This window comes from bacterium (assembly GCA_035295165.1).
In the GTDB taxonomy this organism is placed as follows: Bacteria; Sysuimicrobiota; Sysuimicrobiia; order Sysuimicrobiales; family Segetimicrobiaceae; genus JAJPIA01.
The window spans coordinates 1-57,369 of the sequence record DATGJN010000091.1 but is presented as its reverse complement, the minus strand read 5'-3'; the positions used below and the strand labels follow the sequence as shown (position 1 = coordinate 57,369).

The following is a 57,369-nucleotide window of genomic DNA, read 5'->3' as shown; positions in this document are numbered from 1 at the left end:
TCCGACCGGTACGTCGCAGAGGCGATCTCGACGTCCATGCCGCAGATCGGGTCCCGGGCCACGGTCTCGGCGGCCGCGACCACCCCCTCAACGCCCGGGGCATCCGCGCGCGCCTCGCTCCTGGATACCTGGACGATCTCTGCTAAGATGCTCGCGGCAATTTCGTTCGGGTGCACCGCGCCGATGTCGAGTCCGGCCGGGGCCTTGAGCCGGCCAAGCTGCTCGGCCGGCACGCCTCGGTCGCGCAGGACCCCCAGGACCGCCTGCGCGCGCTTCCGGCTGGCCACGAGGCTCACGTATCGCGCGTTGGTCCGAAGCGCGCGCTCGACCGCGTCTTCGTCGAAGGTGCCGTGGGTGACGACGACGATGAACGTTTGACGCGTCACGTGCACCTGCGACACCCGCTCCACGGAGGCCTCGGACGCGACGCGCTCGACGGCGAAGTCCATCGCCCCGCCGAGTTTCGCCAGCGTCTCGACCACGGGCCCTTTCCCGACCAGCACCACGTGCAACCTCGGCAGCATCGGCTCAACGAAGATCTCGAGGGTCCCGCCGCTGTGGCATGTCATGGGATACTCCAGCACGCCTTCCCGCTCTCCGGGCCCTGTGCCGCCCTCACCCACGAGGGCGATGAGCCGCGGATGACCGTCCGCGAGGGCCCGCAGCGCCTCTTTCACGACCACCGGCTCGGCGCAGCTCCCTCCGACCCATCCCGAGATCGTCCCGTCTTTGCGCACGACCGCCTTGGCCCCCGGCTTCGCTGAGGTCGGGCGGTCGCAGCGCACCACCGTGGCCAGCGCAAACGGCTCGCCGGAAGCGGCCAGCTCGTGCGTCAGGGCGAGGAGATCAAGCGCCATGCGTGCGCCGCTCCAGCGTCACGCACCCGCCGCCGGGGCCGGCCGTTCCCTCCCCGGCGGCAGGCAGAACCTCCGCGGTCGCGCGAGCGGCGACGGCCACCGAGCCGCCTCTCTACTCCGTAACCTTCGCGTCGCGCAGCGCCTTCCACACCTTCGCGGGCGTGATCGGGATGTCGATGTTCCGCACCCCGAGGTGCCACAGGGCGTCCACGACCGCGTTCGCGATCGCCGCCGGGGCGCCCACGGTGGCCGACTCGCCGACGCCCTTCGCGCCGAGCGGATGGTGCGGAGACGGCGTCGTGGTCTTGTCCGTCTCCCAACTCGGCGTTTCCATCGCCGTGGGCAGCAGGTAGTCCATGAAGCTGCCCCCGCGGATGTTGCCGTTCTCATCGTAGGAGATCTCCTCGAACAGCGCCGGCGCGAGCCCCATGGTGAGGCCGCCGTGGATCTGCCCGTCGACGATCATCGGGTTGATGATGTTGCCGCAGTCATCGATCGCGACGAACCGGCGGATCTTCACCTCGCCGGTCCCTTTGTCGATGTCGACGACGCAGATGTAGCTCCCGAAGGGGTAGGTCAGGTTGGGCGGGTCGTAGTACGAGACCGCCTCGAGCCCCGCCTCCATGCCCTGCGGGTGGTTCGTGTACGCGGCGAACGCGATGTCCTGGATCGTCTTCGAACGCTGCGGCGCGCCCTTCACCGAAAACTTGCCGGGCTCCCACACCAGGTCCTCTTCGGCCGCCTCGAGCAGGTAGGCGGCGATCTTGCGGGCCTTCGTCAAGATCTTGCGGGACGCCATCGCCGTGGCCGCGCCGGCGACCGGGGTGGACCGGCTCGCGTACGTACCGAGGCCGTAGGGGGCGGTGTCGGTGTCCCCTTCCTCCACCTGGATGTCGGCGGCCGGGATCCCGAGTTCCTCCGCGATGATCTGGGCGTAGGTGGTCTCGTGCCCCTGGCCCTGCGACTTCGTGCCGAACCGCGCGATCGCTTTCCCGGTCGGGTGGATGCGGATCTCCGCGCTGTCGAACATCTTGAGCCCAAGGATGTCGAAGTCCTTCGACGGGCCGGCACCGACGATCTCGGTGAAGCTGCTGATGCCGATCCCCATCAGTTCGCCCCGCTTGCGCTTCTCCGTCTGCTCGCGGCGCAGGTCCGCGTAGCCGATCTTTTCCATCGCCTTCAGAAGCGCGCCGGCGTAGTTGCCGCTGTCGTACTCCCACCCCAACGCCGACTTGTACGGGAACTGGTCCGGCCGGATGAAGTTCTTCATGCGGAATTCCGCCGGATCGATCCCGAGCTGGTGCGCCATGTTGTCCGCCATCCGCTCGATCGTCATCACGGCCTCGGTGACGCGGAACGAGCAGCGGTAGGCGATCCCCCCGGGTGGCTTGTTGGTATACACACCGTCCACTTCCACGTGGGCCGCCTTGAAGTCGTACGAACCGGTGCAGATGTGGAACAGCCCGGCGGGAAACTTGGACGGGTTGGCCGCGGCGTCGGTGTAGCCGTGGTCGGCGATCGTCTTGATCCGGAGCGCCGTCAGCCGACCGTCCTTCTTCGCCGCGAGCTCGGCGGTGATGTGGTAGTCGCGGGCGAAGGAGTCGGCCTGGAGGTTCTCCATCCGGTCTTCCATCCACTTGACCGGCTTCCCGGTCAGCACGGAGGCCGCGACCGCGATGACATACCCCGGATAGACCGGGACCTTGCCGCCGAACCCGCCGCCGATGTCCGGGGAGATGATCCGGATCTTGTGCTCGGCCAGGCCGACGTGCCCCGCGACCAGCGCGAACACGGTGCGGATCGCGTGCGGTGCCTGCGTGGTCATCCAGACGGTGAGCTTCCCCTGCACCCGGTCGAAATCGGCGACGCAACCGCACGTTTCGATCGACGCGACGTGGATGCGTGGAATGTAGATGTCTTCCTTGACCGTCACGTCGGCGTCCTGGAACGCGCGGTCGGTGGCGGCCCCGTCGCCCCACTCCCAGTGCCAGATGTGATTGTCTTTCTTGTCCTTCTTGTCGGTCCGGAGCACCGGCGCGCCCGGTTCGAGCGCCTTCTTCGGGTCGACGACGACGGGCAGCGGCTCGTAGTCGACCTCCACCGCTGCGGCGCCGTCGGCCGCGATGTAGCGCTCGGTCGCGAGGACCGCGGCCACCTCCTGCGCCTGGTACATCACCTTGTCGACGGGGAGCACCATCTGCGTGTCCGACATCAGCGTCGGCATCCAGTGGAGATTGTACTTCTCGAGGTCCTTCCCGGTGATCACCGCGAGCACGCCCGGGATCGCGAGCGCCTTGGAGATATCGATCTTCTTGATCTTGGCGTGCGCGTACGGGCTCCGCACGATGTCCAGGTAGAGCATCCCGGGCAACTGCACGTCGTCGACGTAGGTCCCCTTGCCGCGGATGAAGCGCGGGTCTTCCTTGCGCTTGATCGAATGGCCCATCCCTCCGACTTCGGGCGACGTCCTGGGCACCATCACGCGCCTCCCTGCCGCAGTTTCGCGGCGGCGTACTGGATGGACTTCACGATATTGACGTACCCGGTACACCGGCAGAGGTTGCCGGAGATCGCCCAGCGGATGTCGCCCTCAGTGGGGTTCGGGGTCTCCTTCAGGAACGCGTAGCTGGTCATCAACATGCCGGGGGTGCAGTAGCCGCACTGGAGGCCGTGCTCCTGCATGAACCCCTCCTGGAGCGGGTGCAGCTGCCCGTTCTGCTCCAGGCCTTCGACCGTCATCAGCTCCCGGCCGTCGGCCTGGACGGCGAACACTGTACACGACTTGACCGGCCGCCCATCCAGCAGCACGGTGCAGGCGCCGCAGTGGGTGGTGTCGCACCCGATGTGGGTGCCGGTCAGCCGGAGGACATCGCGGAGCATGTGCACCAGGAGGAGGCGCGGTTCGACGTCCACCTCGCGTTTCTCGCCGTTGATGGTGGTCTGGACGCGCATCGCGCTCACCCGCCCTTCCCGGCTCGCTCGAGCGCCTTCCGCAGCGCTCGGGCGGTGAAGACCCGCACCAGATCCCGCTTGTACGCCTCGGAACCCCGCAGGTCCTCGGCGGGCTCGGACTCCTCGGCGGCCAGTTGAGCCGCCCGCGCGATCGTCGCCTCGTCCGGCCGCTTGCCCTCGAGGGCCGCCTCGGCGCGCACGGCTTTGATCGGTGTCAACCCCACGTTGGTCAGGCCGATGCCGACCCGCTGGCAGGTGCCGTCCGGCGCCAGGGTCAGTTGGACCGCGACCGCCGCCGTGGCGAAGTCCCCAACCTTGCGCTCCAGTTTCAAGTACGCTCCACCGCTTCGGGCCGGCGGCGCCGGTACCCGGATCTCGGTCAAGATCTCGCCGGGCGCCAGCGCGGTCGTGAAGGGCCCGGTAAAGAACCCGGAGGCGGGAATCGTCCGCTCGCCGCGGGGTCCCGTAGCCACGATCTCGGCCCCGAGCGCCAGAATCGTCGCGGGATGATCGTTCGCGGGATCGGCGTGGGCGAGGTTGCCGCAGACCGTCGCGAGATTGCGCACGATGGGGTCGGCGATCATCCTGCTCGTGTCGTGGAGAATCGGATAACGGGTCCGGACGAGCTCCGATTTCTCGAGATCGGACTCGCGTACGAGCGCGCCGATGCGCAGCACGCCGTTGCGCTCCTCAAGGTACGTCAATCCCGGGATCCGGTTGATGTCGACGATGTGCGGCGGCGAGGCAAGCCTCAATTTCATCAGCGGGATGAGACTCTGTCCCCCGGAGAGGATCTTGGCGTCGTCGCCGTACTTGGCAAGCAGGGTCGAGGCTTCTGAGATCGAGGCGGGACGGTGGTACGAAAAACTCGCGGGGATCATCGTCGCCCCCCTTCGTGGATCTTCGCGGATCCTAGCGAGACCGGCCTTCGGAACGGTGGTGCCGTTACCGCACCTGGCCTACGGAGCGCTTCGACTTGCCACGATCATAACACCATCTTGCGGGGTGATCCAGAGTACCGTCACGCGAACAGGTGTGTGCCGCTCGTCGGACGCCTTGCGGCGCTGGACGCGTGGCGCGGAGCGCACACCGCGCGGCGCGCGCCGCCGCTCCGTGTCTCACGAGAACGCGGCATCCGTGGCGAGGACGGCGATATCTGCAGCCGGAGGTACGAGGAGCCACCATGCACGCCCAGAATTTATAAAATCGAGATGGGACATTGGCGAGAACAGCTTGCGACCTGGCGGCTACCGGTACCGGACTTTCCTCTCGTCCCCGAGGAAAGCGCGTTGGTCGTCGTCGATATGCAGTACATGGACGCGCATCCGGACTATGGACTCGGAAAGGTCTTTGCGACGGTTGATCCCAGTCGCGCGCAGTACTACTTCAGCCGCCTGCGAGACACCGTCATCCCGAACCTCCAACGTCTGCTCGAGGTGTTTCGTGCGGCGGGGCTGCGGGTCATCTACTTGACCCTGGGCCCGGTGCTCGCGGACGGCAGCGACCTGTCGCCAAACTTCCGACGCCGGTATCGGCTCGAAGAACGCTCCCTCGGCTTCCAGGTCACCCACCCGGTGGGCACCCCGGAGCACCGCGTCCTCGATGAGATCGCGCCTCGACCGGGTGAACTCGTGATCAACAAAACCGCGAACAGCGCGTTCAACGCGTCCAACATCGACAGAGTCCTCCGCAACTTGGAGGTGCGCACGCTCGTCATCGCAGGCGTGGGGACCGAGGTGTGCGTCGAGACCACGGCCCGAGACGCCGTGGACCGCGGATTCAACGGCGTCATCGTCGAGGACGCCTGCGCCACGCTTGACGACGCGTCCCACAACAGCGCGCTCCTCACGTTCGCACGGTGGTTTGGCAAGGTCGCCTCGACCGACGACGTCATTGCCGAACTTCGGCGGGGCCGCCCGGCTGGTCCCGACCGCGTCGGGCGGACACATCCATCCGAGCGTGAACCCTAGTTCCACTTCAACCCAATGAGCTGCTCGAGGTTCAGGTTGCCCCCGCTCAACACGCACACCACGTTCGAACCCGCCGGCATGTTGATCAGTCCGCGGAGTAGCGCCGCCACCGTGGCGGCCGCGGCTCCCTCCGCCACAAGCTTCTGATAGTTCATCAGCCACAGGACCCCGGCGAAAATCTGCTCGTCGGGCAGCGTCACGATCTCATCGACAAACCGGCTCACGACCGACCGGGTCACCTCGCCGACCCGCTTCACTCGCAGGCCATCGATGATGCAGTCGACATGGTCGAGCGTCACCACGCGCCCGGCCTCGACACTCCGCTTCATGCCGGGCGCGCCCGAGGACTCCACGCCGAAGATGCGCACGGACGGCTTCAGCGCCTTGAGCGCCATCGACACGCCGGAGATCAACCCGCCGCCGCCGATCGGCACCACCGCCGCGTCAATCGAGGGGAGATCGTCGAAGATCTCCAGCCCCAGCGTCCCCTGCCCGGTGATGAGATCCAGATCGTCGAATGGGTGAATATAGGTCATGCCTCTGGCGCGCACCAGCTCAAGGGCTTTCTCGTTCGCTTCATCCCAGATTGTCCCGTGCAACACGACCTCGGCCCCATACGCACGCGTTGCGGCGACTTTGGAGGGTGTGGCGTTCTCCGCCATGACGACGACCGCCGGCATCCCTTCGATGCGTGCGGCCAGGGCAACGCCCTGTGCGTGGTTCCCCGCCGACGAACAGATAACGCCACGCGCCTTTTGCTCCGCGGTCAGCGTACTGAACTTGTTGAGCGGTCCGCGAATCTTGTACGACCCGGTCCGCTGAAACATCTCGGCCTTGAGGTAGACGCGATAACCGGTCGCGTCATTGAGCAGCCGCGACGTCAGCAACGGTGTGTGATGCACGTGCGGAGCCACCTTCGCACGGGCTCGCTCGAAAGCGTCCCGCGTGACGCCCGCCGCAATCGCTTTGTCGATCATCTGGACGCCCTCCGGTCGCGTTCAAATGGGTATGTCGAACGGACGCATCTCCACGGCAACACGGCGAGTCGCGGCGATCAATTCGCACAAGTTGTTCACCTGGGCTTCAAAGATCAGCCGACCCTTTTCCGGGCTCGCCAGCGTCGGGTCCCCGCTCACTCCGGTTGGCCCGGAGCGTGCGAGAAACTCCTTGGGGGTCGACGGCGCCCACACGAAGTTCACGCCGGCCACCGCCGGATCTACGGTCGCGAACCCCGCGAAGCAGAAACGCCCGCTTGGCGGGTGGACCGCGCGACGCGCCTCGCTCATCTTTACGAGGTGCCCATAGCTGTGGAGCATCTGCGACGTCTCATCCTCGCACGCGTGCCCCACCGCGCCAGGCTGCCCCGACGTAATCGCACCGATCTCCACGCGCGCGCTCAACGAGAGGTCGAAGAGCAGAACGTAGCCCCCCGTGCGGTTTCGTACCTTCACCGCGGCGATCTCGATCGGCGGAAGGTTGGCCAACCGGTGCCCGTTGATGATGATGATGCGCTTGAATCCGTGATAGAAGAGACTCTGGCACACATCCTCGACCACAGCCGTCAGCGTTTCGGCCCGAAGCGTGATCGTTCCCGGGTAGGCCATATGATGAGGCGTCCATCCGTACCATACCGGTGGGGCCACCAGCACGCCTGCCCTGGCGCCCGCCCCCTGCGCGACAGCGATCGCCTCCGCCGCATCCGTCATCACCGGGAGGTGTCGCGCGTGCTGCTCAGTCGAGCCCACGGGAAGCAGCACCACGTCGTCCCGCTCCAGGTACGCCTTGATCTCGGGCCACGTGCGCTCGTGCAGCCAGGACGTCTGATCGGACATCGATTGCCCTCCTTGCGTGGTCTGCGCACGCACATACGCGCAACAGAAGGGAGCAGTGCCGTAGCGGTGTGAGCGTCGTCATCTGGTGACCAAGGGACGCCGGATCCGAGACAGGTGCTGGTCGCACCACTGTTCGCGGCGGGGCTGTCCGCCACCTCGTGACGCGAGAGGACTCAGATGAAGCATGACAGAACACCAGTGTCCGGCGTTCCTTGCGAGAGACCAAGCCCCTCGCTCCACGACAGCGTTCCCTGGGTGATGACGATGCGTATGGGTGTGGACATCGGGGGGACGTTTACGGACCTCCTCCTTGTGGACGACCGCTCCGGGCGGATCACCATCGAAAAGGTGCTTACGACATATCCCGATCCGTCCGACGGCGTCATGGCCGCGGTCGGACAGGCCGTCGCGCACGCGGGGGCGTCGCTGAAAGACGTCGAGGTGCTGGTACACGGCACCACGTTGGCGATCAACACCTTGATCGAGCGCACTGGGTCGCCCACGGCGTTGTTCGCGACGCAGGGACACCGGGATGCGATCGAGATCCGGCGGGAGCAGCGCTACGACATGTACGATGTACTGCTGGAGGCCCCCGAGCCGCTTGCGCCCCGGCATCTTCGCTTCGACATCGAGGAGCGGGTGTCCGCAGATGGCGAGATCATCCACCCGTTGAACCGCGACCAGGTCGCACAGCTGCTTCGGCGACTCGAACAGCGCGGCATCGAAGCCCTCGCGATCTGTCTCCTGCACAGTTACCGCAACCCCACACACGAGCGCGCCGTCGCGGAGATCGCGAACGCTGCCGCCCCGCGTCTCCGGATCTCGCTGTCGTCGCGCGTGGCGCCCGAGATCAAGGAGTATGAGCGCGCCTCCACAACGCTGTGCAACGCGTACGTGCAGGCGCGCGTGGACAGTTACCTCGCGCGGCTCGAGCGCGAGCTGGACACCGCCGGATTTCGCGGGGCCTTCTTCCTCATGCAATCCAGCGGCGGGCTGATCAAGACCGCGACGGCGCGCGAGCTTCCCGTTCGGATTCTCGAGTCGGGGCCGGCGGGCGGAGCGCTGGCCGCCGGCAACGTCGGCCGCCTCGCGAGCACGCCCCGGTTGCTGTCCTTCGACATGGGCGGCACCACAGCGAAGCTCGCGGTCATCGACGACGGCGAGCCGCTCGTCGCTCCGGGGTTCGAGGTGGCGCGCGTATACCGGTTCGCCCGCGGGAGCGGGCTCCCCGTGCGGATTCCCGTGATCGAGATGATCGAGATCGGTGCCGGCGGCGGCAGCATCGCCCGCGTCGACCAACTCGGCCTCATCCGCGTCGGACCGGAGAGCGCGGGCGCGAAGCCCGGCCCCGCATGTTACGGGGGCGGCGGCACGCTCCCCACCGTCACGGACGCGGATCTGCTCCTCGGGTACCTGGACCCCGACTACTTCCTCGGGGGGCGGATGCCGTTGGATCTCGAGCGGGCCAGCCGCGCGGTCATGGAGCACGTCGGCGGCCCCCTGGGGCTCGACCCAATTCACGCTGCTTGGGGGATTCATCGCATCGTGAACGAGAACATGGCGAACGCTGCCCATGTCCACCTGATCGAGCGGGGGAAGGATCCGCGCGCGTACTCGATCTTTGCGTTCGGCGGCGCCGGTCCGGTGCACGCGCACGGGGTCGGGGCCCTTCTGGGATCCCCGTCGATCATTGTGCCGCCCGGCGCGGGCGTCGCCTCCGCCGTGGGCTTCCTCACGGCCCCGCTGTCCTTCGAGTTCGTCCAGGGATGGTACGCGCGCCTGTCGGAGCTCGACTGGACGCGGGTCAACGTGTTCCTCGACGACATGGAGCGCCAGGGCCGCGCGCTGCTCTCGGCGGCCGGACTCGCAGACGCCGAGATCGGCGTGCGGCGTTCGTGCGACCTACGGTACGAAGGGCAGGGGTCCGACGTCAACGTCCCCGCGCCCGCCGGCAGGCTGGACGCCTCGCGGGTCAACGACATTCGACGCACATTCGAGCAACAGTACCGCGACCTGTACGGCCGCACGGTGCCCGGGTCGGGCCTCGAGGTTGTGAACTGGCGCGTGACCGTCCGGGGGCCCCGGCCCGGCCTCCAGCTGGCCGCCGGCGAGCCTGACGCCGGCGCCGCGCCGGACGCGCGCAAGGGCTCGCGCCGCGCGTACTTCGGGGACACCGGAGCGTTCGTCGAGACGCCGGTGTACGATCGATACCGGCTCGGGCCGGGGACGACCGTCGAGGGCCCGGCGATCATCGAGGAACGTGAGTCTACGGTTGTCGTCGGCCCCGGGGCCCGCGCCCGTGTGGACGCGTTCCTGAGCGTCGTGGTGGAGCTCGCGGGCTCGCGCGGGGAAGGCACGGCGACGTCCGGAGAGAGGCGCGTGCACCGATGACGGACTTGGGCGATCCGATCGTCCTGCAGGTGCTCTGGCAGCGTCTCATTTCGGTGGCGAATGAGCAGGCCGCCGCGCTGATTCGCACCGCGTTCACACCGATCGTCCGAGACGCGGAGGACCTGTCGGCCGCCGTGTTCGATCGGCGGGGCCACATGATCGCGCAGTCGGTCACGGGCACGCCGGGCCACATCAACTCCATGGCGACTGGGATGAAGCATTTTCTCGCGGCGTACCCGGCGGAGACGCTCAGCCCGGGCGACGTCCTCATCACGAACGACCCGTGGCAGACGTCGGGGCACCTCCACGATTTGACCGTGGCGACACCGGTCTTCCTGCACCAGACGCTCGTGGGGCTCTTCGCCAACACGTGCCACGCGCTGGACATCGGGGGGCGTCCGTTCTCCGCGGACGCGGACGATGTGTATGAGGAAGGCCTATACATCCCCATCATGAAACTGTACGAGCGCGGCGAGCCCAACGAATCGTTGTTCCGTATCCTGCGCGCGAACGTCCGCGCCCCCGTGCCCGTGCTCGGGGACGTCCACGCCCAGGTCGCGTGCAACGACGTCGGCGCCCGGAGCCTGCTGGCGCTGATGGAGGAGTTCCGGCTCGACACGCTCGACGCGGTGTCGGAGACGATCATTCGTCGCTCCGAGGAGGCGATGCGGCGCGCGATCGCGACGCTGCCCGACGGCGAATATTCGAGCGAGACGGCCGCGGACGGGTTCGACCGCCCCATTCGCATCAAGACCCGAGTAGTCGTCGCCGGCGACACCGTGACCGTGGACTACACAGGGACCTCCCCGCGGAACCGGCGCGGGATCAACGTCCCGCTGAACTACACGGAGGCCTACACCACCTTCGCGATCAAGGCAGCGATCAGCCCGGAGGTCCCCAACAACGACGGAAGCTTCCGGCCGATCCGCGTGATCGCGCCCCCCGACTGCATCTTGAACGCGCAGCCACCTGCGCCCGTCGGAGCCCGCGCAATCGTCGGACACTTTCTCCCGGGCACGATCTTCCGCGCGCTGGGCTCCGCGGCGCGCGACCGCGCGATGGCCGCGGGAGCCGACTCGGTGTGCCTGATCACCGTCCACGGGGAGACGTCCAACGACCCCTTCACGTACACGTTCTTTTGCCTCGGCGGCATGGGGGCGCGGGCCGGGAAGGACGGCCTCTCCGCCACCGGGTTTCCGAGCGGGGTCGCAGGCACTGCCGCAGAAGTCACCGAAACCCTCGCACCGGTGCTCATCCACCGACGCGAACTGCGGGACGGCTCCGGCGGCGCCGGCCGCTACCGAGGAGGGCTCGGGCAGACGATCGAGCTCGCGATCCGAACGGGCCGGACCTACGGAGTGGCCGCGACCGCGGATCGCACACGATTCCCGGCGGAAGGGGTCGAAGGCGGCCACGCGGGCGCGCCGGCGCGTACGGTCCTCGACACGGGCGAGGGGCTCGACTTCAAGAGCACGCACCAACTCGCGCCCGAGCGGCGCACCGTGCTCGAACTCGCCGGGGGCGGCGGGTTCGGCGAGCCGTTCGCGCGCGATCCGCGCGCCGTGCTGCGGGACGTGCTCAACGGGTACGTGCGCCTCGACGAAGCGCGTGATCACTACGGCGTCGCGATTCGCCAGCTGGCGTCGGAGAATGAGACGGTGTTGCTGCCCGAGGACTTCGAGTTGGACGAACCGGCAACCTCGAGGCTGCGGGCAGCGGCGCGGGGCCACGGTCCCGCGCCGTCCACACTGTCAGATGGGGCCTGACGCTCCGCGCCGTATCGCCGCGGAATCGGATCGCGCGCCGAGCCATTTCCGAACGCGCTCCACATAGGCTCGGTCGAGTTCGACGAGCCGATCGTGGAGGAACGAGAGCACGAGTCGTTCGAGGATCGCATCGGCGTCGTGACGCATCGGCCAGATCGTGCGGGCCCGATACACGTTCACGGCTTCTTCCAAGCGCGCGCTGCTGAGCGCGTGCTGGCTGCCGAAGTTCAGCGCGACGCCCTGCTTCGTCGAGCGCAGCTTCCAGAAGACGGCGCGATCGAAGAGCCAGCCGTCGGTCTGCCAGATCGCGTATCGTTGACGGCGGTCGCGCGGACGTTCGTACATCCGGACCACAAACTCTTGACGGAGAACCCCCCAGAACGGAAAGTCGAGCTGCTGGGTCACGGCGAAGGCGTCGCGGACCGTCCGCACTTCTTCGACACCCGGCCAGAGCCGGAGTAGCTCAACCGGCGCCTCGAAGATCCGCCGCGCGGCGGCGAGGCCGCAACCGACGGGCGACTCAATCGCGATGAGCGGCAGCTCGTGCACGTCACGAACGCGACGAGAGGGCCGGCCCGCGGCCTCCGGCGCGCGGACCGGCCCCGCCATCTTCTCGCTTCTTAGCCAGCGACCCACGGAGTGGACAGCTGGAACCACTCCTCGGGCGGATTGACAAACCCGCGCACCTTCTTGTTCAGCACGACGATGTTGAGGTCGTTGCAGATCGGCCAGAACGCGACGTCTTGTCCCATCGCGATCCGATCCGCCTTCCTGTACAACGCGGCCCGCGCGGTATCGTTGAACTCGGAACGCGCCTGATCGAGCAGCTTGTCGACCTGAGGGTTCCCGTAGAAGCCGTAGTTGACACCGTTGGGAGGTTGTCGCGTGGAACGGAAGACGATGTCGTTCCAGTAGTTCGAGGTCATCCCCCACGAAAGCTGAGAGGCCCCGGTGCCGGCGGGCCGGCCCTTGAACAGCATACCGATGTAGGTCACCCACTCGTAGGTTTTGATGTGTGCGGTGACCCCGATCTTCTTGAGATCGCGCTGGATCCACTCGATCATCGACACCGGGATCATCTGTCCGGAGCCGGCCGTGGAGGTTTCTAGCGTCGTCTCGAATCCGTTGGGATACCCGGCCTCGGCTAGCAGCTTCTTGGCGGCCGCGGGGTTGTACGGGTACGGCTTGTAACTCGGATCGTAGGCCAGCGTCGCCGGCGACAGCATCGAATACGCGGCGGTCGCGGTGTTCTTGAGCAGGTCGCTGCACATCCTCTCGCGATCGACACCCATGATAATGGCCTCGCGGATACGCTTGTCCTTGCCGACGATGGGGTCCTTGAGGTTGAACGCGAAATACCAGATGTGCGGGGCGTGGCTGGCCAGGACCACGTACCCCTCGTTCCGCAGCGCGGCAACGGAATCGGGGGGCGGCGCAAGTATGAAATCGACTTCGCCCTTGCGCAGCGTCGCGACGCGCGTGCTCGGATCGTCGAGTTGGCGAAACACGAGCCGGTCGGCGTTCGGCTTGGGTCCCCAGTACCCATCGAATCGCTCGAGCGTGATGTGATCGTTGGGGACGTTCTCGGCCACCTTGTAGGGGCCGGTCCCAGCCGGGTGCGCGGCAAAGTTTTGGTTGCCGAGTTTCTGCGCCTGCGCCGGACTGATCATCAGCGGCTCGCCGAAACTCTGCACCGTCATGCGCTCCCACTCGGCGAACGGCGTCGCGAACGTCATCTTCAACGTATAGTCGTCGACAACCGAAACGTCCTTGATCGCGTCGACCACGTACGAACAATAGCTGTTCGCGCGACCGTAGTACTGGGAAGCCTTCTTATCCCACATCCGCTGCCAATTCCAAAGTGCCGCCTTCGCATCGAAGTCCGTGCCGTCGGAGAACTTCACGCCCTTCCGAAGCTTGAACGTGCGGGTCAGCTTGTCGTCGCTCAACTGCCAGCTCTCGGCCAGCCGTCCGACAAGCGGCGGGGCGACGCGATCGATCGTCGTCAGGTCTTCGGTAATCAACCCCTCAAACATCTGGTACGTCACGCGATAGGTCAGCCAGCACCCGGTGGCCTGCGGGTCGAGGATGTCCGACGGTCCCTCCATGCCGTAGATGAGCGTGCCGCCCTTTTTGGGCGTGCCCCCGGAGGTTTCCGACCCGTAGCGGCCCGACGGCAGGAGCGACGACGGGCTCAGCGCCGCGGGTGCCGCCGACTGAGCCTGCGCGGTTGGCGCGCGGGATGCGATCGCCGCGCCGGCCGCGGTCGTCGCCGCCGCCTTGAGAAACGCACGCCTGCTGACCTGAACCGCCTTCAGCTTCGCGAGCAGATCACGATCAGAATCGCTCATCAGACACCCCCTCGCCGAGGATGGCACATCGGTTCTCTCCTCCAGATCAAAACTCCCGCCGCGGTCGCCGATACCCCGCCGTGGTGCCGGCTTCGCGCGCCGTCATGCGGGACGGGCGTTCACTCGATCGACTCCCGCCGCGCTCCGTCGCCCGTCGATGTCCCTCGACCGCGAACCCTTCAGCCGGCGTCTCTGTGGATCGAGCGCATCGGCCAGTCCGTCTCCCAGGTAGTTGAACGCGAGGGCCGTGAGCAGGATCATCAGCCCCGGAAGCGTCGAGAGCCACGGGGCGACGCTCAGCACGTCCTTGGCGTCTCGCACCATCGCCCCCCAGTCAGCGGTCGGCGGTTGCACACCCAGACCGAGAAAACTCAGGCCCGACGACAGCACCATCATCATCCCGACCAGGGTCGTGCTGTAGGCCATGACCGGGGGAAACGCGTTGGGCACGATGTGTCGCGCGAGGATGGTCCGCGTTGAGGCTCCGAGCGACTGGCTGGCCTCGATATACGGCAGCACCTTGATACCGCGCACGGAGTCATGCACCACACGCGTGATGTACGGGATCAGCACGATCCCGATCGCCAGCATCTGGTTCCGCTCGTTCGGTCCAAGGGCTCCCGCGATGGCGATCGCCAGCAGCGCGCTTGGGAACGCGAACAGGACATCCATGCTGCGCATGATCACCGTTTCCGCGAACCCGCCGACGTACGCCGCCGTCGAGCCCATCGCGAGACTGACCAATGTGGCGGCGGCGGTCGGCAGGACGCCAGAGAGCAATGAGATGCGCCCCCCCCACAGCAGCCGTACCAGCACGTCCCGCTGCTGGCTGTCGATGCCGAGGAGATGGCCGGGAGTCAGCGGCGGTGCCAGCCGAGGACCGTCCACCGGAGCCGTCGGATCGTACGGGGAGAAAAGTGGGATCGCCGCACTCACGAACACGACCGCCGCGATGAAACACAGGCCGGCGAGCGCCGGTCGGTCGGCGACGATGGCTCGGCGGATGAGGTTCCACTGGGACGGATGTCTCGGTCCCTTGTGCATGATCGCCCACCTCACGTGGGTGTGCGGTTCGCGGCCGTGCGTCCTCCGCTGCGGGCCGCCGTGCCGCTGCGGCCGCTAGCGTGAGAGGTGAACGGTGTACGCTCCGGTCTGCTCAAACGCATGGCCCGCTCGAAGCAGCGTAGACTCGGCCCACGCGGGCCCCACCAGCGTCATCCCGATAGGCAGGCCGGCGGACTTGGCGCACGGGATCGTGAGTGCCGGGTGCCCGGTCACGTTGAACGGGCACGTGTTGTGGTTGATCCCGAGCCCGCTCGTCAGGAACTCCTCTGGCGTAAGATCCGGCTCGACCGGCAGGGGAATCGCCTTCATTGGCAACGTCGGGAGAAGCAGGAGGTCGACGTCCCGGAACGCGTCCTCGTATGCGCGCGCCAACACGCGCCCCAAGTTCTGCGCCTTCGCGTAGTAGCGCCCGTGATACTGTTGCCGCATGTGCCGCGCCATCAGCATCACGAACTTCACGGTCTCCGGCAGGCTATCGGCCTCGCACAGGCGACCTCGAGCAAACGCCTCGAGCAGCGACACGCTGTACTGGCCTTTCCAGTTCGTGCCCATCGCGTTGCCGTCCACCATCAGGGCGGCGGCGCCCTCGATGGCGATGCAGTTCCAGATGTCAAATCCGTCCCGGTGCATCGGAACAGAAACATTCCGCACGGTCGCGCCCAACTCGGCGAAGGTAGCGGCCGCTCTGCGCACCGCGTCGTCGACGTCAGGCTCCGAACGGTTCGGCCAGCCGAACGCCTCTTCGAGCACCCCGATTCGCAAGCCTCGGGCGTCGCGGCCGAGCGCGGCGGTGTACGTCTCCGTCCGCACGTCGCGTTGCCGAGGATCGAGGCCATCGGCTCCCGCGAGCACCTCCAACAGCAGCGCGACGTCGGCCACCGTGGTGGCCATCGGGCCGATGTGGTCCAGCGTGTGCTCGATCGGGAAGATGCCCGTATAGGGGACGAGCCCGTAGGTCGGCTTGAGGCCATAGACTCCGGTCCAGGCGCTGGGGTGGGCGATCGATCCCCCTTGGTCGCCGCCGATTGCCATGTCACATTCGTCCATCACAAGCAGCACCGCACTGCCCGTGGATGAGCCCCCAACCGAACGGGACGGATCGTGGGGATTCGGCACCGGACCGGTATCGGAGGTAAAGCTGCTTCCGGAGAAACAGAGGTTCTCGCAGGTCGATTTGCCGACGATCTCCCCGCCGGCGTCCAAGATCCTGGTCACGATCGTTGCATCGAACTCGGGGATGTACCCCTCGAGAATCGAAGATCCGTTCATCATGGGAACGCCGGCAACGCACACATTGTCTTTGATCGCCACCCGTTTCCCACGCAGGGGACCGTCCGGCGCTCCCTTGATCGAGCACTTTCGGTACCACGCGTTGTACGGGTTGTCCTGGGGCCGCGGACGGTATCCCGGCGTGCGGGGATACGCAATTGGCGGAATCGGGTCGATGAGCCGGTCGACGCGCCGGTACGACTCCAGCGATTGCGCCACCAGCCGACGAAACGACTCCAGGTCCGCATCGCTCAGGTGCAGCCCGTGATCCTGCGCAATCTCTCGCAGTTGTTCGATCGTGGGACACCGTAGCATGGGCTGACTCCTTCCGTGGCGTAGGGCCCCGACGGGGCGCGGATGTTGCACGCGCCTGTCGCGCACCTCAAGCCTCTCCGAATCACGAACCGAGCCTGCCGCGGTCGGCTCTACGTCCCGGCTAGGTCGAGCGGAGCCGCGGGTTGGCCACCATCACCAACAGATCAACGACAAGGTTGATGGTCACGAACGCGGTGGCGATGAAGAGCACGGCGCCCTGGACGACGGCCAGATCACGGGCGGTCACCGCGAGATAGAGCTGAAGTCCCAGGCCGGGCCACGCGAACACCACCTCGCTGAAGATGGCGCCGCCCATGAGATACCCGAGCTGCAATCCGGAAATGGTAATCACCGGCGGAAGCGCCGCGCGGAAGATGTGGCGCCAGAACACGACCCAGCGCAGCAACCCCTTGGCGTATGCGACCCTCACGAAGTCCTGCTGGCGTGTATCGATGATGCTCGAACGCACCTGTCGGAGGATAATCGCCCCGGGTGCGGCTGCGGTTGTGAGCGCGGGCAGCGCCAGGTGCCGGAGCAGGTCCGGCAATCCCCCGGGGTTGCGCAGATCGTGGATGCCCTCGGACGGAAAGGTACCCAGCGCGATCGAAAACACGAACACGAGCACCAATCCGAGCCAAAACGGCGGCGCGTTCCCGATGAGCACGCCCAGGCCGACGCTCGCCCGGTCGACCCACGAATAGGAACGCACCGCGGCGACGACGCCCCCGGTCACACCAAGCAACACCGCGAGCAGAAAACTGGTGACCCCGAGGATGAGCGTGTTGGTGATCTTCGGGACGAGCACGTCGACCGCGGGCCGGCCGAGGTTCCAGGAGTACCCGAAGTCACCGTGCACCACGCGCCAGATCCAGCGCGCGTACTGCACGTAGATCGGCTGATCAAGCCCGAGCGTGTGGCGAATCTCCGCGATCCCTTCGGGGGTCCCCTGCGGTCCCAGCAGCGCTTCCGCCTGGTCACCAGGCACGAGCTTCATGGTCAGAAAAACCACCACCGTCACGCCGAGCAACACTGGCACGGCGTGCAGGAGACGGCGGACCGCGTAGGCGACCAACTTGTGCCCCCGGGTGGGACTCGTCGTCACACGCGTAGTGGCTTTCGCGGTGCTGCAAAGTGAGACCTGCCGTGATGACCGTGGCAGGACGCGTACGCCAAGGCGACCACGAATGTGGCGCCGCGATCGCCGGGAGCCAACGACGGGTCCGGCGCTCCGGGAGCGTTAGTCCGATGGCCGCCGCGCGAGCGCGCCCGCCGTCGCGAAACGGTGGATCCCTTCCGGCCTGTCGCCCTCAGCGTACGCGATGATCTCCCAGCCGCGCATCAACTGCGGGAGCTCGCCCGGCCGGAGGGCGTACCGTCCCCTGGCCGGGTCGTCCGGGGTCCGCACGTGCGTCTCGATGTATAGGTGACCGCCCGGCCGCAGCCACCGTCGCAGCCGCGGCAGCAGGCGGCGGCTCAGAAAGAAGGTCTGCACGATCAGATCGTAGGACTCGGCCCGAACCACGAAGTCATCCAAGTCCGCGGCGATGAGGTTCACCCGGACGCCGGCCCGCTGCGCGCGGCGCCTGAGCTCGGCCAGCCCTTCGAGCGAGATGTCGACGGCGTCCACGGTCCAGCCGTGGCGGGCAAGCAGGATGGCGTGCCGCCCCAGCCCTGCGCCGACATCGAGCGCCCTGCCGGGATCGAGCCGGCGCACCCACGCCGCGAAGAGCGGCACCGGATCCGCGTCGTGCCGGGGATCTTTCGACGCATACCGAGTGTCCCACTTTGCGCGGTCGCCCTTCACGCTGCCCGGTTTCGCCCGCGGAGATGCCGGGGTCCTTCCCCGACGGCGGCGGCGATCAGCGGTCCCGGCGGTGCCGGAGATGCTGGGTCACACCCGCCATGATGGGAATCGTCGCGAGGATGGTGCCGCCGCCAAGGAAGAACGCCCACTGAAGCCCCGCCACCGCGATCACGAAGCCCAGCACCATCGGGCTCGTGATTGACGCGACACGCTGCGCGCCTTGGCGAATACCGAATGCCACCCCCCAGAACTCCGACGCGACCGACTCCGCCATGAGGCTCATGCTCAACGGCTGTGTGATCCCCAGGCTGGCGCCCACCAACCCCGACAGCAGCACGAACGGCCAGAACCGGTGGAACAGCGGCGTCGCGCCGAGCGCGACGGCGACCAGCGCGGTCGCGCCGAGCAGCAACCACCGGTAGCCGAGCCATTCCACCGCCCGCGTCAGTGCCGAACGGACCAGCATCGAGCTGAGACTGATCGCCGCAAGGACGAACCCGATGAGGAATGTGGAGAGCCCGACGCGGTGCAGGTAGATCGGATAGAACGTCTGCTGCAGCTGCTGCGCCCAGACCATCATGAACGAGATGAACAACACACCGGCGACGCCCCGTTGGCGGACGATCGTGCCGACGAGGCGGTGCGCGGTCGCAAACGAGACGTGTCGCGAGGCCGGCGGGACGAAGCGCATCGACACGGTCGCCCAAAACGACGGCACCATCAAGATCCACACCAACGCGAACGCGGCGCGATAGCCGAAGTGACCCGCGACGTACCCGCCGAGCACCGGACCGACCACGGCCCCCGCGGAGTTCCACAGCGAATAGTAGCCGTAGTTCCTGACCCGCGTGGCCGGCGTGCTCGCCGCGGCAACGATCGCCTGGGGCGCGATGGCAAACCCGATGTTGGCGACGGACATGAGCGAGTACGCGACGGCCACCGCCCACACCGGGTGCAGCGTCGCCAGGACGATTCCCGCCAGCCCGAACAGCAGGACGGAGGCTTGCGCCACGACGACGGGGCCGCGCTGGTCCGCGAGCGCACCGGCGTGGAGCGAGATGAGGAGCGGCAGAATCCCGGAGCACCCGATGATGACGCCGACCACGCCGATGGAGGCGCCCTGCGACACAAGGTAGAGAGGGATAAACGGCACCGCAGCGTACCACGCAGCGTTCGACAGGATCTGCAGCGCGTTGTTGGCACGCAGAAGCGATTGCGGGTCCGCAACCAGCGCCCCGGCGTCGCGGCCGGGGCGCAACACCTCCGCGTCTGGTCTTCCCAACTCGGCCCTCAGGCCTCCCCCGCGATCGACGTACCCAACCCCCGGTATCGGGTTCTTCGGCGTCGCCCGCAGTACCTTGCCGGAGGCCGCGCCGCACGGAAACGAGGATCGCACCACGACGTGGGAAGACGCGGCGGCCTCGCCCGACCACGCCGACGCGGGACACCTCCCGAACGGCGCTGGGCCGGGCGACAGCCCGGCCCAGCGTGAGATGCGCATTCGACGGACGCGCCGACGCGCTAGCCTTCGGGCGGCTGCGCCGTGAACTCGAGCTCGAGCTGCGCCTGATTCTCCGCCTTCAGCACGCCGAGGATCGACGGCGGATCAAACCCGAAGTCGGTCATCAAAATCGACGTTTGCACGCTGCCGGTGAGTGTATGTCCCGTGAGCTTGATCGTGCCCGCGAACGTCTCGGGCTTGGTCACGTCTCGCACCCGAAGGGTGCCCAGAATCTGCACCGGGACCTCCTGCCCCTCCGCATACGACGCAGGCAGCCCGCGGATTGCCGTGGGCGTGAACACGGCGGTAGGGTACTTGGAGGATTCCAACCACTTACTCCGGATCGCCTCGTCGCGTCGGCCCTTGTCCGACTGGAAGGTGCTGATATCGACCGTGATCGATCCGACGCGACTGTTCGACGGGTGCGCGCGGTCGACGTAGACGTCGCCCTGGACCGCGTGCGTCGTGCCGACGGCCATGTTGAACCGTTTGCCTGTGAGGAACGTCTCCCCGACACGATACGTCACGGTGGACGGTTGCACGATGGTGAGCCGCTCGATGCCCGCGGGAGTCGTCCCCACCGGTGGCGCCGCCGCGGACGCGGGGAGCACCCCCGCGACACCGAGCCACGCGGTCAGGAGAAGTACCGCGGCTCCCGCTGCCGCGGTCCGGCGGCCCCGTCGATCGTCATCTCTCAACATGACCAGCATTCCCTCCCTGAGACAGAACCTCTCCGCGAAAGACCCACGCGCATGGCCGTGCGCTCCACCGTAGCGGCCCGGTGTCACGGTCCTATGAATGCGCCACTTGGCATCGCGCAGGCGTCGTTCGCGATCTGTGACGCGGAGTGTTACCTTATTCTCCCCAGCGCAGCGGCGCGTCTCTCGCAGGACGACGGCATCCGACACGCGCCCGCCGCCCGGCACACGGAGTAGCGACGGGGAGCGCGCGTTTGTTCCCGAACCCCGGCGCGTCGTATCCTGCCCAAAGGACTACGAAGCTGGGCCGTCAAAGTGCGCCCTGGTCCCGGGTCGTTGTCGACGCGCCGCGATCGATGACGAGACGCCCCTCCGCCGGCCCGGAAGCCTCGGACAACGCGGTCGGACCGCCCGACGCCGAGCGGGGAACTTCCTCTTCGCATCCGCATCCCGAAGGAGCGTGGCATGCAAACGGGGACGAAGCACGCAGCGGTAAGCGAGGCGACGTATCGGCGATGCGGAGCCGGGTGGCGCTGATCAGCGGCGGCAGCACCGGCCGCGGCCCGGCGTGACGGCGATGCCCAACGCGGATCTCTGCGACCTCTCCGCCTGGGAGATGGGTGCCGCGATCCGGGCGAAACAGGTGTCGCCCGTCGAGATCGTCGACGCGATCCTCGCCCGCATCGACCGGGTCAACCCGACGCTGAACGCGTACTGCACCATCGCCGCCGGGCAGGCCCGCGCCGCGGCCAGGGAGGCCGAGGCCGCGGTGATGCGCGGCGACGCGCTCGGCATCCTCCACGGGATCCCGGTGTCCGTCAAGGACCTGATCGAGACCGCCGGCATCCGGACGACCATGGGCTCGCTTGTGTTCGCGGAGTACGTTCCCGAGGAGGACGCCCCGGTGGTCGCGCGCGCAAAACGCGCCGGGGCCATCATCCTCGGAAAGACGAACACGCCCGAGTTTGGCCACAAGGCCGTGACCGACAATCGCGTGTTCGGCCCGACGCGCAATCCGTGGAGCCTCGCCCATACCTCCGGAGGATCGAGCGGCGGCGCCGCCGCGGCGGTGGCGGCCGGACTGGGGCCGCTCGCGGTCGGCACCGACGGGGGCGGATCCGTGCGGATCCCCAGTAGCTGCTGCGGCGTCTTCGGCCTGAAGCCCACGCTCGGCCGCGTCGCGCAGGCGCCCGTGTTCGGAGGGCTGGAGACGGCGTCCCACATCGGCCCGATGGCGCGGTCGGTTCGCGATGCGGCGATGCTGTTTGCGGCGATCGTCGGACCCGATCCGCGGGATCCTGGCTCCCTGCCCGCAGACGGGACGGACTACATGGCCGTCCTGCAAACCGGCGTGCGGGGGCTGCGTGTCGCGTGGACCCCAGACTGGGGATACGCCGCGGTGGATCCCGAGGTCAGGCGGATCGCCGAGGCCGGCGCCACGCGCTTTGCCGAGATCGGGTGCGGTGTGGACGAGGCCGGTCCCGAGTTTACGGACCCGGCACCGGCGTTCGAAGTCGTCTCCAGCTCGACGGCAGCCGCGCGCTGGGGTGACGCGCTTGCCACCCACCGCGGCCGGTTCGACCCGTCGTTCCTGCCGTGGATCGAAGAAGGCATGACGCGGACCGCGGTCGAGTTCGTCAGGGCGGCGAACCACCGCCGTACGCTCAACGACGCGTTCCGGCGCTTCTTCGAGCGGTTCGATCTGCTGCTCACGCCCACGCTTGCGGCTCCGCCCCTCCCCGTCGGGGTCGATGCGTACGACGAGATCGCGGGTCGACCGGTCGGCCGGCTCGGATGGCTCGCGTTCACGTTCCCCCTGAACATGGTGGGCTACCCGGCGGCCAGCGTTCCGTGCGGCCGAACCACCGCCGGGCTGCCCGTGGGGCTCCAGATCGTCGGACCTCGCCTGGCCGACGCGCTCGTGCTTCGGGCCGCGGCCGCGTTCGAGGCCGTCGCTCCTTGGGCGGCCGACCGCCCGCCGGTCGGGTAGCGGTCCATACCGCTCACGACAGGAATCGCCGCGGACTCCGGGGAAGCCAAGATTCAATCACGCACGTTTGCAACAATTCATCGCCATTGGTCGACGCGACACCGGACTGGGTCTGCAGGTGCGGCGTCCATCTTCTTGCCGCGAGCATGATCACGGGAGGGAACGCGATGACGAAGGGGTTGACGCGGCGCACCGTGTTGAAGGGACTCGGCGGAGCGGCGGTGGCGTGGGGCGCGGCGAACGCGCTCGGCGTGCGGGCCGTCGCGGCCGAGCCCGTGCACCTCAAGTTCATGGTCTGGAACTACCAGGTCCAGACCGTGCAGCAGTTCATCACCCAGTTCGAGACCGAGAACCCCGACATCAAGGTCGACACGGAAGTCATTCCCGGCAACGAGTACATCCCGAAGATCCAGCTCATGCAGAACGCCAAGACGCCGTTCGACGTGCTGTACGTGGCCGACGGTATCCTGGCGCAGTGGTCGCCGTGGCTGCAGCCGCTCGATGCCTACGACGGCGCGGGCGCGCTGAAGCAGCAGATGCTGCCGGTGGCGCTGCGCTCGATGACGTACCAGAGCAGGCTGTACGGTCTGCCGTACTTCTCGAGCTACTTCGCCCTCATCTACAACGACCGGATGCTCAAGGCCGCCGGGTTCGCCGCGCCGCCGAAGACGTACGAAGAGTGGAGCGACCAGGCGCGCGCGATCAAGAGCAAGGGATTGGCCAAGACGCCGATGCTGTGGCCGGTCAAGATCGCAGGGTGGGGCGGCATCTGGGTCGTCAATGCGATGGCGGCGTCGCGCGGAGGCCGCGTGCTGGACGACAGCTTGAACATGACACCGATCGCGCTCGCCTCGCTGCGGTGGTGGGTCTCGACGTATAAGGAGGGGCTGTCGGACCCGAACGGGATCGAGCTCGACCCGAACACGTCGGCCACAGCGTTCATGGGCGGCGACTATGCCACCATGCTGACGACCAGCTTCTTCGCCGGGCCGCAGTGGGCCAACGACAAGGACAAGTCCAAGGTGTACGGTGTGACGAAGCTCGGCCCGACCCCCGCCCTGCACCGCACCGCCGGGTTCGCGCGGCTCTACGCGATCAACGGCGCGAGCGCGCACAAGGCCGAAGCCTGGCGGTTCATGCGGTACATGGGCGGCATGAACAAGGACGGCAATTTCGTCACGCCCAAGGCGTGGGTGACCTCGGGCGCGCTGACCTGGGGATACCGAGGGGTGGAGAAGGATCCGGTGGTGGCGGCGTCGCTGCGGTCGTGGGGAGCGGACCCCGGCCAGGTCGAAGCCAACCTCGAAAACGCGGTGCCGATGAGCGGCATCGTGCCGTTCCAGGCGGTGTGGTACTCCGAGTGGGAAACCTACGCGAACGGCGTGCTGCAGGACATGCTCGTCGGGCGGACGCCGGTGGATCAGGGCGCGCAGGCGTGGTCGGCCAAGGCGAAGGAGCTGGCGGCGCGCTATAAGTGACGCGGCTCGCGGGTGACGCCGGCGGGCGACGGCCGCCCGCACGCGCGCGCATGGCGGACTGACCGAGGATGCCGGCGTCGCGGACGCAGTGGGCGCGGATGGACGTGCCCCTGCGTCTCCTGAACCTTCCCAGCCTTGTGCTGATCGCGGCGTTCACCATCGTCCCGGTGGCGTACGTCGCGTACCTGAGTACCCTCGATCTTCGGATCGGGGCGCCGGCGTCGGGCGGCTTCGCCGGCTTGGCCAACTACCGGTTCGTGCTCTCCGACGGCTCCGTGGCGACCGCGTTTCGCAACACGGTGTACTTCGCGGTGCTCTCGGTTGCCGTCGCCAACGCCGTCGGCCTCGGGATCGCCCTCCTGCTGGACACCGACGCCCCCGGGTCCGGATGGCTCGTGGTCGGCGCGGTGCTCGCCTGGGGGATCCCGGAGATCGTCAACGCCTCGATGTGGCAGTGGATCTACAATCCCACGTTCGGCTCGCTGAACGGTCTTCTGGTATCGCTGCACGTGATCGGCGGCTACCGCGCGTGGCTGAGCACACCGGCCTCGGCGATGCACGCGGTGATCTTCGCCTATTCGTGGAAGCTCGTGCCGTTCGTGGTGATCATCCTGTATGCCGCCCTGCGCTCCGTCCCCGCGGACTACTACGAATCCGCGCAGCTCGACGGCGCGGGCAGCTGGGCCCGGTTCCGCTACATCACGGTGCCGTTTATCGCCCCCGCGCTCACGGTCGCCGTCCTCTTCTGCGCCGTGTGGTCGATGCGCGCGTTCGACATCATCTACGTCCTGACGAGCGGCGGGCCCGGCGAGGCCACGACGGTGCTGAGCTACTTCACGTTCGCCAAGGCGTTCCAGTTCGGCGACCTCGGGGCCGCGGCGGCAGTGGCGTGTCTGCTCACGCTGATGACGCTCGCGATCACGTTCGGGTATTGGCGCGCGCTGCCGCAGGGGGACGGCTCGTGACCCTGCCGACGGGCGTGCACCGGTCTCGGCGCCCGCCGGTCGTGAAGCGGCTCGCGCTCGGCGTGCTGTTCGCCGCGAGCCTCTTCTATCTTCTGGCGCCACCGGCGTGGATGGTGATCTCGAGCCTGTCTCCGGACCGCGAGCTCCTCGCCCGGCCGCCGCATTGGATCCCGTCCGAGATCACGGCGGTGCACTACCGAACCCTGTTCCAACTGCGGGGCGCGGACGCCCGCGAGGCGGAGCAAAATCCGCAGATCCGCGCGTTCACTCGATCCTTTCTGAACAGCCTGACCCTCGCGTCGGTCACCGTCGTCATCTGCCTCGTGTGCGGATCGGTATCGGCGTACTCGCTGACGCGGTTTGTCCGGCCGGGCCGGAGGAACGTCATTCTGTTCTGCCTCCTCGGGACGCGCATGCTGCCGGTGATCGCCGTGCTGATCCCGATCTACATGGGGCTGCAGCGCGTCGGCCTGCTGGACACGCTGTCCGGTCTGATCCTGGCCGACGCGGGCCTGCTGCTACCGTTCGTCATCTGGATCCTCGAAGGGTTCTACCGCACGTTCCCCGTCGAACTGGAGGAGGCGGCCGCGATCGACGGATGCAGCCCGACGCACATCTTCACGCGGATCGTGCTGCCGCTGTCGTCCAACTCGCTGTTCGCGGCGGGCGCGTTCGTCTTCATCGCGGCCTGGTCCGATTTCATCGTGGCGCTCGTCTTGACGGCGACGGAGCGTGCGTGGCCCCTGTCCGTGGTGCTGGCGCAGTCATTGAACGCGATCACGAATCCGAGTTGGGGCCTGATGAACAGCGCCGGGTTGATGACGGCCGTCGTGCCGGCGCTGCTGGCGGTGATCTTCCGGGGCGCCGTGATGCGGGGATTGCTGGGCGGCGCGGTCAAAGGGTAGCCCGAGGGGAGGCAACGCATGCTCGCGGAGTTGATCACGGTGAAGACGGCGGACGGGGTCGACCTGGACGGCGCGTTGTATCGCGCCCCCGCGCCGGCCGGGCCGGGGCCCCAGATCCTCATGGTGCACGGGCTCACCTGGAACTTCTACCGCGGGCCGTCCCGGTGGCTGCCTCCGAGGCTGGCCCAGGCCGGTTACACGTGCCTGTCGCTCAACATGCGCGACCACGACCTCCAGGAGCCCAAAGACTTCGATCTCGCCCACCACGACCTCCGCGCCGGGCTGGACTTCCTGTTCGAGCACGGCGCGCACACGGCCGTGATCCTCGGGCACGGCTACGCGTGCAACAAGATCGTGCGGTATCCGGCCCTGTCGGGCGATCTCCGTATTCGCCACTGGATCCTCACCACGATGGGATCGGTCAAGCGCCACCGTCCCGACATCTGGCAGGGCGGGCTCCAGCTCGCGGCACGGATGGCCGGGCAGATCCTCGTCGTCCAGGGCGCGATCGACGCGTCGCTCGAAGGGCGCGCTCGGGCGGACGAACTGGAGGCGGCGGTCGGCGACGCCGCCGTAGAGATCGTCCAACTCGAGGGCGGCAATCACTACTTCGACGGGCGGCACGCGGAGCTGGCCGGATGCGTGGTGGAGTGGCTCCGCACCACCGCGTCCGCGGACGCCCCCAGAACACCGGATCGGTAGTGCCGCGAGACGACCGCGCCGCCGCGCGGCTCCGGTTCGGCGGCGTCTTGTGTGACTCTACTCTTCTCGGCGCGGCCGGCGAGCGGGCGCACGCGCTCTCGACAAGGAATTTGGCAACGTGGGGAGAATGGCCGGACAAACGCAACCTCGCGCTGCGACCACGGAGGGATACGAGCCCGCGCGTCTGAAACCGCGGCATCACGGCGTCAATCGGAGAGGAGAGCTGCGCATGCGGACCAGACCGGCTCTGCGTACCGCCGTCCTGCTCGCCCTGGCTTCGATCCTGACACTGAGTGTGTCCACGTTCGCGACAGCTGCTGGCTCGCCCACCGAGATCAAATGGATGGAATGGTGGGTCAACGAATGGGGTCCCGACAACTTCAACCGGCTGATCGACAACTTCCAAAAGGCCAACCCCGATATCAAGATCACCGTCGTGGACACGCCCTATCCGCAGATGTCCGGGAAATTGAACGCGGCCGCGGCCGCGGGCGAGAACTACGACGTGTTCGGCACCGAAGGCAGCTGGCTCCCGGGTCTGAAGAAGCTCGGGTACGTGGAAAACCTGGATCCGTGGCTCGCGAAGAGCAAAGCGTTCGCCGACACGCTGCTGCCGACGACGCTGCGCAAGATCAACGGCGACACGCTTTCGCTTTGCCTGTACATGATCCCCTATCAATTTGCCTACAACGTCGACCAGTTCGCGGCGGCCGGGTTGAAGCCGCCGGCCAACTGGGACCAGTTCATCGACGTGGAGAAGAAACTGCACAACCAAGGCGCCAACAAGTACGGCATGAGCATGCCGCTGTCCGACGGCGGCTTCGCGATGACGCGCTACTTCGGCTTCCGCCTGGCGCAGGAGGGCGGGCAGCTCCTTGACACGACGACGGGCAAGGTCACCTTCAACTCACCCGCGGGCGTCGCGGCGATGACCTGGTGGAAGAACTTCTACCAGATGGGGCTCGTCGTGCCGGGATCGTTCGGCGAGGACCAGGCGCGCATGCTCGAGTACGTCGCGAGCGGGCAGGTCGCGAGCATCATCGACGGCCCGTTCATCTGGTCGAAGTCCAAGCAGATCGATCCCAAGATCAAGCTGGCGTACGCGCCGGCGTGGCGCGCCAAGACCGGTGGTTACCTATGGAGCTGCAGCGGTGTGGCCATGAGCGCCAAGTCTCCGAACAAGGAAGCGGCGTGGAAGTTCCTGCAGTACCTCTACTCCCCGGCCACGGCGGTCGCCATGACCAAGGCGATCAGCCTGCCGTGGGCGACCCGCGCGGCAATGAACTCCCTCAACGGGAGCGCGGATCCGATGCTCAAGTACATCCCGCAGTTTGCGAACCAGGACGCCAAGGCGAACATCGTGCTGCCGGCGCTTCCCAACACCGGCACCCTGTTTGACCTGTTCAAGACCACGTTCCAGGACGCCGTCAGCGGCAAGAAACCGGTGAAACAGGCGCTGGACGAAGCGGCGGCCGCCTGGCAGACGTCGATCGACCAGTCCAAGTAGCGGGGCCCGGGCGCCGGGTGACGGTGGGGCGGGTGGCACGCGATGGCGGATGATCCGTCCGTGGCACGCGCGGTTGCGCCCGCCCGGCCGGCGGCGGGCCTCTCCGTCGCCGGCGCGCGCCGGCGCCTGCCGCGCTACGTCACGGGGTACCTGTTCGTCGCGCCGGTCGTGCTCTACCTGGTCGTCACCGCGATCTATCCGATCCTGACCGTCATCGCGATGGGGCTCCAGGATGTCACCGCGGGGCGGTGGCACTTCGTCGCCGCCGCCCACTACGCCTTCGTGCTGCACGATCCGATCTTCTGGAACGCCGTCTGGAACACGTCCATCTTCACCGTCGCGTCCGTGGTGCTGCAGCTCTCGTTCGGGCTGGTGTTCGCGCTGCTGCTGCACGAAACGTGGTTCAGCCGCGCGGTGCGCAACACGATGCGGGGCGCGCTCATCCTCCCGTGGGTCTTCTCCACCGCGGCGGCGGCGCTGATGTGGTCGCTGCTGTACGACCCGTACGGCCTGTTCAACTACCTCGCGGTCGGCGTGCTGCACTGGGCGCGTCCGATCGAGTTCCTCGGCGACCCCAGGATCGCGCTCGGCTCGATCATCGCCGTCAACACGTGGAAGAGCTATCCGTTCTACATGATCGCGCTGCTCGGCGCCCTCCAGACCATCCCGATGGAACTGTACGACGCCGCGAAGGTGGACGGCGCCGGCCCGTGGCAGCGGTTTCGTTCGGTCACGCTCCCCCAGTTGCGGGGCGTGCTCGTCGCGCTCTCGACGGTCGATCTGATCACCACGTTCGGGCACGTCGACCTGGTCAATATGCTGACGCAGGGCGGGCCGGGGCGCGCGACCGAGACCGTCGCGTTCTACGTGTACCGCACGGCGTTGCTGGACGGGAACCTCGCGAAGGGCGCGGCGACCAGCACCATCATGCTCGTGCTGCTCACGCTGATGACGCAAGCCTACCTGCGCGCCGTGGCGCGGCGGGAGCACCAGTCGTGGTAGTCGCGCCGGCGGTCTTCCGCCGCCGCGCCCGCGCGGCCTCCCACCAAGCGTGGCTCGTCGGGTCGACGCTGCTGTCGGCGGCGCTCATCCTCGTCCCGGTGGCGTGGATGGTGAGCGCGAGTGTGCGGCCGATCCGGGAAGTGCTCACGTATCCGCCGGTGCTGGTGCCGAAGACGGTCACGTTCGAGTACTTCGCGCGCATTCTCGCGAATCCACGATACCAGCACTTCTTCGCCAACAGCATCGCGATGTCGCTCGGCGCGCTCGCGCTGTCGCTCACGCTCGGCTCGTTCGCCGCGTACGGGTTCTCCCGGTTCAGGCTGCCCGGCGGCCAGGTCATGCTGATGGGCATCCTGAGCCTCCTGATGCTGCCGCGGGTCACGCTGATTGTGCCGTACTTCCGCCTCGCGCACGTCGTCGGACTCTACGACACGCTGCCCGGCCTGATCGTCGCGAACACGGCGTTCCTCCTCCCCGTCACCACCTGGCTCGTGAAGGGGTACTTGGACTCGATCCCGCACGAGCTCGACGAGGCCGCGATGGTGGACGGATGCACGCGCATGCAGACGCTCGGCAAGGTGGTCGCGCCGCTCGCGGTGCCCGGGCTCGTCGGCGTCGGCGCGTTCGTCTTCATCGCGGCGTGGAACGAGTACCTGCTCGCCGTGGTCCTCACCGAGACCTCCCGCTCGCAGACGCTCACGGTGGGCCTCGCGTCGTTCTTCGGCCAGTACGTGCGCGACTGGAACGGCATCATGGCGCTGTCCACGCTCGCCAGTCTGCCGCTCGTCGTCATCTTCATCTTCCTCCAGCGGTGGGTCGTTCAGGGGATCGGCAGCGGCGCGATCAAGTAGGAGGGGAACGCATGCGGATCGGGATCGCCGGCATCAGTCATGAAGCGTTGACGTTTTCGCCGGTGCCGCAGACGATGGAGGACTTTCGCGTGCTGCGGGGCCCGGAGATCCTGGGCTATCGCGGGCTCGCGGACGCCGTGCGCACGTTGGAGTTCGAACCGGTGCCGATCCTCGTGGCGCAGGCGCGGTGTCCCTCCGGCGTCGTGGAGGAGCGGACGTACCTCCGCCTCCGCGATGAGATGCTGGACCGCCTCCGGGACGCCGGCCCGCTCGACGGGATCTGCCTGGTGCTGCACGGGGCGATGCTCGTGGAGAACGTCTGGAGCGGAGAGACCGACCAGGTGCGGATGATCCGGGCGGCCTTGGGCCGCGAGGTACCGATCGCGGTCCGGCTCGACCCGCACGCGAACCTGACCGAGGAGTTCGCGAACAAAGCGGACACGTGGGCCTGCTTCCGGACGGCGCCGCACCGAGACCAGGCCGAAACGCTGCTGCGCACGCTCGGGCTCCTGACCCGGTGCGTCCGCGGGCGTCTCAGGCCGCGTCCGGTGTTCATCCGCATTCCGCTGCTGCTGCCCGGCGAGCGCTCCACGACGGACGTCGAGCCGATGCGGTCCCTGCTGGAGATGGCGCGGGAGATCGAGCGGATGCCGGGGATCCTGAACGCCGAGGTGCTGATCGGGTTTGGGTGGGCCGACACCTGGCACGCCGGCGCCAACGTCGTGGTCGTCGCCGAGGACGAGACCCACCTGCCGGAAGCCCGACGCCAGGCGCGGCGGCTGGCGCAGGCGATGTGGGACCAGCGCGAGCGTTTCACGTTCGACCAGGAGATCGCGGACTCCGCCGACGACGCGATCGATACCGCGCTGCGCGCGCCGGAGCAGACCGTGTTCATCACCGACTCCGGCGACAACCCGACGGCGGGCGCGCCCGGCGACGCGACGCACTTTCTGGCACGGCTCCTTGCGAAGAAGGTGCCCGACGCGGTCCTGGCCGGCATCCCGGACCCCGCGGCCGCGCGGGCGTGCTTCGAAGCGGGCGTCGGCGCGCAGACGACGATCGCGGTGGGCGGGAAGCTCGATTCCGTTCGCGGCGGCCCGGTGACGCTGACCGGCACGGTGGAACACCTCCACCGCGCCACCGCACCGACCGATGCGAGCCTGGCGACGTTCCGCGCAAACGGCATCCGCGTAATCATCTCCGACCACCGCTACACCTATCACGATCCGGACGACTTCCGGAAGGCCGGCATCGATCCGCTCGGACACCGGATGATCATCGTAAAGCTCGGCTATCTCATGGCCCCGCTCCGCGAGATCGCACCCAGGGAGATTCTCGCGCTCACGCCGGGATACGCGGACATGGACTTCACCCGGCTGCCGTACCGGCAGGTCACGCGGCCGATCTACCCGCTGGACACGGCGTTCACGTGGCATCCGATCATCTCGAACGTGGCCGGGTACGACGAGGACCGGCGATGATCGCATCAAGACGGCTGAGGGGGGCGTGATGGCGGACGAGGTGCGGTTCGAACTGATGCGGCCGCCCCAGATCGTCGAGGCGCGGCGGAAGTGCCCGGTCGCCTACCTCGCCGTGGGCCCCCTGGAGTGGCACGGGCCCCATCTGCCCATGGGCACGGACGCGATGGCCGCCCACCGCGTCGCGGTGGAGGTCGCGCGGCGGGTCGGGGGCGTGGTGCTTCCAGCCTACCACCTCGGCACCGAGACCGTGCGCGTCCCCGACGGACCGCAGGGCCTGCGGCCGCTCGGGTTCGAGGGGCACGAGCGGATCGTCGGCATGGACTTCCCCGGAAACTCCGTGAAGAGCCTGTATATTGAGGAAGGCACGTTCGCGGTCATCATCCGGGAGATCATCCGCCTCCTGAAGCAGGACGACTACCGCCTGATCGTGATCGTCAACGGACACGGCGCGCCGAATCACCAGCGCGCGCTGCGCCGCGTGGCCGCGGAGGAAAACGACCCACCGCGCGTGCACGTCCTGTTCGAACGGGCCGGCAGCGGACCGGCCCACCCGTCGCACGATCCGGGGCACGCCGGGCGGGGCGAGACCGCGTTCATGATGGTGGAGGCGCCCGCGAGCGTCGACCTCGGGGCGCTCCCGCCGATCGACGCGCCGCTGCGGTACCCCGACTACGGCATCGTGAACGGAGCCGCGTTCGACGGGCGCCCGACGCCGGATTTCACGGTGCCCCGCGAGGCGGACCCGCGATCGGCCACGCGCGACGAAGGGGCGGCCGCGCTCGAGCGCAACGTCGAGCGGCTGGCGGCGCAAATGCGCAAGTACATCGCCGAGTACGTGACGTGATCGGCATCTACACGATCGCGCAGACCTTCCCAGCTCGAGCGACCAGGCGGTAGACGCAGGAACGAGACGGACGCGTGCCCGTTGTACGCACGAGCGCCGACGGCCGGACGAACCGAGATCGCGCAGAGGAGCACCGCTGAACGTCCGCGCCGCCTACCCCTTGAGCGACCCGGCCATCAGCCCCCGCATGAAGTAGCGGCCGAGAATGATGTAGACGAGCAGCGGGGGGAGCGCGGCGAGGAGCGCCCCGCCCATCTGCACGTTCCATTCCACGACGTAACTGCCCGCCAGATTGTTGAGCGCAACCGTAATCGGTTGGACCTCGGGGTTGCTCGTCACTGTCACGCCGAACAGGAAGTCGTTCCAGATCGACGTGACCTGCCAGATCGCGGCCACGACGAACGCGGGTGCCGATAGCGGGACGATCACCCGGCGGTAGATTCCCCAGATCCCGGCGCCGTCGATCTCCGCCGCTTCGATCAGGTCCGTCGGCACGCTGGCGTAGTAGTTGCGGAAGATCAGCGTCGTGATCGGGATCCCGTAGACGACGTGGACGAAGACCAACCCCTCGAGCGTCCCGTACAGGTGGAGCCGCTGGAGCACCTGCACGAGCGGGATGAGGATGCTCTGATACGGGATGAACATCCCGAACAGGATCGCCGGGAACACCACGTCGGCCCCGCGGAACCGCCACTTCGCCAGCACGTACCCGTTCAGCGAGCCGAGGAGGGACGAGAGGATCGTCGCGGGGACTGTGAGTTTCACACTGTTGAGGAAGTTGGTGCCGAGGCCCCGGAGGCCGTGGGCGGGGTCTCCCAGCCACGCCCGCGCGAAGCTGCTGAAATACAGGCCGGTCGGCAGCGCCCACATGTGCGCCAGGCTGACCTCGGCGAAACTCTTCATCGAGGTCACGACGAGCACGTACACGGGCATGAGGTACAGGACGCCGGCCGCGATGAGCAGCGCGTAGACGACCCCGCTGGCCCGCGCGCGCCTGGCGCTCACCGCTCGACCTCCGTCCGCGTGCTGTACACCAGGTACGGCACGGTCAGCACGGCGACGAGGACCAGCAGGACCTCGGCGATCCCCGCCCCCTGCGCGAAGTGGTTCCCTCGGAACGTCGTGTCGAACATGAAGAACGCGGGCACGTCGCTGCTGAACCCGGGCCCGGGTCCGGTCATCGCGACGACGAGGTCGAAGATCTTGAGCGAGATGTGCCCGAGGATGATGACGGCGCTGAGCGTGACCGGTTGCAGCAGGGGCACGATCACGCGGCGGAAGATCTGTCCCTCGCTGGCCCCGTCCACGCGCGCCGCTTCGCGGAGCTCGTCCGGGATGCCGCGCAGCCCGGCGAGATAGAGCGCCATCGTGTACCCCGACATCTGCCACGTCGCGGCGATCGCGACCGCCAGGATGCCGATGTGGGGGTCCGTGTACCAGCCGGTGCGCAGGACGCCGAGATGCAACCACTCCAACAGCTGGTTGATCCCGACGCTGCCGACCTGGGAGCTGCCCGGGTTGAGCAACCACCGCCACACCACGCCGGTCACGATGAACGAGATCGCCAGCGGCGCGAGGTAGATCGTCCGGAACACGGCCTCCGCGCGGAACGCCCGCTCCAACAGGACCGCAAGCCCGAAGCCGATCGCAAGACACGCGGCAAGGAAGACCACCGTGAACTTCGCGGTGTTGACGATGTCGATCCGGAAGCGTAAGTTCTCAAACAGATCGAGATAGTTGCGCCAGCCGACCCACGCGTAGTCCGGCAGCACGTCGTTCCACCGGGTCAGCGACACGAACCCGGTCCACGCGACGAAGCCGTAGATGAAAACAGCCACGGCGATGATCGACGGTGCGATCATCGCCGCGGCGCCGAGCCGGTCCCACGTCCGGCCCCGCCGGGCGGCCCGCCTCCGTCGAGGAGGCGCGGGCCGCCCGGGTGGAGGGGCCGACGCGGGGCGCAGATCCGATCCGGGCGATCCGGTTACTTGCACACGCCGGCGTCGGCGCACGCCTTCTGAAGGGTTTTTTGCGTCGCCGCGATGTCGCCGGACGTGACGAACAAGCCGATCGCGTCAATGTACTCGGTCGACCACCCCTCGCTCGCCGCCGCCCCGTGAATGACGCTCGGGACGATCGTGTTGGTCGGCCACTGCTGCATCGCCCACTGCTGATACGGGCTGAACGCCGCCGGCGAGCAGTCCGTCCGCGCGCAGATCGAGCCCTTCGGCGGGTTGAACGTCTGCTGGCCGGTGTGCGAGCCGAGCAGGGTGAGCCACGCCATCACCGCGGCGCGGTCCTTCGCGCCCTTCGGCAGGCCGAAGCTGTCGGAGAGCGTGTCGTAGATCCGCTGGTTGCCGGGCGCGGGCACCCACCCGTAGTCCGAGAAGTTCTTGGACGTGAACCACCCGGCTTCCCAGTCGCCCATGATCTGCATGCCGCCCTTGCCGCTCTGGATGTACTGCGCCGCTTCGTCCCAGGTCAGCGCGGCGTGGTCGCTGTTCGCGTAGGTGAGCATCCGCTTGAACGTCTGCAGCGCCTTGGCGACGCCGGCGCCGGTCCAGGGGGTCTTCCCCGTCCACAACCCCTTGTACGCGTCCGGTCCGAGCGTCCCGATCAGGACGGTCTCGAACGCGTGACCGGACTCCCACCCTTCCTTATCGCCGAGCACGAACGCCGAGATGCCCTTGGCCTTGAGCGCGTCCGCGTCCTTGAAGAACTGGTCGAACGTCGTGGGTGGCTGCAGCCCCGCGCTCGCGAACACTTTCTTGTTGTACCAGAGCAGGTTCGCGCGGTGAATGTCTACCGGCACCGACCAGATCTGGCCCTGGTACGACAGGATGTCGATGAGACCGTGCGGCATCACCTTCTGCCAACCCTGCGAGGCGAAGAGGGTCGTCAGCGGTTCCATCTTTCCAGCTTTGACCCAAGTGTCGATCAGCTCGTGGCCGGCGTGGACCTGGAACGAGTCCGGCGGGTCCCCGCCGAGCATCCGCGTCTTCAGCACGGCCTTCGCATTCGTGCCGGCGCCGCCCGCGACCGTCGCGTTCACGATCTTTACGTTCGGATACTGCTTCTGGTAGACGTTGTAGAGCGCTTGCAGGGCGTCGGCCTCTCCGCCGGCCGTCCACCACGAGAAGATCTCGAGCTTGCCGGAGACGGTCGCGGCGGACGCGGCCGCGAAGCCCCCAAAGGCGAGGGCCGCCACGACGATCCCGGCCAGCACCATCACGCGCGGGCCACGAGCTCTCATATCGCGCCTCCTCTAGCATGTGCTGCGCCGCTTGGGCGACGCCGTTTCCACCTGAGGCTGTTCTCGGAGTTACGTGCAACTCCTCCGGGCGGAATATTTCTACTCTACGTTGCATCGCAGCGGTTCGTCTTCGGCGGCTGACTTCAGTGCGACGTAGCGCACCGGACGGCAAGCCGCAAGTGAATCCGCACCGCGGGAAAATTTCCGCTGCCCAGCGAACTCGCGCCGCCATCGCTTGTCTCTTTTCGAACCGCGGCTGACACCGGTCGAGTCGCCGACCAGCCCACGATCGGTCTCGATGGTAGACAGACGCGGCCTCTCGTCGTTCGTTCAGGTAGGGGAAACGGCACTCGCATTGGATGCAAACGGCGCTTGAAGATGCGCTTGAGGAGCATCCGCGTCTTCGCGAAGGCTCCTACCTGCTCGTCTCGCGACGCGCACAACCAAAACCCCCCCAACCCGCACTAACCATCAATAGGTTATTGACAAGTTATGGATGTTGCATTAGTCTATAACCCGTAACCACTGATTCGTGGGTTATCCCGCGTTCGGCAGTCCTCGCAGGTTCGCGAGCGTGATCCACGCGTCCGGAGAAGTGGAGGTCCGTGTGTCATGATGGCACATCGGCAATCATCGACAGCCACGATCGTGCTCGTCCTCCTCACCGTCTATGCGTTGTGGGGCTCGAGTTTCGCCGCCATCAAGATCGCAATGGAGGCGATGCCTCCGTTTGCGCTGCTGGCGATCCGCTGGATCGTCGCGGGCGCGCTCCTGTACGCATGGTCCTCCTGGAGAGAAGCGCGCAGCGGAGAGCATCTTGAGTGGCGCCACTGGCGAAGCGCCTTCTTCATCGGCGGGGCCGTCATCGTGGGAGGCATCGGCGGGGTGGCGTTCGCCGAGCAGTCGCTGCCGTCGGGCACCGCCGCGCTTCTGGTCTCGACGTCGCCGGCGTGGGCGTTGTTGATCAGCTACGGAGTGTGGCGAGAGCGCATCGCGTGGCCCACGGCGATCGGGCTCGTCATCGGTCTTGGCGGCCTTGCCTTGCTCGTGCATCCAACGCACGCGGATCACTTCAGCCCGATCGGCGTGACCGTGGGCGTCGCGGCGGCGATTTCGTGGGCGGTCGGCTCGGTGTACACGCCCAGAGTCGCGCTCCCACGGAGTCCCGCCCTCTCCGCGAGCATGCAAATGCTTGCCGCCGGAGTCATCCTGCTCGCGGCCGCGCTCACCACCGGCGAGATTCGGCGCGTCCACTGGACCTGGGACGCGGGACTGGCCCTCGTCTATCTCACGATGTTCAGCAGCCTGATCGGCTTCATTGCCTACACGTGGCTCCTGTCCGAACTCCCGATCACAATCTCGTCGACCGTCGCGTACGTCGCCCCGGTGGTCGCGGTCTTCGTGGGCTGGCAGATGCTCCATGAACGCGTCACACCCAGCACGCTCCTGGCGACCGGGATCGTCTTGCTGGGAGTGGCGTTGATGATGGTCACCCGCACGAGGAGCCGGCCGCAGCGGTCGGGGAACGCGGCGCCGAGCCTCCCGCCGCTGCAATCGGTCACCGAGATGGACGCGTTGTACTGCGACTGCCCGTAACCTGCTCGAGACGCCGAACGCGCGATGATCGTCCGGGAGTCGGCGCGTCTACCGAAGCGCCGCGCCGACCCCCAACAGTCCGACGAGCACGAGAAACCCGAGCACCATCGTTTCGAAGCCGCGGTCGGACAGTCGTCCGACGAGCGCGACCCCGATCAGGAACCCCAGCGCCAGGACCGGCAGCAGTCTCACCGAGAGCGCGACCGTCGACATGCTGATCGTCCCGCCGAGCGCCAATAACATCAGGCTCGTCGCGGTCGCCAGCAACACGTAGACGACCATGTTGGCGCGAAAGCGGTCTCTCGGGAGACCTCGCGCCACGAGGTAGAGTGCAACGGGCGGACCGTTCAGGCTGGTGCTCGTCGACAAGAGGCCGCTCAGGAAGCCGACGGCGATCGTGTCGAGCAGGGTACCGCGGAGGCGTGGCCGGAACCGCGTGAGCATCACGATCGCAAACGCCGCGGTTAGCGCCGCGATCGCCACCCGTAGCGTCTGCGGGCGTCCCCACAGGAGCAGCGCAACGCCGATCGGCATGCCGGCCAGACTCGAGAGAAACAGCGGCCGGATCACGGACCACTCGACCTCCCGCCGAATCTCGGGCCGGAGCGCGAGCAGGCCGCTCGCGCAGACCCCGAGCAGCAGGGTCAGCACGACGACGAGCCGCGGCGGGTAGACAAACGTCAGCAGCGGCGCGCTGACCAGGTTGAACCCGAACCCCGTCGCGGCGGCGGCCGCCGCCGACAGGGCCACGACGAGCGCGATCGCGATCAAGACCGACCCGGAAACGGCGTCGTGTCGCGCTCCGCCCCGGTCACAACGGCGCGAGGGCCTGCTCGTCCATCGCTTGGACCAGCCGCCGGAACGTCCGTGTGGTCTGTTCGTCCCAACTGCTGCGGATCGGGCCGCGGACGTGCGCGGACCCGATCGTGCCGCCGAGGGCCAGGAGCTCTTTGGCCGCGCGGTACCCGCCGAGGTGGGTCTCGAACGTGATCAACGGGAGATACCGCGCCAGGAGGTCGGCCGCCCCCTGTTGGTCGCCCCCGCGGTAGAGGGCCAGCACGCGCACGAACACGCTCGGCAGCAGGCTGCTGGGCATCGTGCCCGCCGCGCCCTGCTCGAGCTCTTCGAGGAAGAGAATGCCGCCGATCCCGCCGAACGCGCCTTTGACCGCGTCCTGTCCCAGCCGGCGCAGCCGCCCGATTTTCGCCGGTGCTCCCGCCGCCTCCACCTTGAAGTACCCGAGGCGTTCCACACGCCGCGCCAGCTCCGCCAGGAACGAAGCGGGCATGCCGACGCCGCTCAGCGGATGATCCTGGAGGATCAGAGGCACCGTCGTGGACTTCGAAAGCGCCTCGGCGTGTCGCTCGACTCCCTCCAGGTCGGATACCCACTGCCCAAAGAACGGAGGGAGAAACATCACCGCGTCGGCTCCCAGGTCCTGCGCCTCGCGCGCGTATCGCACGGCACCGATCGTGCTCGGGTGGTTGCACGTCACCACAACGGGGAGACGACCGTCCACCCGCTTGACCGCGCAGCCGATCACGCGGGGGCGCTCCGCGTCGGTAACGGCGTATCCCTCGCTGGCGTTCGCCAGCAACACCACGCCGTGCACGCCGGCACGCAGCAGGAAGTCGATCGTCGCGCGCTGGCCCGCCTCGTCCAGCTCGCCGCGGTCGTCGAAGATCGTGGGCACGATCGGGAAAATGCCGTCGAGCGAGCGGTCCTCCACCATCGACACCACCTCCTTGGCGGCCCGAGGCCGCGCGCCCTTGCCGCCCGTCGCGACACAGACGCCGGATCCCGGCAGGTTCCTGTCGCAACGCTACGCGGCAAGACCCCTTGCGTCCTCTTCTCTTGGAGGAAACGTCCGGCGAGGTGCATACAGCACTATAGGCAGGCCCATCCGGCGGCGATCGCCTCTTGACAACGTAGAGAGATGAGCGGCCGCGCGACGGCCGGTGGCGGGACGTCGCGGAATAGCAAGCACCTCGAGCGGGGTGCGCGGCTCAGTCGGCGTTCCAACGAACCTCGGGTGGGGTGGCCGCGATGTCCGCGGTTCTCAATCGCTCGGCCGCCGTGACGAGATCCTCGACCATCGCCTCAGCGATGGCGTGTCCCTTCTCCGGCGTGGCGAGCGTCGCGTCCCCGTACACCCCCGTCGCGGAATGGCCGGGCCCCGGCTCCCGGTGGTACATCGGCGGGACGAACACGCCCGGCGAGCCGGCCCGATCGGGTAACTCCCGCGCCAGCTTCTCCAGCCGCACCGCACCGGGGGCGATCGTCAGCAACAGGGACGTTTCGTGTTCGTCGGCGTGGCTGCCCCGCGGTTGACCGAGGAGACCTGCGGTCCGCTCGGCACCGAGATCGCCGATGCGCGTGACCGCGACGAGAATGCGCCGCGCGCGGTCCAAGTCCCGCGCGACGATCTCCAGCACCGGGTAGGTCGACACACCGGTATTTAATAGAAGAAAGCGCCGCGGCCCGTGTCGGTGCATCGAAAGGATGAGATCCTTCATCATGGCCTGGAAGGTCGTCGCCTCGAGGTGGGTGCTCCCCGGGAACGATGAGAAGTGGGGATAGTAACCGTACGTCACCGTCGGCATGACCAAGACGGGCACGCGTTCCGCCAGGCGCCGAGCCAGGTAGTCTGCCATGATACGGTCGGTCCCGAGCGGCAGGTGCGGCCCGTGCTCCTTCGCGGCGGCGCCGATCGGCACGACGACGAGCGGATCGGCCCGCAGGAGCGGTTCCGCCTCGTCCCACGTGAGTTGCTCCAAGTACGCGCTTCGCACTGCCATCTGCTCCTTCGCGTCCGCTGCTCGGGCGCGGGGACGCCGGCCGGTCTTGGGGCGTCAAGACCCTTCGGCGATGCGCTCCCAGATGTCCTGATAGCGGATCGGGAGACCGAACTCGTCGACCTCGACGTCCGCGCGGAACCCGCTGTCCCGACTCTCGTATCGGTAGGTCCGTTCGGCCCGGCGTTCGTAGGATTGCCTGGCCGGCACCACCTCCAGGCCCGGGACCAACACCCAGGCGGCCACGATCTCGGCCTTCTCGCCGACCGCGAGCCGGAGGCGGTTGATCGGCAGGGCGTTCGTGGAAGGGCTGAGGGCCAAGTCGACGTCCGTGCACCCCGCGAGTCCATGGACCTGCTCCCCGTTCATGCGCCACCGACCGCCTACACCAACCGAAAGGCGCAACGTCGACGCCCTCGACCCGCGGCGCTGTTCGATGGTGAGCGCGCGCGATCGCCAGTCCGGTCCGCATCGAAGCCGGTAGGCCACCCGCAGCGGTTCTCCTTCGTGCGCGGTCACGATCTCGCCCGTGATCTCGTAGCCCGTCTTGAGTTGCGAGAGCACGGCGTACTCCAGGCTCGCATTGTCCCGGTGACGCCGCCAGACGACGGCTCGGAGCGGCGTCGCCCCGCCACCCGCAGCGCCCTCTACGTGTCTTCCATCCATTCGGAGTCCCCCAGGCGCGCTCGGCGCGGCGGCATATTTCGTCGCCTTGACCGATCGCTCCCGCAAAAACGCGGCGCTACCGCCGCGCCGGGCGCAGGAAGAGGCGCGCGGCCGTTCCGCCCATGATGCCGTCGACAGCGGCGGGGGAGAGATCGAGCGCCCTAATCGTGTCGAAGGCACCGGCGACGTCGCCGATGACGTGCGGATAGTCGGTGCCCATCACGAGCTGCTCGGCGCCCACCGTACCCAGGGCGCACTGGAGCGACGGGACCGAGAACGACACCGTGTCGTAGTACAACCGCCGTAGGTAGTGACTCGGCGGCTGCGGGATGCGGTCGCGGATCTCCGGGTAGGCGTGATACCCGTTGTCGAGACGCTGCATCAGGTAGGGCAACGTCCCCCCGAGGTGCCCGACCACCACACTGAGACGCGGCAGCCGCTCGAAGACGCCGGCGAATACCATCCGCGCGACGCTCGCGGAGGTGTTGAACACGAAGCCGAGGAGCGGCACGAGGCCCGGCGCAAATGTGGCATCCGGCAACGCGGGCGGCATCGGGTGCACGAGGAGCGGGACGTCGAGCGCCTGGGCGCGCTCATACAGCGGGAAGAACGCCGGGTCGTCGAGATACCGGCCGTCCACGTTGCTGCCGATCAGGGCGCCGACCAGCCCGAGTTCGGTCACCGCCCGCTCCAACTCCGTGACCGCGGCGCCGGGGTCCGGAAGCGGCAGGCTCGCCAGGCCCGCGAAGTGACGGGGATGGCGGCCGACGAACTCGGCGATGCCGTCGTTGGCCCGCCGCGCCAGGTCGCGGCGCCGCGTCGCCGGCCCGATGTACACGCTCGGGATCGTAATGGACACGACCTGAAGGTCGACGCCGAGCTTCGCCATCTCCTCGATGCGCCGCTCCGGGCTGGTCATCTGCGCGGTCATCGTGACGATGCGTTCGCCGTGCAGCGCGAGGATCGTGCGGCCGAGCGCGTCCTGCGTCAGCGCGTACGGCTCCGGACCCCGGGTGAGCGCGTCCATGTAGCCGTCGGGGTAGAAGTGCGCGTGCACGTCCACGATCACTGCGATCCCCCCTCGCGCTCCGTCCGGGTTGCCGGCGCACGGATGCGCTGCGGCCTCCGGCAGGCGTCTGGGCCCGGAGGTCGAGCACTCAACCCGCCGGCGTGTGCCCCTCCAAGATCGTGGTCAGCTTGCGCACGTCGATGTTGCCCCCGGACACGATGCACACGACGGTACCGCTCCCTGCTGCACCCGTCAACGCGGCCGCGACCCCGGACGCGCCCGCACCCTCCGCCACGATGTGGTGCCGTTCGACCAGCAGGCGGATCGCCGCGGCGATCTGGTCGAGCGACGCCACGATCGCGCCGTCGAGGAGCCGGCGGGCCAGTTCCCACATCTCGGGAAAGAGCGCCGGAGTCCCGATCCCGTCCACGAAGCTCGCAACGTAGTCCACGGTGACCGGGTGCCCGGCCGCCATCGATGGGGCGAGCGGGGCCGCAGTCGCAACCTCGGCCGCGAACATCTTGGTGGCGGGGCTCAGGGCGCGCAGCGCACAGGCGATGCCGCAGGCCAGCCCGCCGCCGCCGTAGGGGACGACCACGGCGTCCACGCGCGGCAGATCCTCCAGGATCTCGATTCCGACCGTCCCGTTCCCGGCGATCACCGCCGCGTCGCTGAACGGGTGCACGAAGAACCCCTCCAGCCCCTCGAACTGCCGCGTCCGAAACACTTCGAGCCACCGGGCGACCGGTACCTTGATCGGGCGCGCCCCCAGTCGGGTGATCGCCTCGAGTTTGATCGCCGGGGCATGATCCGGGACCACGACCGTGCAGTCCACGCCGACCTGCCGCGCATACCAGGCGACCGCCTGCGCCATGTTGCCGGCGCTCGCCGTCCAAATGCCGCGCCGCAGCGATTGCGGATCTGCCCGTCTGATCGCGTTCCCCGCTCCCCGCAGCTTGAACGATCCGATGGGCTGCAGGTTCTCCAGCTTCAGGTAGATCTTCGCGGGAGCGCCCTCGAGGTTCAGGGGAATCAGTGGAGTACGGATGGCGCTTCCGGCAATCCGCGCCTGTGCCGCGCGAATCTCGTCCAGCGATGCGGGGCTCAATACAGCAGGCTCACCCATGGGCGGTCTCGTCCCCCGATCCGGTGGCAGATACGCGGCACCGCATCCCCCCTTCCGCGCCCGCGGTGAGCGCTCCTGGCGGGATGACACCCGGTGGTGGGGCTACGTGCTCTCCGGCCTCTTCCTCCTTGTCGGCGGTGCGCGCTTGGGCACAGAGCCTATAACCCAATCAATCCCCGCCTAACGTGGAGTGGGGCTTTCCTACGAGACCATGCTGTTATGCTGCGGCAGGACGCTTGATGAGGACGAAATACGCGCAGTTGCACGGCCGTTGGTTCGTGCCATGGGGCGTGGCGCAGCGAGATGTAATGGCGCCTGCAACGCCCTCCACGGTGGCATGGCACTTGTCACACCGGTAGGTCCCCGTGACCGGCCAGGGAAGCCCGGCCTTTGCACGCACAGACTCTGGCATCAGCCACCACCCAGGAAATCGCCCTCTACCACCACTCTAACAGAAAGAGACACGGGCGGGGTCAATTGCTCTTGACGGGCTTCACGATCTCGATGTGCACGATCTTGACCGGCTGAAGCGGGCGATCGCGCGCATCCCGGGGCATGCGTGCGATCTTCTTGACCAGCGCGACCGCCTTGTCGTCGCACTGACCGAAGATGGTGTAGCCGGCACCGTTCTGGGGGTTCAGGCCGGGCTGCGCTTCCTCGGTGATGAAGAACTGCGACCCGTTCGTGTTGGGGCCGGCGTTGGCCATGGCCAGCCGTCCGGGACGGTCAAAAAGCAGATCGGTGTGCAGCTCGTCCTGAAACTTGTAGCCCGGACCGCCCGTGCCGGTCCCGAGTGGATCGCCGCCCTGGATCATGAACCCCGGAATCACTCGGTGGAAGATGACCCCGTCGTACATCGGCCGATGATGCTCGATCTTGCCCGTCGCAGGGTTCGTCCAATCCTTGTCCCCGGTGGCCAACCCGATGAAATTTGCCACGGCCAGGGGTGCTTTGCCGGGGTAGAGCTCGCACCGCATGTCCCCGGCCGTCGTGTGGATGATCGCGATCGGGTTCTGGGGCGCGGTGTTCGTCGCAGCTTGGGGCGCCGACATCTCGTGCACCTCGCTTTCGGCAGGATCGTGCGCTGCGGTCGGAGCAGCCGCGACGCGAACAGGCAGCACCACAAGAACGCCGAGCAACGACAGCATGAACACCCGCTGCATCCAGCACCTCTCGACAACGTCCGAACATTCACTTTCGTGTGGACGGCACACCACCTCCTCCTCAGCGCCAAGATTGGACGGGGGCGGTGGCAACGCGGCCCCGCCTCAAGATACCAGGAGTCGCGTCTGGCAGTGTGAACTATCTCTTTCGGATACCACCGCGTGTTGCGGGATGAGCGATTCTCTGTCCGAGCGTGCCGGAGGTGCTCGGAGGTGCACTGGGGTCTCGCATCGACTCTGGTCGAGCCCGGGTGGCTCCATACGCTCGGCACCTGGTCTCGGGTCACCATCGACCACGTCCGGACGGCCGCCGTGCAGTGGGGCCCATGGGCGCCTGCGACATCGATCCTCGTCACCATCGTCAATACCTTTCTCCCTTTTCCGACCGATCTGATCATCGTGACGAACGGGGCCGTGTTCGGGTTTTGGAACGGCCTACTCGTGTCGATCGCCGGTGCAATGGGAAGTGCGTGTCTCGCCTTTGGGATCGCGCGCCTGGTGGGGCGCGCGGTGGCTCAGCGTGTCGTGCCCGCGGGTGCGATGGAATGGGTCGACAACACGGTGGAACAAGGGGGGTGGGGAGCCGTTCTCTTGATTCAGTTCATCCCGCTCCTACCGTATAGCCTGTTGAATTTCGCGCTCGGTCTGACGTCCGTCCGGTGGACGACGTTCCTGTGGGCGACTGCCGTGAGCATTCTGCCGACCGACATCCTTCTCGTCGCGCTGGGATACGGTGTTGCGGAGGCCCGAACTGTTCTCTACTGGACGGTCGCCGCGCTCGTGCTCCTCGCGCTAGTGACGATCTGGCTTCGGTATCGGCTCGCGCGGCTGTTGAAGATCCCAACGAAATGGGCTGGTACGTCATCGTCATGAACCAAATGACCCGTGCCCCGATCGCCGGGGGGAACGCCCCTCTATCACGGGGAACGACACGTCGGACGGAGATTGGAGGACACTATGGAGCGACGCACGGGTTCGACGGCCACCTATCTCGACCGCGCCTCGATGGTCGTCATCATCCTCACGTTTGTCCTGTTCCTGTCTGCGCTGGTGGTCAAGGGATTCAACCACGACCTGTTTCTCGAGGCGGGCGTCCTGCTCGTCTCCGTGAAGATCATCTTGAACGGCTGCTACATGGACGCACACGTCGGACGATTGGAAGGACGTATCGACGAGCTGCGCGGGCTTCTCGAACAGCTCGTCCGCCCGTCTCGACCTGCAGAGCAAGAGCGGGAACCTTAGCCTCCGCTCACTCAATCCCTTGCGCGGCGCGGTCGCCGGACCCTCCCGGACGCGATCGCCGCACGGAGCGGTGCCAGCCCGCAGGGAGTGGTTCAATCGGCGCATGACGTACATGTCCTCGGGTTCGTAGGGATCCGCCGGGCGCCGTGATGCACCGGGCCGGTGGCCGGTGGTTCGGAAAGGGCACTCGAAATGCCGGGGGCGACGGTTACCGGCGCTTGCGTCCCTTCGCCGCGCTCTTCTTTGCGCCTGCGCGAGCCGTCTTGCCCCGCTTCGTGATCGCGCGCGTCTTCCGTTTGCCCCTGAGGTTCGGTTTGGCCGCTCCCGCGCCGTTGTTCCCCATCGTTCCGTTCCTCCCCCATCCGCGCGCCGTTTACCCTACCGGCCGGCGCCGCACCGATCGTTGTCGTGTCTGTGTTGCGCACTGCCAGTTCATCCGGAGCGCACGCTTCTCCTGCTCAGTCGCGCTCCGCCTCGGCGATGGCGTCGTCCAACGCCGTCGCGCGTCCCAACGCCCACGCGTCCGCAAACTCGCGCGGCGGTATCGTCGCGCGGGCCGCCGCCACGTCACGGTCGTAGTCGGGACGGTCGGACGGCAACAACGGCGCCGCGATCGCCTCGCGCAGCGCCTCCGCGGCGCCGAACAACCTGGCCGCCCGGACCGCCTCTCCCTGCGCCGCGGCGAGTCCCGCGAACCCTTCGAGTTGGTACGCGAGCCCGGGCTTGTCGCCGAGCTCTCGGCGCAAGACGAGCCCCTCGGCGAGCAGCGCGCGCGCCCGAGCATAGTCGCCCTGCCGGGACGCCACCAACCCGAGGTTCGTGAGCGCCATCGCGATGTGCTGCTTGTCCCCATGGCCCTGCCAGATGTCGAGCGCCTCAGCCAAGAGTGCGGCGGCCTCGCCGTAGTCCCCATGACGGAACGCCGCGCGGCCGAGGTTGTGGAGCGCGAGCGCCACGCCCCACTGGTCGCCGAGCTCCCGCCGCAGGGCGAGGCTCTCGTCGAGAAGCGCGCGTTCCGCAACCGGATCTCCCTCGCCGGCGGCAACAAACGCCAAGTTGCCCAGGATCCTCGCGACGCCGCGGCCGTCGCCGGTCTGCTTCCACAGCGCGAGGCCGTGCTCGTAGAACCGCCGCCCCGCCGCGTAGTCTCCCTGACCAAAGACGGCCAGGTTACCGGCGGCGTTGAGCGCATCCGCGCGCACCACCGCCGGGGTGCTCTCTCCGACGCGCAAGAGCGACTCCAGCCATCCGCGGCCCTCGGCAAAGTATCCGCGCACGAACCAGAACCGCCACGCCGCGCCGATCAGGCGCAGCCCCGCCTCGGTGCGGCCGCTCTGGAGCGCCCACTCGAGCGCCGCCCGGAGGTTGTCGTGCTCGGCTTCGAGCCGGTCGAACCATGCCGCCTGCGTCGAGCCGACCAGCTCGGGCGCGGCCCGCTCCGCGAGCCCCAAGAACCAGTCGAGGTGGCGCTCGCGCACGGCCGCCTCCTCGCCCGACTCCCTGAGCCTGGCCACGCTGTACTGCCGCACCGTCTCGAGGAACCGGTAGCGCACGTTCGCATCCTGCTCGTCCATGAGCACCAAGGACTTCAGGACGAGCTGGGTCAGCAGGTCCAGCACCGCAAGGGGCGCCTCGTCCCTGCCGCCGCACACCGCCTCGGCCGCTTCGAGCGTCCACCCCCCGGCGAACACGGCCAGGCGGCGCAGCAGCGCCTGCTCGCCTCCCGAGAGCAGATGATAGCCCCAGTCCATGACCGCTTGCAGGGTCCGATGCCGGGGAAGCGCCGTCCGGCTCCCCTGGTTCAACAACGAAAGCTGGTCGCCGAGACGCCGTGCAATCTCCGATACCGGGAGCGCCGCGACGCGGGCGGCGGCCAACTCGATCGCAAGCGGGATTCCGTCCAGCCGACGGCACACCTCCAGCACGGCCCCCGCGTTCTGGGACGTGATGGCGAACGAAGGCTGCACGGCCGCGGCGCGGTCCAGAAACAGCCGCACCGCTTCGCTCCCCGCCGCGGCGGTCGCCGTCGCGCCCGACCCGAGCAGCGACAGAGACGGCACCCGCCACATCCGCTCTCCCGCGATCCGTAGCGACTCGCGACTCGTGGCCAGCACCCCCACGCCGGGGCACGCGCCCAGGATCGCGTCGATCACGTGCGCGCACGCGTCGATCAGGTGCTCGCAGTTGTCGATCACGAGCAACATCGTCCGGTCGCGCAGCGCGTCGGTCAGGCTCGACAACCAGGGCCGGCCGGGGATCTCCCGCACCCCCAGGGTGGACGCGACGGTCTGCAGGACCAGTGCGGGGTCGGTCAGCGGTGCAAGCTCGACGAGCCACACGCCGTCCGCATAGCGCGGCACGACCTCTGCGGCGACGCGCAGCGCAAGCCGCGTTTTCCCGCACCCGCCCGTCCCCGTCAACGTGACGAGACGGGCGGTCGATAGCAGCTGGCCGACCTCGGCGCGTTCCAGGTCTCGGCCCACGAAGCTGGACAGCTCCTGCGGCAGGTTGTGGCGTTCGACGGGGAACGAGCGCAGCGGCGGAAACTCCGCCTCGAGCTCCGGGTGCGTGACCTGGAAGAGATGCTCGGGCTCCCGCAAGTCCTTGAGCCGGTGCGTCCCGAGGTCGCGGACCGCGACCTCGGGCGGCAGCGCATCTTCCACGAGGTGCAGGGTCGCACGCGAGAGGAGGATTTGCCCGCCGTGCGCGGCGTTGCAGATCCGGACGGCGCGGTGGACATCCAGGCCGACATACTTCCCGGCCACGCGCACGGGCTCGCCGGTGTGCACGCCCATGCGCACCCGCAGCCTCGCGTCGGTCGGCCACGGGTGGCCGAGGAGCGCCCGCTGCGCGGTCACCGCGGCCACGACAGCCGCCCGGGCGCTCGAGAACGCGACGAGGATCGCGTCCCCGTCGGTGTCGACCTCGCGGCCGCCCTGCCCCGTGAACGCGGCGCGCAGAATTCGCCGGTGCTCGTCCAGGAGCTCGGCGTAGCGGGCGTCGCCGTGGTGCTGCAGCAGATTTGTGGAACCCTCGATGTCGGTGAGGACAAACGTCACGACACCTGGACGATCGGGCATGCGCATTTCCCCGGAACGGGCCCGCATCCGCCGTTCGGCGGGCCCACTTCCACCGTGGTCTGTGACGAGCCCCTTTCGGTGGAGTGTCGGAAGGTCCTGCCGATCGCGGCGCGGAGGCGGCTATGCGGTCATCGCGTGACGGCCCGAATTGTCCAGAAATCGTCGCTGAGATGCGGGTCGGCGAGGTAGGCGTACGGAAGGGTAAAGTAGCCGCGCTGCCCCCACCCTTCGCCCCACGAGTTCCGGGCAAGGAGCCGGCGCGCGCCGTCGTCGTAGCCGACGGCCAGGACGGCGTGTCCGTGGCCGATGTGCTGCTCCCCGCGCTGCGGCAACACGGCCACGCCGCTTCGCGCCACCGCCGCGGCTTCGAAGCTCTTGTAGACGGCCATTCCGAAGACGACCGGGTGCCCCGAGGCGAGACACGTCCGGATCGCGGTCAGGTCCGGGTCCCGCGGCACCCGATGATAGCTGATCGCGCGATGTCGCTTCGCCGCGCGGAAGCACCCGGGTGCGGGCTTCGTTTCGAACCGCGGCACCCGATACGGCCACAGCTCTTCCGGGCACACCCCGAGCGCCGCGACGGACTTGACGGCGTCGCGGATCGGCGAGCCGGTGTCGCACCGCTCGCACCCGCGCGCGGCGCGCGTATTGAAGTAGATGAACATCCGCGACGGCCGGAAGTCCGGCGCGAGGTTCTCCATCCTCCGCATGTACTGAATCGCCGCGCCGACCGCGTTGGCCGTACAGCTCTGCAGTTGCCCCTGATCGTACACGGGAGGACATTGCGGGCGAAGATCGACGCGGCGCGGACGCGTCCGCGCGAGCGCCGGGGGCGGCGCGTACTCGTAGTCCCGCCGGTCGGGGAGATCGCGGACCCATCCGTAGTAGTTCTGCTTCCGGTCGCCCACGCGCGCGGCCTCCTCGGCAGATCGGTGCGGCCCAACCCCGCGGGAGGTCAGGACAACTCGGCGCGCAACCGCTTGAGATCCACCACGGTCAGGCGCTGGCGTTCGTGGAGGATCAACCCTCGTTCGACGTAGTAGCGCAGCCACTTGTTGACGCTCTCCCGCGTCGCCCCGACCATGCCGGCGAGATCGCCCTGCGTGAGCCGGGACGCGATCAGGACGCCCCGGGGGTCGGGCTGGCCCCGGGTCTCGGCCAGGTCGACGAGGACTTTGACCAGCCGGGTGCGCACGTCGAGGAACACCGCGTCGTGCATGCGATTGTCCGCGCCCCGCAGGCGCCGGCTGAGCGTCGTGAGGAGCACGAGCGCGGCCTGCGGATGCTCGGTCACAAACGCCACAAACGCCTCGCGTGGCAGAATGAGCAACGTGGTCGGGAGCGTCGCCACGGCCTCGGCCGACCGAGGTTCGCCGTCCAGGAGCGCAAGCTCCCCGAGGAAGTCCCCGCGGCCGAGCAGCCGGAGGATGACCTCCTTGCCGTCCGATGAGCCGAGGACGATCTTGACCTCGCCCTCCTCGACGATGTAGAGTGCGGTTCCGGGATCGCCCTGGTGGAAGACCACGTCGCCCGCGGCGTAGCGGTGCCGCCGCATGAGGGCCGCGACGTCGTCCATCGCCGTCGGGCCGAGCTGCGCCAGGAGAGGGACCTGTGCGAGCAGGTCTCGACTCAACGTGGCACCTCCTCGGTCCGCATCTGCGGGGGTCGCGTCTGTGCGCCGCTGCCCGTCGCAGTCGCGGGACGGCACACACACGCGGCCCACCTTTCGACGGACGCCGGTCCGTACCTCCGTCGCGGCCGCACCGGGCCGCCCTGGCGGCCCGGCGGGCCGGGTCATGACGTGAAGTCTCTCAGGGACCGCTTCTCGCTTAGGCGCCGCAGCTTGCTCAACGCCTTCAGCTCCAACTGCCGTGCCCGCTCCCGCGTCACACCGAACGCCTTCGCGACCTCCTCGAGCGTGCGCGGTTGGTTGTCGTCCAGGCCGAACCGCACGACGAGCACCTTGCGCTGCCGGGGCGGGAGCGCGTCCAGGAGGTCCGCGAGGTGCGCCTTGAGCACCGAGGCGAACGCCGTTTCCATCGGATCGGGCGCGGTGGCGTCCTCGATCAGGTCGCCGAGGGAGCCCTCCCCCTCGTCCTCGATCGGCGTTTCCAGCGAGATCGGCGCGCGGGCGATCTGCTGCACCTTCCACACCGGCTCGACCGGCTTGTCCATGACCTGCTCGATCTCGTCCAGGCTCGGTTCCCGTCCCAGTTCCTGCGCCATGCGCTGCTGGAGCCGCGACAGCTTGTTGACCTCGAGCGCCATGTAGACGGGGATGCGAATCTGGCGCGACTGGTCGCCGCGGGCCCGCATCAGCGCCTGACGGATCCACCATGTGGCGTATGTCGCGAACCGGTAGCCGCGCCGCCAGTCGAACCGGTCGACCGCCTGCATGAGCCCGAGGTTGCCTTCCTGGATGAGATCCGACAGCGGGACGTCGGATCCGGCGTACCTCCGGGCAAGGCTGACGACGAGCCGGAGGTTCGCTTCCACGAGGTGCCGCCTGGCCTCCGCGTCGCCGCGTTCCACCCGTTTGGCCAGTTCCACCTCGTCTGCCGGACTGAGCAGCGGCACCCGTCCGATTTCGTCGAGATACATCCGAACAAGATCGCCGCCACCGTGTCCACCCCGCACTACCGCAACCTCCGCTGTCAGCGACCGCGCCTCGTGTGTCTGTGGTTGGATCATCCCCGACCCTCCCTGGCCGTCCGAACCCGAGCGGCAGCCTTGAGCTCACCCTCACGCGCGCTTGCGAGACCGTCCGAGCATCGATCCTCGTTCGCGGTGCGTATTCGTCGATGAGCTCGTGGCCTTACGATATGCCCGATCGATTTTTCGAACAATGGACCGCATCACGAACTGACTGTGAAGTGTTTCACAGCGAACGCACCGCCCACGAGGCATTGAGGGCGACACCGCCCCGGACCAGACGGACGAGCCCAGACCGGGACCGTCGGGGTGCGGGGTGGCTCGACATCCGTGGTCGTGCGGCCGGTCAGCAGGCATCAAAGTGTGGACTGTGACCCCGTTCACACCTCGCGAGTAACGCCGCTCGCTGCGCGGTCAACGGTCGGGCCGTAGACTGACCCTGCGACACGGTACGGCGATGGCCAAACATTGAGGTGAATGCAATGCCAACGGCGCTTCCACCGGGACTGGAACCCTCCATGGTGCTCGGCGTCCTCCTCTGGTGCCTCATCCTGGCGGCGACCGCTGCGGCTCGAGCGGATGAACCTAAGGAAACGAACACCTTCTGGAAGCGCTGGCATGAGCGTGATGAGTTCCTGCGAGCACCCGTGCCGGTGCCGTTCGGAGAGAATAGATGGGACGCTGACGGCGACGGGATCGAATCGCGCGCCGCCGGCGCGCTAGACTAGACCGTTACGTCGCCAACACGACGACGCAGAACACCGTCGTCCGAATCACGGCGCGGCCGTCAACTGGGGCCACCGTTTCGGCATCTGCAGCCTGAGTGTCATGTCCATGGAGCCGCACGCCTGCCCGACGCGCAGGTCGCCGGCGGCCGAGATCCACATCAGCGCCTCCACGGCCCGCATCCCGAGGCGGGTCTCGAGAATCCTCAGCATGTCCTCTACCACCATGCCGCGGGCCACGGCGAAGTCGCGGCCCCACCCCACGGTGATTACGCGGTCGGCCGTCTCCATGCGCGGGGCCAGCAGCGATCGGTGCCGGACCAGACCGATCGTGCACGTGACTTCCGCCGCGATCTCCACGCCGCCGCCGCTCAATTCGCCGTCACCCATCGCCGCGTGTACGTCGCCGATGTAAAGCAACGCGCCCGGCACGAACACCGGCAGATAGACGCGGCATCCCGCGCCGAGCACCGCGTGGTCCATGTTCCCCCCGAAGCGGCCGACGGCGCCGGAACGCGGTTCCGAGGGATCGGCCACGCCGATCTCCCCCACCATCGGGCGACACGGAATCCGGAGACCCTCGCGCCACACCACGTGCCCGTCCTGGACGTCCACAACGCCGATGAGCGACTCACCCACACGGCCCCTGGGCACGACCAACCCGGCGTCGCTCGCGGCCATGTATCCGGGAGGCCGGAGCGCAATGTCACGCACGTCGACCGCGAGCACGTCGCCGGGCTCGGCACCCTCGATGCGGATCGGCCCGGTGAGGGCGTTCGTGCGACCTCCGGGCGGTGGGGGATACGGCTGAAACGTCCCCGGCGGTCCGACGATGAGAGCGCCCGATCGTGGGTCGCGCGTCGCCACGCGCACGGTTACACCGGGGAGGATCGTTGCACACGGCGGTGCGGTCGGCGAGTAGGCAAACTGCCCGTGCGGTGTCGCGATCGCGATGATCTCTGTCATGCCCACGCCCCTCCGACGTGGCCCGTTCTGTGCAGCGCCGAGCCGCGTCTGCCTAATACGCAGGCGTGTGTGCCAAACTACGAACAGCGCCGCGGGGTGCCGGCCACGTCCGCACTGTTCGTAGTAGCGGCACAAGCACCTCCCCACTCAGGCGCCACAGTCGGACGTTCGGCGCTCGCGCGTTGTCGCGGCGGTGGCTGGAACGTGGATGCGCACCGCGGGTCCGGGCCAACAGGACAACGCGGCACCGCGGGCTAACCACTCCATCACGCCACTTTGATAGGAACGGGGGAACACATGCGCCTGTACATCATGCAACTCGGGATGAATCCGGACACCGGCAATCCCTATCCGGGCTACCTGATCCAGACCGATGACGGGACGAACATCCTCGTGGATACCGGCTTTGGCCCTAAGATGGTCGAGACGAGCCGTCGGCCCGACCACCAAGGTCCCCGCGTCACCGAGGACGACCTCGTCGTCAATCAACTCGCGCGCCTGGGCGTCCGCCCGGAGAACATCCGTTACCTCGTCGCCACGCACTTCGATGGAGATCACGCGGGTTATCTCGCACCGTTTACCGCCGCGGAGATCGTCGTGCAGCGACGCCACTACGACACGGCGCAGGGCGGGCACCCGCGCTTCGCCGGCACGCGCGAGCAGTGGGGCGATCCTCGTCTGCGCTATCGCCTCGTCGACGGGGACACGACGTTGGTCCCCGGGGTCGAGTTGATCGAGACGAGCGGGCACGTGCCGGGACACCAGTCCGTGCTGGTACGCCTCCCCAAGACCGGCCCCGTGCTCCTGGCGATCGATGCGATGGCCCGCGCGCTGGGAGATCACACCCCGGAAACCCGGCCGATCGGATCCTACGACCTGGAAGCAGCGGGAACCAGGGCGAGCACTCGAAAGCTCGTGGACCTGGCCGCGCGCGAGCGGGTCGCACTCATCGTCTACGGACACGACCCGGATGAGTGGAAGAAGCTCAAGAAGGCGCCTGAGTTCTACGAATAGGCCGCAGGCGCTTTACCCAGACGCGAGGCGTCCACCCGGGGCATCCCGCCCATCACCGCGGAGGGAGAGCCCAGCATCGATCGCGGCCGCGGGGCCACGGCCGCGAAACGCCTTGCGTACACAACAACCCTGAGCGCACCATGTGAGCCATAGCCTAGCGCCGCAGAGGAATGAGCACGCGCAGCTGGTCTTCTCGCAAGCAAAGCCCTCCCCAGATTAGCACGCCGATATAGACAGGGAAGAGAGCTTCGGCAAAGAGTGGACTGCCAACGCGCACCTGGGTAGCGGTCGCGCCGCCAAGATAGCCCGTCAGCAAGATGGCGCCGAGGATCGACGTGCGCGGAAACACATAGACGACCACGCACACGATCTCGAGAATTCCTAAGGTCGGAGCGAGGCTCACAGGATACCCGAGCCGCGCGAATGCCTGGACCACTTGCGCCGGCATCATCACATGCAGAGCGCCGTCGAGCAGCAGGAACAGTACAGCCACCGTGCTGACGATACGTCCGGTCCAGAGCCTGCTCTTCGAGCCCGAAGCGGTTTGAGTGCCTAGTTGCATACGATATCACCCGCCCTAGTTTGTTCTCGTGTGTCCGCACCACACACGCCGCACGCATTGCCGTCGTCTCAACAACCGGAGCGTGGGACCCCGCCCGCTCTCACGCATGTTTGTCCGCCGCCCCCCTTTTGGACCGATCACGCCCTCGCAGGTTCAACGCGAGTGCGGCCGCTCTCGGCGTGCGGCACCAGTCGCCAGCGGCCGTAGGCGACGAACGCCGCGAGGAGACCCACTGCCAGCGGGATCAAGACCAACGGCCCGCCGCCCGAGGCCAGTGTGAACACCGTCGCACCCAGCATGACCATCACCAGCCCAGCAGCGGCTAACGGTGTCAGGCTCGTACGGATGCGCAGCAGACCCGGAAGAATCAGACCGAGCGCGCCGAGTACCTCGGCCACCCCGATGAACCGTACGAACAGGCCCGGCAGTGGCATCTGCTGCGTCAGCGCATCGAGGGGCATCACCAACTTGATCCCGCTGGTGAACAGAAACAGGAGCGCGAGGAGCCCTTGAACGGTCCAGAGCACGTCCCTCATGATTGAGTACCCTCCCTTTGAACGTTCTTCTCTGTGCCTGCGTCGTCGTTTGCCTTTTCGTGTCGGGCCGACCAGGCGCTAGCGGACCGGTCACGACCGGGCGAACTCCGCCACCGGATCGATCCTTCTCTCACTGCATTGTCGAGTGGACAGACTCCAAATCGACATGACCGGCAAGGAAAAGTCAGCGGACGGAGAGGTCCGATTCATTCCGGGCGGAGCAGAATCCGGAGTCTATCCGTGGCGTAGAGGGTCCACGTGTGATGAAGTTCACTGATCTCAGGTGACCGCGGTCACAGCCGCCACCGACTCGCCGGATGTACACTGTGAGCGCGAATGACAAGGAGGTGGACAGCCATCAAGCTGCGCATAACGGTCGACGTGTTCAGCGGGCGGTCAAACCCCGTGATCGAACTCGAGGGAAGCGAAGCCCGTGAAGCCGCGGAGCGGCTGATCCCGGTGCGCCCGCTCGCGAGGGGCGAGGCCGTGCTGCCGCCGTGGCCGACGCTGGGATACCGGGGTCTCGTGATCGAGCAGGTCGCCGCACCGGACAAGAGGCTTCCCAGGACGTTCCGCCTGGTTCACGGGGATCTGCTCGCGCCGAGGCTCGCGCATCGCGCGGAGGACGAGCAGTTCGAGACGTTCGCCCTCGGCATGTCCGGTCTCGTTCGCCGGCTCGGGTACGGGCCCGAGTTTTCGCGAAGGCTCGAGCGTGAGGTCGCACGCTTCCGCAACCTCCGGGCAGACTTTGCGAAGCGGCGACACCGGGCCTCGGTCTGGCCGAAGAGGCACCGGTGCGCCTGCGCGCCCCTCTACGAGCCGCACTGGTGGAACGTCCCGCAGCGGCAACCCTTCAACAACTGTTACAATTACGCTACGAACTACCGAACGGACACGTTTGCGCAGCCGGGGCTGGCGGCAGGCGCGATGTATGCGGCGCTCTCCTGCGCAGCGGTCAGGCCGGCGGCGATCGCCGATGCGCTCATCGACAGCCCGGGCGCGAACAACCGGTGCCCCGACGAGGGGCACCTGGTCGCGCTCGTGATCGCGCCCGGCTGGGACTTCCACTGGTACCGAAAGGGCCGAAATGGATACTGGTCGCACAAACCCGGCGGCACCCCGGTGACGAACGTCGACAACAGCGGGGCGACGATCCCGGACCCGCGGCTGGCGAATCGCGGGCCGTACGTGAACTTCTGTACGTTCATGACGGTGATGCACGGCCACATCAAGATCCGATGACGCGCGCGTGACCTGGACGGGGACGATTCTCTTGTTTTCCGGACGACCGGATCCCACGTGGGCGGTACCGCCGAGCATCGTCCGCAGCCTGGAGCGGGCCTGGGATCGATCGGCAGCGTATCCGGGTCCGCCGCCGGCGGCGCCGCCCCTCGGCTACCGGGGGTGTCTACTCAAGAGCCCCGATCTGCGCGAGTGGCTCGCGTACGGCGGCGCCGTCACGCTCCGGACCGCCGGTCAGGCCGAATCGCGGCGGGACCCCGGCAGGTCGTTCGAGAGGACGCTGCTGGCCTCGGCGCCGCCGAAAGCGGTCCCCGCCTCGCTCATCGAAGCGCTCGAGCCGCCGTAAGCAGCTCGGCGTCGGAAGCGCGCTCGCCGCACCCTCGGATCGGATCGGGAAGCGGCGCCATCCGCACGACCGCCGAGCCGCCGTCCACCCTCGCGGCCGGGTGCAGATGATACACGGACACGACCACGTCCCCATGCTGCGGGGACTGCTCGGTGAGAAACCCACACGGACATCGGTACCATGCCATCGTGCACCTCCCACGGCAGCCTTCCGGCCTGTTGGCCTTATCTTCGCCGCGCGCCCACGTGCGCGCGATGAGCGCGCGCATAGCCGGACTGTGAGGTGCGTCACACGGCGCACACTGGAGGAGCCGCATCCCGTCGCGTGGAACGCCGCTCCGCGGAGGCGTGTGCCGGCAAGACGGGCACGATTGTGTGCGCTGCGGGCGGCATGCAACGTGCGTCGGCTCCCCGACCCGCTTCCTGATCGGCGCCCGGACCGCGGCGTGAACGCGGCGCACAACGGCTGGGGAGGTCGCGTATCACCGCACGATACAGGCTCGGGATGCTCACGCCCTCTTCGAACACCTGCCTCGAACCGGTGACCTGTGCCATCGTGAGGGAAGTGCCCGATGTCTCCGTCCACTTCGCCCGCTTCCCGGTGACGCGGATCTCGCTCGACGACGGCGCAGTGGAGCAGTTTCGCATGGAGCCCATGCTCGCGGCCGCGCGTCAACTGGCCGACGCCCGCGTTCACGCGATCGTGTGGAGCGGGACATCAGGAGCGTGGCTGGGGCTCGACATCGATCGGGCGCTGTGCCGGCAAATCGAAGAGGTCACGGGAATCCCCGCGACCACGTCGACCCTCGCGCAGGTCGACGCCTTTCGCCGTCATCGTGTCACGCGCTACGCGCTCGCCGTCCCGTATACAGCATCGGTCGCCGCGAAGATCGTGGAAACC

Annotated in this window: 54 protein-coding genes (1 of these 54 only partly in view); 21 read left to right on the top strand and 33 right to left on the bottom strand. The window is 67.8% G+C overall.

Annotation, left to right across the window (positions count from 1 at the left end; genetic code table 11):
* From VKZ50_15150 to VKZ50_15135, 4 genes are all read right to left on the bottom strand, one after another.
* Positions 1–857, bottom strand: the 5' portion of a protein-coding gene (locus VKZ50_15150; protein ID HLJ61061.1) for an XdhC family protein. 94 nt of this gene lie to the left of the window's left edge; the window shows 857 of its 951 coding nt (coding positions 1–857); the start codon lies at positions 855–857; the stop codon falls past the left edge of the window.
* A gap of 112 nt (positions 858–969) precedes the next feature.
* Positions 970–3,336: an aerobic carbon-monoxide dehydrogenase large subunit gene (locus VKZ50_15145; protein HLJ61060.1), complete on the bottom strand. Its 2,367-nt coding sequence runs from the start codon at positions 3,334–3,336 to the stop codon at positions 970–972.
* On the bottom strand, positions 3,336–3,809 hold the full coding sequence (locus VKZ50_15140; GenBank protein HLJ61059.1) for a (2Fe-2S)-binding protein: 474 nt from the start codon (positions 3,807–3,809) through the stop codon (positions 3,336–3,338). The genes VKZ50_15145 and VKZ50_15140 overlap by 1 nt, the downstream gene beginning before the upstream one ends.
* A gap of 5 nt (positions 3,810–3,814) precedes the next feature.
* Entirely contained in the window at positions 3,815–4,690 is an 876-nt protein-coding gene (locus tag VKZ50_15135; protein HLJ61058.1) for a xanthine dehydrogenase family protein subunit M, read from the bottom strand.
* Positions 4,691–5,020: 330 nt separating this feature from the next.
* Here VKZ50_15135 and VKZ50_15130 point away from each other — a divergent pair, with 330 nt between their 5' ends.
* Positions 5,021–5,779, top strand: coding sequence for an isochorismatase family cysteine hydrolase (locus VKZ50_15130; protein ID HLJ61057.1), 759 nt, complete (start codon positions 5,021–5,023; stop codon positions 5,777–5,779).
* Here VKZ50_15130 and VKZ50_15125 read toward each other — a convergent pair.
* A complete protein-coding gene (locus VKZ50_15125; protein ID HLJ61056.1) occupies positions 5,776–6,756 on the bottom strand; it encodes a threonine/serine dehydratase in 981 nt (326 codons plus the stop codon). The genes VKZ50_15130 and VKZ50_15125 overlap by 4 nt on opposite strands.
* A gap of 21 nt (positions 6,757–6,777) precedes the next feature.
* Positions 6,778–7,611 carry a creatininase family protein gene (locus VKZ50_15120; protein HLJ61055.1) on the bottom strand — a complete coding sequence of 278 codons (834 nt, stop codon included), beginning with the start codon at positions 7,609–7,611 and terminating at the stop codon, positions 6,778–6,780.
* A 264-nt stretch (positions 7,612–7,875) separates the two neighbouring features.
* On the opposite strand from VKZ50_15120, the gene VKZ50_15115 reads away from it, so the two are divergent.
* Together VKZ50_15115 and VKZ50_15110 are read left to right on the top strand one after the other, a co-directional pair.
* On the top strand, positions 7,876–10,002 hold the full coding sequence (locus VKZ50_15115; GenBank protein HLJ61054.1) for a hydantoinase/oxoprolinase family protein: 2,127 nt from the start codon (positions 7,876–7,878) through the stop codon (positions 10,000–10,002).
* Positions 9,999–11,768: a hydantoinase B/oxoprolinase family protein gene (locus tag VKZ50_15110; GenBank protein ID HLJ61053.1), complete on the top strand. Its 1,770-nt coding sequence runs from the start codon at positions 9,999–10,001 to the stop codon at positions 11,766–11,768. The genes VKZ50_15115 and VKZ50_15110 overlap by 4 nt, the downstream gene beginning before the upstream one ends.
* On the opposite strand, the gene VKZ50_15105 is transcribed toward VKZ50_15110, so the two are convergent.
* From VKZ50_15105 to VKZ50_15070, 8 genes are all read right to left on the bottom strand, one after another.
* On the bottom strand, positions 11,754–12,377 hold the full coding sequence (locus VKZ50_15105; GenBank protein ID HLJ61052.1) for a hypothetical protein: 624 nt from the start codon (positions 12,375–12,377) through the stop codon (positions 11,754–11,756). The genes VKZ50_15110 and VKZ50_15105 overlap by 15 nt on opposite strands.
* Before the next feature lie 11 nt (positions 12,378–12,388).
* Positions 12,389–14,119 carry an ABC transporter substrate-binding protein gene (locus tag VKZ50_15100; protein ID HLJ61051.1) on the bottom strand — a complete coding sequence of 577 codons (1,731 nt, stop codon included), beginning with the start codon at positions 14,117–14,119 and terminating at the stop codon, positions 12,389–12,391.
* Positions 14,120–14,221: 102 nt separating this feature from the next.
* Positions 14,222–15,163: an ABC transporter permease gene (locus VKZ50_15095; protein ID HLJ61050.1), complete on the bottom strand. Its 942-nt coding sequence runs from the start codon at positions 15,161–15,163 to the stop codon at positions 14,222–14,224.
* Between the two features lie 75 nt (positions 15,164–15,238).
* Complete coding sequence (locus VKZ50_15090; protein ID HLJ61049.1) at positions 15,239–16,768, bottom strand: amidase; 1,530 nt, start codon at positions 16,766–16,768, stop codon at positions 15,239–15,241.
* Positions 16,769–16,889: 121 nt separating this feature from the next.
* Complete coding sequence (locus VKZ50_15085) at positions 16,890–17,840, bottom strand: ABC transporter permease (GenBank protein ID HLJ61048.1); 951 nt, start codon at positions 17,838–17,840, stop codon at positions 16,890–16,892.
* Between the two features lie 165 nt (positions 17,841–18,005).
* On the bottom strand, positions 18,006–18,572 hold the full coding sequence (locus tag VKZ50_15080) for a methyltransferase domain-containing protein (protein ID HLJ61047.1): 567 nt from the start codon (positions 18,570–18,572) through the stop codon (positions 18,006–18,008).
* 55 nt (positions 18,573–18,627) lie between these two features.
* Entirely contained in the window at positions 18,628–20,073 is a 1,446-nt protein-coding gene (locus tag VKZ50_15075; GenBank protein ID HLJ61046.1) for an MFS transporter, read from the bottom strand.
* A 20-nt stretch (positions 20,074–20,093) separates the two neighbouring features.
* Positions 20,094–20,774 carry a YceI family protein gene (locus VKZ50_15070; GenBank protein ID HLJ61045.1) on the bottom strand — a complete coding sequence of 227 codons (681 nt, stop codon included), beginning with the start codon at positions 20,772–20,774 and terminating at the stop codon, positions 20,094–20,096.
* A gap of 574 nt (positions 20,775–21,348) precedes the next feature.
* On the opposite strand from VKZ50_15070, the gene VKZ50_15065 reads away from it, so the two are divergent.
* The 10 genes from VKZ50_15065 to VKZ50_15020 all read left to right on the top strand — a co-directional run bounded on the left by VKZ50_15065 (position 21,349) and on the right by VKZ50_15020 (position 32,496).
* Positions 21,349–22,761 (top strand): amidase family protein, encoded by a 1,413-nt coding sequence (locus tag VKZ50_15065; GenBank protein HLJ61044.1) that lies wholly within the window; start codon positions 21,349–21,351, stop codon positions 22,759–22,761.
* Between the two features lie 167 nt (positions 22,762–22,928).
* Complete coding sequence (locus VKZ50_15060) at positions 22,929–24,239, top strand: extracellular solute-binding protein (GenBank protein ID HLJ61043.1); 1,311 nt, start codon at positions 22,929–22,931, stop codon at positions 24,237–24,239.
* Positions 24,240–24,307: 68 nt separating this feature from the next.
* On the top strand, positions 24,308–25,204 hold the full coding sequence (locus VKZ50_15055; GenBank protein ID HLJ61042.1) for a sugar ABC transporter permease: 897 nt from the start codon (positions 24,308–24,310) through the stop codon (positions 25,202–25,204).
* The gene (locus VKZ50_15050; protein HLJ61041.1) at positions 25,201–26,109 is read left to right on the top strand and encodes a carbohydrate ABC transporter permease; all 909 of its coding nucleotides are present in this window, start codon (positions 25,201–25,203) and stop codon (positions 26,107–26,109) included. The genes VKZ50_15055 and VKZ50_15050 overlap by 4 nt, the downstream gene beginning before the upstream one ends.
* 18 nt (positions 26,110–26,127) lie before the next feature.
* Complete coding sequence (locus VKZ50_15045; GenBank protein ID HLJ61040.1) at positions 26,128–26,811, top strand: hypothetical protein; 684 nt, start codon at positions 26,128–26,130, stop codon at positions 26,809–26,811.
* 229 nt (positions 26,812–27,040) lie between these two features.
* A complete protein-coding gene (locus tag VKZ50_15040) occupies positions 27,041–28,318 on the top strand; it encodes a sugar ABC transporter substrate-binding protein (protein HLJ61039.1) in 1,278 nt (425 codons plus the stop codon).
* Positions 28,319–28,360: 42 nt separating this feature from the next.
* Complete coding sequence (locus tag VKZ50_15035; protein HLJ61038.1) at positions 28,361–29,320, top strand: sugar ABC transporter permease; 960 nt, start codon at positions 28,361–28,363, stop codon at positions 29,318–29,320.
* Entirely contained in the window at positions 29,314–30,171 is an 858-nt protein-coding gene (locus VKZ50_15030) for a carbohydrate ABC transporter permease (GenBank protein ID HLJ61037.1), read from the top strand. Before VKZ50_15035 ends, VKZ50_15030 begins: the two co-directional genes overlap by 7 nt.
* A gap of 11 nt (positions 30,172–30,182) precedes the next feature.
* Entirely contained in the window at positions 30,183–31,652 is a 1,470-nt protein-coding gene (locus VKZ50_15025; GenBank protein HLJ61036.1) for a M81 family metallopeptidase, read from the top strand.
* 28 nt (positions 31,653–31,680) lie between these two features.
* Positions 31,681–32,496, top strand: coding sequence for a creatininase family protein (locus VKZ50_15020; GenBank protein ID HLJ61035.1), 816 nt, complete (start codon positions 31,681–31,683; stop codon positions 32,494–32,496).
* A 153-nt stretch (positions 32,497–32,649) separates the two neighbouring features.
* Here the strand turns inward: VKZ50_15020 and VKZ50_15015 are convergent, their stop codons facing one another.
* The 3 genes from VKZ50_15015 to VKZ50_15005 form a co-directional block, all read right to left on the bottom strand.
* A complete protein-coding gene (locus VKZ50_15015; GenBank protein HLJ61034.1) occupies positions 32,650–33,429 on the bottom strand; it encodes a carbohydrate ABC transporter permease in 780 nt (259 codons plus the stop codon).
* 68 nt (positions 33,430–33,497) lie between these two features.
* On the bottom strand, positions 33,498–34,358 hold the full coding sequence (locus VKZ50_15010) for a sugar ABC transporter permease (protein ID HLJ61033.1): 861 nt from the start codon (positions 34,356–34,358) through the stop codon (positions 33,498–33,500).
* 122 nt (positions 34,359–34,480) lie between these two features.
* Positions 34,481–35,749 carry an extracellular solute-binding protein gene (locus VKZ50_15005; GenBank protein HLJ61032.1) on the bottom strand — a complete coding sequence of 423 codons (1,269 nt, stop codon included), beginning with the start codon at positions 35,747–35,749 and terminating at the stop codon, positions 34,481–34,483.
* 612 nt (positions 35,750–36,361) lie between these two features.
* Here VKZ50_15005 and VKZ50_15000 point away from each other — a divergent pair.
* A complete protein-coding gene (locus VKZ50_15000; protein ID HLJ61031.1) occupies positions 36,362–37,345 on the top strand; it encodes an EamA family transporter in 984 nt (327 codons plus the stop codon).
* 48 nt (positions 37,346–37,393) lie between these two features.
* Here VKZ50_15000 and VKZ50_14995 read toward each other — a convergent pair whose 3' ends face one another.
* The 7 genes from VKZ50_14995 to VKZ50_14965 all read right to left on the bottom strand — a co-directional run bounded on the left by VKZ50_14995 (position 37,394) and on the right by VKZ50_14965 (position 44,104).
* Positions 37,394–38,116 (bottom strand): sulfite exporter TauE/SafE family protein, encoded by a 723-nt coding sequence (locus VKZ50_14995; GenBank protein ID HLJ61030.1) that lies wholly within the window; start codon positions 38,114–38,116, stop codon positions 37,394–37,396.
* Between the two features lie 40 nt (positions 38,117–38,156).
* Positions 38,157–39,077: a dihydrodipicolinate synthase family protein gene (locus VKZ50_14990; GenBank protein HLJ61029.1), complete on the bottom strand. Its 921-nt coding sequence runs from the start codon at positions 39,075–39,077 to the stop codon at positions 38,157–38,159.
* A 274-nt stretch (positions 39,078–39,351) separates the two neighbouring features.
* Positions 39,352–40,143, bottom strand: coding sequence for a creatininase family protein (locus VKZ50_14985; GenBank protein HLJ61028.1), 792 nt, complete (start codon positions 40,141–40,143; stop codon positions 39,352–39,354).
* A gap of 54 nt (positions 40,144–40,197) precedes the next feature.
* Positions 40,198–40,806 carry a putative glycolipid-binding domain-containing protein gene (locus VKZ50_14980; protein ID HLJ61027.1) on the bottom strand — a complete coding sequence of 203 codons (609 nt, stop codon included), beginning with the start codon at positions 40,804–40,806 and terminating at the stop codon, positions 40,198–40,200.
* A 76-nt stretch (positions 40,807–40,882) separates the two neighbouring features.
* Entirely contained in the window at positions 40,883–41,875 is a 993-nt protein-coding gene (locus VKZ50_14975) for an amidohydrolase family protein (protein ID HLJ61026.1), read from the bottom strand.
* A gap of 88 nt (positions 41,876–41,963) precedes the next feature.
* A complete protein-coding gene (locus VKZ50_14970) occupies positions 41,964–42,941 on the bottom strand; it encodes a threonine/serine dehydratase (protein HLJ61025.1) in 978 nt (325 codons plus the stop codon).
* 473 nt (positions 42,942–43,414) lie between these two features.
* Positions 43,415–44,104 carry a peptidylprolyl isomerase gene (locus tag VKZ50_14965; GenBank protein HLJ61024.1) on the bottom strand — a complete coding sequence of 230 codons (690 nt, stop codon included), beginning with the start codon at positions 44,102–44,104 and terminating at the stop codon, positions 43,415–43,417.
* 213 nt (positions 44,105–44,317) lie between these two features.
* On the opposite strand from VKZ50_14965, the gene VKZ50_14960 reads away from it, so the two are divergent.
* Positions 44,318–44,977, top strand: coding sequence for a VTT domain-containing protein (locus tag VKZ50_14960; GenBank protein ID HLJ61023.1), 660 nt, complete (start codon positions 44,318–44,320; stop codon positions 44,975–44,977).
* 84 nt (positions 44,978–45,061) lie between these two features.
* On the top strand, positions 45,062–45,346 hold the full coding sequence (locus VKZ50_14955) for a hypothetical protein (GenBank protein ID HLJ61022.1): 285 nt from the start codon (positions 45,062–45,064) through the stop codon (positions 45,344–45,346).
* A gap of 208 nt (positions 45,347–45,554) precedes the next feature.
* Here VKZ50_14955 and VKZ50_14950 read toward each other — a convergent pair whose 3' ends face one another.
* The 5 genes from VKZ50_14950 to VKZ50_14930 form a co-directional block, all read right to left on the bottom strand.
* Positions 45,555–45,689, bottom strand: a complete 135-nt coding sequence (locus VKZ50_14950; GenBank protein ID HLJ61021.1) for a hypothetical protein — start codon at positions 45,687–45,689, stop codon at positions 45,555–45,557.
* Between the two features lie 115 nt (positions 45,690–45,804).
* Positions 45,805–48,426 carry a tetratricopeptide repeat protein gene (locus tag VKZ50_14945; GenBank protein HLJ61020.1) on the bottom strand — a complete coding sequence of 874 codons (2,622 nt, stop codon included), beginning with the start codon at positions 48,424–48,426 and terminating at the stop codon, positions 45,805–45,807.
* A 128-nt stretch (positions 48,427–48,554) separates the two neighbouring features.
* Positions 48,555–49,334 carry a C1 family peptidase gene (locus tag VKZ50_14940; protein HLJ61019.1) on the bottom strand — a complete coding sequence of 260 codons (780 nt, stop codon included), beginning with the start codon at positions 49,332–49,334 and terminating at the stop codon, positions 48,555–48,557.
* Between the two features lie 47 nt (positions 49,335–49,381).
* Positions 49,382–50,059, bottom strand: coding sequence for a Crp/Fnr family transcriptional regulator (locus VKZ50_14935; protein HLJ61018.1), 678 nt, complete (start codon positions 50,057–50,059; stop codon positions 49,382–49,384).
* Positions 50,060–50,220: 161 nt separating this feature from the next.
* On the bottom strand, positions 50,221–51,117 hold the full coding sequence (locus VKZ50_14930) for a sigma-70 family RNA polymerase sigma factor (protein ID HLJ61017.1): 897 nt from the start codon (positions 51,115–51,117) through the stop codon (positions 50,221–50,223).
* 443 nt (positions 51,118–51,560) lie between these two features.
* On the opposite strand from VKZ50_14930, the gene VKZ50_14925 reads away from it, so the two are divergent.
* On the top strand, positions 51,561–51,806 hold the full coding sequence (locus VKZ50_14925) for a hypothetical protein (protein HLJ61016.1): 246 nt from the start codon (positions 51,561–51,563) through the stop codon (positions 51,804–51,806).
* A 45-nt stretch (positions 51,807–51,851) separates the two neighbouring features.
* On the opposite strand, the gene VKZ50_14920 is transcribed toward VKZ50_14925, so the two are convergent.
* Complete coding sequence (locus VKZ50_14920; GenBank protein ID HLJ61015.1) at positions 51,852–52,769, bottom strand: acetamidase/formamidase family protein; 918 nt, start codon at positions 52,767–52,769, stop codon at positions 51,852–51,854.
* Between the two features lie 297 nt (positions 52,770–53,066).
* Here VKZ50_14920 and VKZ50_14915 point away from each other — a divergent pair, with 297 nt between their 5' ends.
* Positions 53,067–53,783 carry an N-acyl homoserine lactonase family protein gene (locus VKZ50_14915; GenBank protein ID HLJ61014.1) on the top strand — a complete coding sequence of 239 codons (717 nt, stop codon included), beginning with the start codon at positions 53,067–53,069 and terminating at the stop codon, positions 53,781–53,783.
* Positions 53,784–53,937: 154 nt separating this feature from the next.
* Here VKZ50_14915 and VKZ50_14910 read toward each other — a convergent pair whose 3' ends face one another.
* A complete protein-coding gene (locus VKZ50_14910) occupies positions 53,938–54,345 on the bottom strand; it encodes a DoxX family protein (protein ID HLJ61013.1) in 408 nt (135 codons plus the stop codon).
* 137 nt (positions 54,346–54,482) lie between these two features.
* The gene (locus VKZ50_14905; protein ID HLJ61012.1) at positions 54,483–54,881 is read right to left on the bottom strand and encodes a DoxX family protein; all 399 of its coding nucleotides are present in this window, start codon (positions 54,879–54,881) and stop codon (positions 54,483–54,485) included.
* Positions 54,882–55,217: 336 nt separating this feature from the next.
* On the opposite strand from VKZ50_14905, the gene VKZ50_14900 reads away from it, so the two are divergent.
* On the top strand, positions 55,218–56,123 hold the full coding sequence (locus tag VKZ50_14900) for a hypothetical protein (protein ID HLJ61011.1): 906 nt from the start codon (positions 55,218–55,220) through the stop codon (positions 56,121–56,123).
* Between the two features lie 7 nt (positions 56,124–56,130).
* Positions 56,131–56,469 (top strand): hypothetical protein, encoded by a 339-nt coding sequence (locus tag VKZ50_14895; GenBank protein ID HLJ61010.1) that lies wholly within the window; start codon positions 56,131–56,133, stop codon positions 56,467–56,469.
* Here the strand turns inward: VKZ50_14895 and VKZ50_14890 are convergent.
* The gene (locus tag VKZ50_14890) at positions 56,444–56,656 is read right to left on the bottom strand and encodes a hypothetical protein (protein HLJ61009.1); all 213 of its coding nucleotides are present in this window, start codon (positions 56,654–56,656) and stop codon (positions 56,444–56,446) included. The genes VKZ50_14895 and VKZ50_14890 overlap by 26 nt on opposite strands.
* 293 nt (positions 56,657–56,949) lie before the next feature.
* Here VKZ50_14890 and VKZ50_14885 point away from each other — a divergent pair.
* Positions 56,950–57,369, top strand: a 420-nt coding sequence (locus tag VKZ50_14885; protein HLJ61008.1) for an Asp/Glu/hydantoin racemase, incomplete at its 3' end; no start/stop codon positions are given.

Excerpts from the sequence above, each read along its gene's own strand:
- VKZ50_15145 (HLJ61060.1), bottom strand. The coding sequence starts at position 3,336 with ATGGTGCCCAGGACGTCGCCCGAAGTCGGAGGGATGGGCCATTCGATC.
- VKZ50_15140 (HLJ61059.1), bottom strand. The coding sequence starts at position 3,809 with ATGCGCGTCCAGACCACCATCAACGGCGAGAAACGCGAGGTGGACGTC.
- VKZ50_15135 (HLJ61058.1), bottom strand. The coding sequence starts at position 4,690 with ATGATCCCCGCGAGTTTTTCGTACCACCGTCCCGCCTCGATCTCAGAA.
- VKZ50_15130 (HLJ61057.1), top strand. The coding sequence starts at position 5,021 with ATGGGACATTGGCGAGAACAGCTTGCGACCTGGCGGCTACCGGTACCG.
- VKZ50_15125 (HLJ61056.1), bottom strand. The coding sequence starts at position 6,756 with ATGATCGACAAAGCGATTGCGGCGGGCGTCACGCGGGACGCTTTCGAG.
- VKZ50_15120 (HLJ61055.1), bottom strand. The coding sequence starts at position 7,611 with ATGTCCGATCAGACGTCCTGGCTGCACGAGCGCACGTGGCCCGAGATC.
- VKZ50_15115 (HLJ61054.1), top strand. The coding sequence starts at position 7,876 with ATGCGTATGGGTGTGGACATCGGGGGGACGTTTACGGACCTCCTCCTT.
- VKZ50_15110 (HLJ61053.1), top strand. The coding sequence starts at position 9,999 with ATGACGGACTTGGGCGATCCGATCGTCCTGCAGGTGCTCTGGCAGCGT.
- VKZ50_15105 (HLJ61052.1), bottom strand. The coding sequence starts at position 12,377 with ATGGCGGGGCCGGTCCGCGCGCCGGAGGCCGCGGGCCGGCCCTCTCGT.
- VKZ50_15100 (HLJ61051.1), bottom strand. The coding sequence starts at position 14,119 with ATGAGCGATTCTGATCGTGATCTGCTCGCGAAGCTGAAGGCGGTTCAG.
- VKZ50_15095 (HLJ61050.1), bottom strand. The coding sequence starts at position 15,163 with ATGCACAAGGGACCGAGACATCCGTCCCAGTGGAACCTCATCCGCCGA.
- VKZ50_15090 (HLJ61049.1), bottom strand. The coding sequence starts at position 16,768 with ATGCTACGGTGTCCCACGATCGAACAACTGCGAGAGATTGCGCAGGAT.
- VKZ50_15075 (HLJ61046.1), bottom strand. The coding sequence starts at position 20,073 with ATGCGCATCTCACGCTGGGCCGGGCTGTCGCCCGGCCCAGCGCCGTTC.
- VKZ50_15070 (HLJ61045.1), bottom strand. The coding sequence starts at position 20,774 with ATGTTGAGAGATGACGATCGACGGGGCCGCCGGACCGCGGCAGCGGGA.
- VKZ50_15065 (HLJ61044.1), top strand. The coding sequence starts at position 21,349 with ATGCCCAACGCGGATCTCTGCGACCTCTCCGCCTGGGAGATGGGTGCC.
- VKZ50_15060 (HLJ61043.1), top strand. The coding sequence starts at position 22,929 with ATGACGAAGGGGTTGACGCGGCGCACCGTGTTGAAGGGACTCGGCGGA.
- VKZ50_15055 (HLJ61042.1), top strand. The coding sequence starts at position 24,308 with ATGCCGGCGTCGCGGACGCAGTGGGCGCGGATGGACGTGCCCCTGCGT.
- VKZ50_15045 (HLJ61040.1), top strand. The coding sequence starts at position 26,128 with ATGCTCGCGGAGTTGATCACGGTGAAGACGGCGGACGGGGTCGACCTG.
- VKZ50_15040 (HLJ61039.1), top strand. The coding sequence starts at position 27,041 with ATGCGGACCAGACCGGCTCTGCGTACCGCCGTCCTGCTCGCCCTGGCT.
- VKZ50_15035 (HLJ61038.1), top strand. The coding sequence starts at position 28,361 with ATGGCGGATGATCCGTCCGTGGCACGCGCGGTTGCGCCCGCCCGGCCG.
- VKZ50_15025 (HLJ61036.1), top strand. The coding sequence starts at position 30,183 with ATGCGGATCGGGATCGCCGGCATCAGTCATGAAGCGTTGACGTTTTCG.
- VKZ50_15020 (HLJ61035.1), top strand. The coding sequence starts at position 31,681 with ATGGCGGACGAGGTGCGGTTCGAACTGATGCGGCCGCCCCAGATCGTC.
- VKZ50_15015 (HLJ61034.1), bottom strand. The coding sequence starts at position 33,429 with ATGCCCGTGTACGTGCTCGTCGTGACCTCGATGAAGAGTTTCGCCGAG.
- VKZ50_15010 (HLJ61033.1), bottom strand. The coding sequence starts at position 34,358 with ATGATCGCACCGTCGATCATCGCCGTGGCTGTTTTCATCTACGGCTTC.
- VKZ50_15005 (HLJ61032.1), bottom strand. The coding sequence starts at position 35,749 with ATGAGAGCTCGTGGCCCGCGCGTGATGGTGCTGGCCGGGATCGTCGTG.
- VKZ50_15000 (HLJ61031.1), top strand. The coding sequence starts at position 36,362 with ATGATGGCACATCGGCAATCATCGACAGCCACGATCGTGCTCGTCCTC.
- VKZ50_14990 (HLJ61029.1), bottom strand. The coding sequence starts at position 39,077 with ATGGTGGAGGACCGCTCGCTCGACGGCATTTTCCCGATCGTGCCCACG.
- VKZ50_14985 (HLJ61028.1), bottom strand. The coding sequence starts at position 40,143 with ATGGCAGTGCGAAGCGCGTACTTGGAGCAACTCACGTGGGACGAGGCG.
- VKZ50_14980 (HLJ61027.1), bottom strand. The coding sequence starts at position 40,806 with ATGGATGGAAGACACGTAGAGGGCGCTGCGGGTGGCGGGGCGACGCCG.
- VKZ50_14970 (HLJ61025.1), bottom strand. The coding sequence starts at position 42,941 with ATGGGTGAGCCTGCTGTATTGAGCCCCGCATCGCTGGACGAGATTCGC.
- VKZ50_14965 (HLJ61024.1), bottom strand. The coding sequence starts at position 44,104 with ATGCAGCGGGTGTTCATGCTGTCGTTGCTCGGCGTTCTTGTGGTGCTG.
- VKZ50_14955 (HLJ61022.1), top strand. The coding sequence starts at position 45,062 with ATGGAGCGACGCACGGGTTCGACGGCCACCTATCTCGACCGCGCCTCG.
- VKZ50_14950 (HLJ61021.1), bottom strand. The coding sequence starts at position 45,689 with ATGGGGAACAACGGCGCGGGAGCGGCCAAACCGAACCTCAGGGGCAAA.
- VKZ50_14945 (HLJ61020.1), bottom strand. The coding sequence starts at position 48,426 with ATGCCCGATCGTCCAGGTGTCGTGACGTTTGTCCTCACCGACATCGAG.
- VKZ50_14930 (HLJ61017.1), bottom strand. The coding sequence starts at position 51,117 with ATGATCCAACCACAGACACACGAGGCGCGGTCGCTGACAGCGGAGGTT.
- VKZ50_14925 (HLJ61016.1), top strand. The coding sequence starts at position 51,561 with ATGCCAACGGCGCTTCCACCGGGACTGGAACCCTCCATGGTGCTCGGC.
- VKZ50_14920 (HLJ61015.1), bottom strand. The coding sequence starts at position 52,769 with ATGACAGAGATCATCGCGATCGCGACACCGCACGGGCAGTTTGCCTAC.
- VKZ50_14915 (HLJ61014.1), top strand. The coding sequence starts at position 53,067 with ATGCGCCTGTACATCATGCAACTCGGGATGAATCCGGACACCGGCAAT.
- VKZ50_14910 (HLJ61013.1), bottom strand. The coding sequence starts at position 54,345 with ATGCAACTAGGCACTCAAACCGCTTCGGGCTCGAAGAGCAGGCTCTGG.
- VKZ50_14905 (HLJ61012.1), bottom strand. The coding sequence starts at position 54,881 with ATGAGGGACGTGCTCTGGACCGTTCAAGGGCTCCTCGCGCTCCTGTTT.
- VKZ50_14900 (HLJ61011.1), top strand. The coding sequence starts at position 55,218 with ATGACAAGGAGGTGGACAGCCATCAAGCTGCGCATAACGGTCGACGTG.
- VKZ50_14890 (HLJ61009.1), bottom strand. The coding sequence starts at position 56,656 with ATGGCATGGTACCGATGTCCGTGTGGGTTTCTCACCGAGCAGTCCCCG.